Annotated in this window: 47 protein-coding genes and 1 pseudogene; 34 read left to right on the forward strand and 14 right to left on the reverse strand. The window is 53.2% G+C overall.

Going from position 1 to position 53,108, the window contains the following annotated elements; all coding sequences use genetic code 11:
• On the reverse strand, nucleotides 1-339 hold a 339-nt coding region (locus ABYA77_RS08130; RefSeq protein ID WP_372965455.1), incomplete at its 3' end, for a hypothetical protein.
• Between the two features lie 26 nt (nucleotides 340-365).
• Between ABYA77_RS08130 and ABYA77_RS08135 the strand changes: the two genes are divergently transcribed.
• The 5 genes from ABYA77_RS08135 (at nucleotide 366) to ABYA77_RS08155 (ending at nucleotide 8,503) form a co-directional block, all read left to right on the forward strand.
• Nucleotides 366-632, forward strand: a complete 267-nt coding sequence (locus ABYA77_RS08135; protein ID WP_372965456.1) for an SPOR domain-containing protein — start codon at nucleotides 366-368, stop codon at nucleotides 630-632.
• Nucleotides 633-816: 184 nt separating this feature from the next.
• Nucleotides 817-5,265: a glutamate synthase large subunit gene (gltB, locus tag ABYA77_RS08140; RefSeq protein ID WP_372965457.1), complete on the forward strand. Its 4,449-nt coding sequence runs from the start codon at nucleotides 817-819 to the stop codon at nucleotides 5,263-5,265.
• Nucleotides 5,266-5,339: 74 nt separating this feature from the next.
• Nucleotides 5,340-6,758 carry an FAD-dependent oxidoreductase gene (locus ABYA77_RS08145; RefSeq protein ID WP_372965458.1) on the forward strand — a complete coding sequence of 473 codons (1,419 nt, stop codon included), beginning with the start codon at nucleotides 5,340-5,342 and terminating at the stop codon, nucleotides 6,756-6,758.
• Nucleotides 6,759-6,883: 125 nt separating this feature from the next.
• Nucleotides 6,884-7,951 carry a uroporphyrinogen decarboxylase gene (gene hemE / locus ABYA77_RS08150; RefSeq protein ID WP_372965459.1) on the forward strand — a complete coding sequence of 356 codons (1,068 nt, stop codon included), beginning with the start codon at nucleotides 6,884-6,886 and terminating at the stop codon, nucleotides 7,949-7,951.
• Between the two features lie 183 nt (nucleotides 7,952-8,134).
• A complete protein-coding gene (locus tag ABYA77_RS08155) occupies nucleotides 8,135-8,503 on the forward strand; it encodes a PilZ domain-containing protein (RefSeq protein WP_372965460.1) in 369 nt (122 codons plus the stop codon).
• Between the two features lie 48 nt (nucleotides 8,504-8,551).
• Here the strand turns inward: ABYA77_RS08155 and radA are convergent, their stop codons facing one another.
• The 5 genes from radA to ABYA77_RS08180 all read right to left on the reverse strand — a co-directional run bounded on the left by radA (nucleotide 8,552) and on the right by ABYA77_RS08180 (nucleotide 15,701).
• On the reverse strand, nucleotides 8,552-9,931 hold the full coding sequence (gene radA, locus ABYA77_RS08160) for a DNA repair protein RadA (protein ID WP_372965461.1): 1,380 nt from the start codon (nucleotides 9,929-9,931) through the stop codon (nucleotides 8,552-8,554).
• Nucleotides 9,931-11,619, reverse strand: coding sequence for an energy-dependent translational throttle protein EttA (gene ettA, locus ABYA77_RS08165; RefSeq protein WP_372965462.1), 1,689 nt, complete (start codon nucleotides 11,617-11,619; stop codon nucleotides 9,931-9,933). Before ettA ends, radA begins: the two co-directional genes overlap by 1 nt.
• A gap of 473 nt (nucleotides 11,620-12,092) precedes the next feature.
• A complete protein-coding gene (locus tag ABYA77_RS08170) occupies nucleotides 12,093-12,506 on the reverse strand; it encodes a DUF3830 family protein (RefSeq protein ID WP_372965463.1) in 414 nt (137 codons plus the stop codon).
• A gap of 119 nt (nucleotides 12,507-12,625) precedes the next feature.
• Nucleotides 12,626-14,083, reverse strand: coding sequence for a dihydropyrimidinase (hydA, locus tag ABYA77_RS08175; RefSeq protein WP_372965464.1), 1,458 nt, complete (start codon nucleotides 14,081-14,083; stop codon nucleotides 12,626-12,628).
• Between the two features lie 154 nt (nucleotides 14,084-14,237).
• Nucleotides 14,238-15,701, reverse strand: a complete 1,464-nt coding sequence (locus tag ABYA77_RS08180) for an amidase (protein ID WP_372965465.1) — start codon at nucleotides 15,699-15,701, stop codon at nucleotides 14,238-14,240.
• Nucleotides 15,702-15,890: 189 nt separating this feature from the next.
• On the opposite strand from ABYA77_RS08180, the gene ABYA77_RS08185 reads away from it, so the two are divergent.
• A complete protein-coding gene (locus ABYA77_RS08185; RefSeq protein WP_372965466.1) occupies nucleotides 15,891-16,637 on the forward strand; it encodes a GntR family transcriptional regulator in 747 nt (248 codons plus the stop codon).
• A gap of 20 nt (nucleotides 16,638-16,657) precedes the next feature.
• Here the strand turns inward: ABYA77_RS08185 and ABYA77_RS08190 are convergent, their stop codons facing one another.
• Together ABYA77_RS08190 and ABYA77_RS08195 are read right to left on the reverse strand one after the other, a co-directional pair.
• Nucleotides 16,658-17,920 (reverse strand): allantoate amidohydrolase, encoded by a 1,263-nt coding sequence (locus ABYA77_RS08190; protein WP_372965467.1) that lies wholly within the window; start codon nucleotides 17,918-17,920, stop codon nucleotides 16,658-16,660.
• 25 nt (nucleotides 17,921-17,945) lie between these two features.
• The gene (locus ABYA77_RS08195; protein ID WP_372965468.1) at nucleotides 17,946-18,704 is read right to left on the reverse strand and encodes an aspartate/glutamate racemase family protein; all 759 of its coding nucleotides are present in this window, start codon (nucleotides 18,702-18,704) and stop codon (nucleotides 17,946-17,948) included.
• 518 nt (nucleotides 18,705-19,222) lie between these two features.
• Between ABYA77_RS08195 and ABYA77_RS08200 the strand changes: the two genes are divergently transcribed.
• The 4 genes from ABYA77_RS08200 (at nucleotide 19,223) to ABYA77_RS08215 (ending at nucleotide 23,794) form a co-directional block, all read left to right on the forward strand.
• Nucleotides 19,223-20,308 (forward strand): ABC transporter substrate-binding protein, encoded by a 1,086-nt coding sequence (locus tag ABYA77_RS08200; RefSeq protein ID WP_372965469.1) that lies wholly within the window; start codon nucleotides 19,223-19,225, stop codon nucleotides 20,306-20,308.
• 129 nt (nucleotides 20,309-20,437) lie between these two features.
• Entirely contained in the window at nucleotides 20,438-21,247 is an 810-nt protein-coding gene (locus ABYA77_RS08205; protein ID WP_372965470.1) for an ABC transporter ATP-binding protein, read from the forward strand.
• 236 nt (nucleotides 21,248-21,483) lie between these two features.
• Nucleotides 21,484-22,176 (forward strand): ABC transporter permease, encoded by a 693-nt coding sequence (locus ABYA77_RS08210; protein ID WP_372965471.1) that lies wholly within the window; start codon nucleotides 21,484-21,486, stop codon nucleotides 22,174-22,176.
• A 79-nt stretch (nucleotides 22,177-22,255) separates the two neighbouring features.
• Nucleotides 22,256-23,794, forward strand: a complete 1,539-nt coding sequence (locus ABYA77_RS08215) for an amidohydrolase family protein (RefSeq protein WP_372965472.1) — start codon at nucleotides 22,256-22,258, stop codon at nucleotides 23,792-23,794.
• Between the two features lie 98 nt (nucleotides 23,795-23,892).
• Here ABYA77_RS08215 and ABYA77_RS08220 read toward each other — a convergent pair whose 3' ends face one another.
• Nucleotides 23,893-25,200 (reverse strand): amidase, encoded by a 1,308-nt coding sequence (locus tag ABYA77_RS08220; protein WP_372965473.1) that lies wholly within the window; start codon nucleotides 25,198-25,200, stop codon nucleotides 23,893-23,895.
• A gap of 560 nt (nucleotides 25,201-25,760) precedes the next feature.
• Here ABYA77_RS08220 and glyA point away from each other — a divergent pair.
• The 8 genes from glyA to ABYA77_RS08260 all read left to right on the forward strand — a co-directional run bounded on the left by glyA (nucleotide 25,761) and on the right by ABYA77_RS08260 (nucleotide 32,372).
• The gene (gene glyA, locus ABYA77_RS08225; RefSeq protein ID WP_372965474.1) at nucleotides 25,761-27,014 is read left to right on the forward strand and encodes a serine hydroxymethyltransferase; all 1,254 of its coding nucleotides are present in this window, start codon (nucleotides 25,761-25,763) and stop codon (nucleotides 27,012-27,014) included.
• 73 nt (nucleotides 27,015-27,087) lie between these two features.
• Nucleotides 27,088-27,603 carry a transcriptional regulator NrdR gene (nrdR, locus tag ABYA77_RS08230; protein WP_372965475.1) on the forward strand — a complete coding sequence of 172 codons (516 nt, stop codon included), beginning with the start codon at nucleotides 27,088-27,090 and terminating at the stop codon, nucleotides 27,601-27,603.
• Entirely contained in the window at nucleotides 27,600-28,715 is a 1,116-nt protein-coding gene (gene ribD, locus ABYA77_RS08235) for a bifunctional diaminohydroxyphosphoribosylaminopyrimidine deaminase/5-amino-6-(5-phosphoribosylamino)uracil reductase RibD (RefSeq protein WP_372965476.1), read from the forward strand. The genes nrdR and ribD overlap by 4 nt, the downstream gene beginning before the upstream one ends.
• A gap of 63 nt (nucleotides 28,716-28,778) precedes the next feature.
• A complete protein-coding gene (gene ribBA, locus ABYA77_RS08240) occupies nucleotides 28,779-29,894 on the forward strand; it encodes a bifunctional 3,4-dihydroxy-2-butanone-4-phosphate synthase/GTP cyclohydrolase II (RefSeq protein ID WP_372965477.1) in 1,116 nt (371 codons plus the stop codon).
• Nucleotides 29,895-29,941: 47 nt separating this feature from the next.
• Nucleotides 29,942-30,418, forward strand: coding sequence for a 6,7-dimethyl-8-ribityllumazine synthase (gene ribE / locus ABYA77_RS08245; protein WP_372965478.1), 477 nt, complete (start codon nucleotides 29,942-29,944; stop codon nucleotides 30,416-30,418).
• Entirely contained in the window at nucleotides 30,418-30,894 is a 477-nt protein-coding gene (gene nusB, locus ABYA77_RS08250; protein ID WP_372965479.1) for a transcription antitermination factor NusB, read from the forward strand. The genes ribE and nusB overlap by 1 nt, the downstream gene beginning before the upstream one ends.
• Nucleotides 30,895-30,897: 3 nt before the next feature.
• The gene (thiL, locus tag ABYA77_RS08255) at nucleotides 30,898-31,848 is read left to right on the forward strand and encodes a thiamine-phosphate kinase (RefSeq protein WP_372965480.1); all 951 of its coding nucleotides are present in this window, start codon (nucleotides 30,898-30,900) and stop codon (nucleotides 31,846-31,848) included.
• Between the two features lie 14 nt (nucleotides 31,849-31,862).
• The gene (locus ABYA77_RS08260) at nucleotides 31,863-32,372 is read left to right on the forward strand and encodes a phosphatidylglycerophosphatase A (protein ID WP_372965499.1); all 510 of its coding nucleotides are present in this window, start codon (nucleotides 31,863-31,865) and stop codon (nucleotides 32,370-32,372) included.
• Nucleotides 32,373-32,394: 22 nt separating this feature from the next.
• On the opposite strand, the gene ABYA77_RS08265 is transcribed toward ABYA77_RS08260, so the two are convergent.
• The gene (locus ABYA77_RS08265) at nucleotides 32,395-32,598 is read right to left on the reverse strand and encodes a DUF6316 family protein (protein WP_372965481.1); all 204 of its coding nucleotides are present in this window, start codon (nucleotides 32,596-32,598) and stop codon (nucleotides 32,395-32,397) included.
• 118 nt (nucleotides 32,599-32,716) lie between these two features.
• Here ABYA77_RS08265 and ABYA77_RS08270 point away from each other — a divergent pair, with 118 nt between their 5' ends.
• On the forward strand, nucleotides 32,717-33,358 hold the full coding sequence (locus ABYA77_RS08270; RefSeq protein WP_372965482.1) for a DUF2057 family protein: 642 nt from the start codon (nucleotides 32,717-32,719) through the stop codon (nucleotides 33,356-33,358).
• Between the two features lie 32 nt (nucleotides 33,359-33,390).
• On the opposite strand, the gene ABYA77_RS08275 is transcribed toward ABYA77_RS08270, so the two are convergent.
• The 3 genes from ABYA77_RS08275 to ispB all read right to left on the reverse strand — a co-directional run bounded on the left by ABYA77_RS08275 (nucleotide 33,391) and on the right by ispB (nucleotide 37,052).
• The gene (locus ABYA77_RS08275; RefSeq protein WP_372965483.1) at nucleotides 33,391-34,917 is read right to left on the reverse strand and encodes a wax ester/triacylglycerol synthase family O-acyltransferase; all 1,527 of its coding nucleotides are present in this window, start codon (nucleotides 34,915-34,917) and stop codon (nucleotides 33,391-33,393) included.
• 91 nt (nucleotides 34,918-35,008) lie between these two features.
• Entirely contained in the window at nucleotides 35,009-35,923 is a 915-nt protein-coding gene (locus ABYA77_RS08280) for a LysR family transcriptional regulator (protein WP_372965484.1), read from the reverse strand.
• A 160-nt stretch (nucleotides 35,924-36,083) separates the two neighbouring features.
• Nucleotides 36,084-37,052 (reverse strand): octaprenyl diphosphate synthase, encoded by a 969-nt coding sequence (gene ispB, locus ABYA77_RS08285; protein WP_372965485.1) that lies wholly within the window; start codon nucleotides 37,050-37,052, stop codon nucleotides 36,084-36,086.
• 241 nt (nucleotides 37,053-37,293) lie between these two features.
• Here ispB and rplU point away from each other — a divergent pair, with 241 nt between their 5' ends.
• From rplU to proB, 4 genes are all read left to right on the forward strand, one after another.
• A complete protein-coding gene (gene rplU / locus ABYA77_RS08290) occupies nucleotides 37,294-37,605 on the forward strand; it encodes a 50S ribosomal protein L21 (protein ID WP_114335893.1) in 312 nt (103 codons plus the stop codon).
• Nucleotides 37,606-37,640: 35 nt separating this feature from the next.
• A complete protein-coding gene (gene rpmA / locus ABYA77_RS08295; RefSeq protein ID WP_372965486.1) occupies nucleotides 37,641-37,901 on the forward strand; it encodes a 50S ribosomal protein L27 in 261 nt (86 codons plus the stop codon).
• A gap of 135 nt (nucleotides 37,902-38,036) precedes the next feature.
• Nucleotides 38,037-39,230 carry an Obg family GTPase CgtA gene (gene cgtA / locus ABYA77_RS08300; protein ID WP_372965487.1) on the forward strand — a complete coding sequence of 398 codons (1,194 nt, stop codon included), beginning with the start codon at nucleotides 38,037-38,039 and terminating at the stop codon, nucleotides 39,228-39,230.
• A gap of 30 nt (nucleotides 39,231-39,260) precedes the next feature.
• The gene (proB, locus tag ABYA77_RS08305; protein WP_372965488.1) at nucleotides 39,261-40,385 is read left to right on the forward strand and encodes a glutamate 5-kinase; all 1,125 of its coding nucleotides are present in this window, start codon (nucleotides 39,261-39,263) and stop codon (nucleotides 40,383-40,385) included.
• A 67-nt stretch (nucleotides 40,386-40,452) separates the two neighbouring features.
• Here proB and rpsT read toward each other — a convergent pair whose 3' ends face one another.
• The gene (gene rpsT / locus ABYA77_RS08310) at nucleotides 40,453-40,722 is read right to left on the reverse strand and encodes a 30S ribosomal protein S20 (protein WP_372965489.1); all 270 of its coding nucleotides are present in this window, start codon (nucleotides 40,720-40,722) and stop codon (nucleotides 40,453-40,455) included.
• A gap of 265 nt (nucleotides 40,723-40,987) precedes the next feature.
• Here rpsT and murJ point away from each other — a divergent pair, with 265 nt between their 5' ends.
• The 11 genes and pseudogenes from murJ to ABYA77_RS08365 form a co-directional block, all read left to right on the forward strand.
• Nucleotides 40,988-42,577 carry a murein biosynthesis integral membrane protein MurJ gene (gene murJ / locus ABYA77_RS08315; protein WP_372965490.1) on the forward strand — a complete coding sequence of 530 codons (1,590 nt, stop codon included), beginning with the start codon at nucleotides 40,988-40,990 and terminating at the stop codon, nucleotides 42,575-42,577.
• Nucleotides 42,578-42,694: 117 nt separating this feature from the next.
• Nucleotides 42,695-43,663: a bifunctional riboflavin kinase/FAD synthetase gene (gene ribF, locus ABYA77_RS08320; RefSeq protein ID WP_372965491.1), complete on the forward strand. Its 969-nt coding sequence runs from the start codon at nucleotides 42,695-42,697 to the stop codon at nucleotides 43,661-43,663.
• Nucleotides 43,664-43,697: 34 nt separating this feature from the next.
• Nucleotides 43,698-46,517 (forward strand): isoleucine--tRNA ligase, encoded by a 2,820-nt coding sequence (gene ileS, locus ABYA77_RS08325; protein ID WP_372965492.1) that lies wholly within the window; start codon nucleotides 43,698-43,700, stop codon nucleotides 46,515-46,517.
• Nucleotides 46,517-47,041, forward strand: a complete 525-nt coding sequence (lspA, locus tag ABYA77_RS08330) for a signal peptidase II (protein ID WP_372965500.1) — start codon at nucleotides 46,517-46,519, stop codon at nucleotides 47,039-47,041. Before ileS ends, lspA begins: the two co-directional genes overlap by 1 nt.
• A 4-nt stretch (nucleotides 47,042-47,045) precedes the next feature.
• Nucleotides 47,046-47,498, forward strand: a complete 453-nt coding sequence (gene fkpB, locus ABYA77_RS08335; protein ID WP_372965493.1) for an FKBP-type peptidyl-prolyl cis-trans isomerase — start codon at nucleotides 47,046-47,048, stop codon at nucleotides 47,496-47,498.
• 48 nt (nucleotides 47,499-47,546) lie between these two features.
• Nucleotides 47,547-48,497, forward strand: coding sequence for a 4-hydroxy-3-methylbut-2-enyl diphosphate reductase (ispH, locus tag ABYA77_RS08340; RefSeq protein WP_372965494.1), 951 nt, complete (start codon nucleotides 47,547-47,549; stop codon nucleotides 48,495-48,497).
• A 182-nt stretch (nucleotides 48,498-48,679) separates the two neighbouring features.
• Nucleotides 48,680-49,159 (forward strand): GspH/FimT family pseudopilin, encoded by a 480-nt coding sequence (locus tag ABYA77_RS08345; RefSeq protein WP_372965495.1) that lies wholly within the window; start codon nucleotides 48,680-48,682, stop codon nucleotides 49,157-49,159.
• Between the two features lie 43 nt (nucleotides 49,160-49,202).
• The gene (pilV, locus tag ABYA77_RS08350; RefSeq protein WP_372965496.1) at nucleotides 49,203-49,616 is read left to right on the forward strand and encodes a type IV pilus modification protein PilV; all 414 of its coding nucleotides are present in this window, start codon (nucleotides 49,203-49,205) and stop codon (nucleotides 49,614-49,616) included.
• A complete protein-coding gene (locus ABYA77_RS08355) occupies nucleotides 49,613-50,719 on the forward strand; it encodes a PilW family protein (RefSeq protein WP_372965497.1) in 1,107 nt (368 codons plus the stop codon). The genes pilV and ABYA77_RS08355 overlap by 4 nt, the downstream gene beginning before the upstream one ends.
• 11 nt (nucleotides 50,720-50,730) lie before the next feature.
• On the forward strand, nucleotides 50,731-51,318 hold the full coding sequence (locus ABYA77_RS08360; protein WP_372965498.1) for a PilX N-terminal domain-containing pilus assembly protein: 588 nt from the start codon (nucleotides 50,731-50,733) through the stop codon (nucleotides 51,316-51,318).
• 20 nt (nucleotides 51,319-51,338) lie between these two features.
• Nucleotides 51,339-53,108, forward strand: a pseudogene (locus tag ABYA77_RS08365) (hypothetical protein); the annotation flags it as partial.

A 53,108-nucleotide genomic window follows, 5' to 3' on the forward strand; every position in this document is an offset into this window, starting at 1 on the left:
CTGCTGCTGATCCTGTGTTGCCGGAAAGAATTGACCCTGAGCCGGTGGTGGAAGAATCCGGGAAGCTGGAATCTTCGCTTGTTCCTGATGACATTGTGAAAGAACCAGAACCAGAACCAGAACCAGAACCAGAACCAGAACCAGAACCAGAACCAGAACCAGAACCAGAACCAGAACCAGAACCAGAACCAGAACCAGAACCAGAGCCAGAGCCAGAGCCAGAGCCAGAGCCAGAGCCAGAGCCAGAGCCAGAGCCAGAGCCAGAGCCAGAGTCAGAGTCAGAGTCAGAGTCAGAGCCAGAGTCTGAGTCTGAGTCTGAGCAGGTGCCAGAACCATCATTTATACCGGTAATGCCGGAACGGTTTGTGGCGCTGGATCGTTTGCAGCAAAGAAAAGGCTGGACGCTTCAGTTGGTGGCCGGCAAGTTAGAGCAAACCGTTATTAATGTGATCAACCGTTCTCCCGAAGACGCGCGTTTGAGCTATACGCTTGGAGAGCGCCAGGGCGAGCCGTGGTTCATGTTGGTTTATGGCGTTTTCGATACCCGTGAAGATGCCGCGGCGGCGTCTGCATCACTTCCGGGCGTGCTGGGGATCCGTCAGCCCTGGATTCGTTCATACGAGAGTTTTTAATTGGCAAAACGCACCGTCTTGGTGCGAGTGTTGGGCCATTATCTTGAAAAGTTGAAAAATGTCTTGTGTAAGCGTTTTTCGTCCGTATAATGCTTTCCCCCTTTTTTAAAGCGTTAGCGCATTTTTCGCACTATTGTGGTGCGAATCGCGTTGGCGGGAAAGTTTTTTACGTGAGAGAACGCTTATGACGACAGGCTTATATCATCCCGATGAATTCAGGGACAACTGCGGTTTTGGCCTGATAGCCCACATGAAAGGCGAGGTCAGCCATAAGCTGTTGAAAACAGCTATCGAATCACTCACCCGTATGACCCACCGGGGCGGCATTGCAGCTGACGGTAAAACCGGCGACGGTTGTGGTCTGCTTTTACAGAGTCCAAAGGCCTTCTTGGTCAAAGCTGCAGAAGCAGCGTTCGGAAGAAAACCTGGCGACTTATTTGCAGTTGGCCAGGTTTTTTTAGCTCCGGAAGAAAGCCAGGCAGCGGCCGGGCGAGCGGCGATTGAGCATCGATTGACCGAGCAGGGGCTTGACGTTATGGGCTGGCGCGAAGTGCCTGTAGACGACAGTTGTCTCGGCCCCATGGCGAAGGATTGCATGCCGCGGATTGAGCAGGTATTTGTTGAAGCTACGACGCAGACAGAAAAAGAATTCGCCATCAGTCTCTTTCTTGGTCGCCGCCACGCCGAGCGCGATATGGCGGAGGATTCGGAATTCTATATCTGTAGTTTGTCTCATCGTACTCTGGCCTATAAAGGCCTGATGATGCCGGCTGATTTGGCCAACTTTTATAAGGATCTGGGCGATCCGGATCTACAGACGGCCATCTGTGTATTTCACCAGCGCTTCTCAACCAACACTATGCCTAAGTGGCCGCTGGCTCAGCCTTTTCGTTTTCTTGCCCACAACGGTGAAATTAATACCGTAGACGGCAACCGAAACTGGGCAATTGCCCGTGCTGGCAAATTCAGCTCTCCGGACTTGCCTGATCTGAAAACCCTGCAACCTCTGGTTAACCTGACCGGCTCAGATTCCTCCAGTATGGATAATATGCTGGAGGTGCTCCTGGCGGGTGGCGTAGACCTGTTCCGGGCGGTTCGGATGATGATTCCGCCTGCCTGGCAGAATGTCGACACCATGGACTCCGATCTGCGCGCTTTCTACGAGTACAACTCCATGCACATGGAGCCTTGGGATGGCCCTGCGGGCCTGGTTATGTCTGATGGCCGTTATGCACTTTGCATGCTCGATAGAAACGGCCTGCGTCCGGCTCGTTGGGTGATCACGAAAGATGACTTCATCACTCTGGCTTCTGAGGTAGGCACCTATAACTATTTGCCGGAAGATGTTGTGGCCAAGGGCCGGGTTGGGCCTGGGCAGATGCTGGCTATCGATACTGATACTGCAGAAGTGCTGCACACACGCGATATCGACGAGCGCCTGAAAGCGGCTCAGCCTTATAAGCGTTGGTTGAAAGAAAATGCACTGCGAGTCGAGACAACGCTGAATCAGGAGGCTCCTGAGTTCAAGCTGATGGAGCCAGACGAGCTTCTGGTGCATCAGAAAATGTTTAATATCTCGTTCGAAGAGCGGGATCAGGTGCTTCGGCCTTTGGCTGAAGGCGCTCAGGAAGCTGTGGGATCCATGGGCGACGATACTCCGATGGCTGTGCTGTCGAGTAAGGTGCGTCATGTGGCTGACTACTTCCGTCAGAAGTTCGCGCAGGTGACCAATCCGCCGATTGATCCACTGAGAGAAACGATCGTTATGTCTCTCGAAACCTGTCTGGGTGCCGAGAAGAATGTCTTTGAGGAAACCCCGGAACACGCTGACCGGGTTATTCTGACGACGCCGGTTTTATCCCCGGCCAAATACCTCAAGCTGGCCAACAATACGAGGCCGGGATTTGAAGTGGCTCGAATTGCCTTAAGTTATCAGCCGGAAGAGGGGCTGGAGCAGGCAATTATCCGAGTGTGTGAAGAGGCGGCTGCTGCGGTTCGTGATAACAAGGTACTGTTGATTCTCAGTGATAAAGACCTGACGGAAGGCTCGCTTCCGGTGAATGCGGTGATGGCCACGGCGGCCGTGCATCATCATTTGTGTACCAATGGCTTGCGCTGCGATACGAACATCATCGTGGAAACCGGTTGGGTTCGTGATCCTCATCAGTTCGCCGTGTTGTTTGGGTTTGGTGCCACTGCGGTCTATCCGTATCTGGCCTATCAGGTGATGAATGATTTGATCCGCACAGGCGAGCTGTTGATGGATCCGATCGAAGCCAAAAACAACTATCGGAAGGGTATCAATAAGGGCTTGTTGAAGATCCTGTCAAAGATGGGCATCTCAACCATTGCATCTTATCGTGGCGCCCAGCTGTTTGAAGCGATTGGGCTGGCGGACAACGTTGTTGATTTGTGTTTCAAAGGCGTGCCGAACCGTATTCAAGGTGCAGATTTCACCGATTTCCAGCAAGACCAGGAAATGTTGGCTGCGCTGGCCTGGAAACCCCGTAAACCGCTGTCTCCCGGCGGTTTGCTCAAGTACATTCATGGCCAGGAGTATCACGCATTTAACCCGGATGTTGTGTGCAAGCTGCAAGATGCTGTGAGCAGTGGCGACTACGGCTATTACAAGGAATATGCGAGCCTGGTCAACGAGCGCCCGGTTGCGACCTTGCGGGATTTGTTGGTGTTCAAAAAGGACATCAAAACGATTGATCTCTCCGAAGTTGAGCCTGTGGAGGCGATTTTTCCTCGCTTTGATTCGGCTGCCATGTCTTTGGGCGCGCTATCGCCGGAGGCCCACGAGGCGCTGGCTGTTGCCATGAACACCTTGGGTGGTCGCTCCAACTCCGGTGAAGGCGGTGAAGACCCTTCACGTTACGGCACCAATAAGCGATCGAAGATCAAGCAGGTTGCGTCAGGCCGGTTTGGTGTGACGGCTGAATACCTGCGTAGCGCCGATGTTATGCAAATCAAGGTTGCCCAAGGTGCCAAACCTGGTGAAGGTGGCCAGCTACCGGGCGGCAAGGTAAATGATCTGATTGCCCGATTGCGTTATTCGGTGCCCGGTGTAACTCTGATTTCACCACCACCGCACCACGACATCTACTCCATTGAAGACCTGGCTCAGCTGATTTTCGATCTGAAGCAGGTGAACCCCGAAGCCCTGGTTTCTGTGAAACTGGTTTCCGAGCCCGGCGTTGGCACTATTGCTGCCGGTGTTGCCAAGGCTTATGCCGACTTGATTACGGTCTCGGGTTATGACGGCGGTACCGCAGCCAGCCCGCTGACTTCCATCCGGTACGCCGGGTCTCCGTGGGAGCTTGGTTTGACTGAAACTCAGCAAGCTCTGCGCGCCAATGACCTGCGAGGCAAAATTCGTCTGCAAACGGACGGTGGTATTAAAACCGGTCTGGACGTTGTGAAGGCCGCCATTCTGGGTGCGGAAAGTTTTGGTTTCGGTACCACACCGATGGTCGCGTTGGGTTGTAAATACCTGCGAATCTGTCATTTGAACAATTGTGCCACTGGCGTGGCGACTCAGAATGATTACCTTCGGGAAGAGCATTTCAAAGGAACTGTTGAAATGGTCATGAACTTTTTCCGCTTTGTTGCGGAAGAAACCCGTGAATGGATGGCGAAACTCGGTGTTCGCTCGCTGGAAGAGTTGGTGGGGCGGGTGGATCTGCTTGAGCGCTTACCGGGTGATACCGGTCGCCAGCAGAAACTCGATCTGACCCGTTTGTTACAGAACGACCATATCGCCGAAGACAAGCCTCACACCTGTCAGGTAGAGCGTAATCAGCCGTTCGACGAAGGCAAATTGGCCGAGCGTATGGTGAAAGACGCCGCCGCTGCGATTGCCGAAAAGACCGGCGGCGCATGGAGTTATAAAGTTACGAATTGTGACCGTTCTATTGGTGCCCGCCTGTCGGGTGAGATTGCTGCCCGCCATGGCAATCAGGGTATGTCCGATGCGCCCATCACGCTGGATTTAACCGGCACTGTCGGCCAGAGCTTCGGCGTATGGAACGTGGGTGGCCTGAACATGATTCTGGAAGGTGACGCGAACGATTACGTGGGCAAAGGCATGACTGGCGGGAAATTGGTCGTTAAGCCACCCCGTGGTAGTGACTTCAATACACAGGAAACCTCAATTGTTGGCAATACCTGCCTCTATGGCGCTACTGGCGGCAAGTTGTTTGCGGCCGGTACAGCTGGCGAGCGGTTTGCTGTTCGTAACTCTGGCGCCCATGCTGTTGTTGAGGGTGCAGGCGATCATTGCTGCGAATATATGACGGGTGGCCTGGTGACGGTCTTGGGTGCCACGGGCTATAACTTCGGCGCAGGCATGACCGGTGGTTTTGCCTACGTGCTGGACCTGGATAACACGTTTGTAGACAAGTACAACCACGAGTTGGTTGAGATCCAGCGTATCGCGCGTGAAGAGATGGAAGCCTACCGGAACCACCTCCGTGGTGTGATTCGGGAGCATATTTCAGAAACGGGAAGTGCCTGGGCGGAGCACCTTCTTGAGGATTTCGACGATTACATTGGCCGGTTCTGGCTGGTTAAACCAAAGGCTGCAAACCTGCGCAGCCTGTTGGCCAGTACCCGTGCCCGCCCGGAGTAAGCACCGGGAAGCCAGTTTGTGGGTTGTGCCTGGGGCACAGCCCTCGTCGAAATCGAGCGTATGAGAGTAATGCTATGAAAGAACGTCTCCATAATGACTTTCAGTTTGTTGAAGTAGGACGGGTTGATCCGAAAAAGGTCCCGGCCAGAAAGCGTAAAAAAGAGTTCGGGGAGATCTATCACCCGTTCACTGAAACCCATGCGGCTTCCCAGTCTCATCGATGCCTGGCATGCGGTAATCCTTATTGCGAGTGGAAGTGTCCTGTGCACAACTACATTCCGAACTGGCTGAAGCTGGTATCGGAAGGCAATATCATGAAGGCTGTTGAGCTGTGTCATCAAACCAACTCTTTGCCAGAGGTGTGTGGGCGAGTGTGTCCTCAAGACCGGCTATGCGAAGGTGCCTGTACCCTGAATGACGGGTTTGGCGCGGTCACTATCGGGTCTGTCGAAAAGTACATCACTGATACGGCATTTGCGCTGGGCTGGAAGCCTGATATGTCGAAAGTGAAGTGGACTGACAAGAAGGTCGCTGTCATTGGTGCTGGCCCCGCGGGGCTGGGGTGCGCCGATGTGCTGGTGCGTAACGGCGTAAAACCCGTGGTTTTTGATATTTATCCGGAGATCGGAGGCTTGCTGACCTTTGGTATTCCGGAGTTCAAGCTGGAAAAGTCTGTGATGTCTCGCCGCCGAAAGGTGTTCGAGGAAATGGGTGTAGAGTTCCGTTTGAGCACCGAGGTGGGCAAGGATGTTTCGCTTAAGAGCATTCTGGCTGAATTCGATGCCGTGTTCATGGGAATGGGCACCTACACCTACATGAAGGGCGGTTTCCCCGGTGAGGACTTGCCGGGTGTATACGATGCGTTGCCATACCTGATTTCGAACGTAAATCGTCGCCTCGGCTTTGAGAAAAAGCCTGCAGACTTCATTGACATGAAAGGCAAGCGCGTGGTGATTCTGGGCGGTGGAGACACGGCTATGGATTGCAACCGTACATCCATTCGCCAGCAGGCGGAAAGCGTGACCTGTGCCTATCGTCGGGATGAGGCCAACATGCCGGGCTCTCGCCGTGAGGTGTCTAACGCTAAAGAAGAAGGTGTGAAGTTCCTGTTTAATCGTCAGCCGGTTGAGATTGTTGGTAATGGCAAGGTTGAAGGCGTAAAAGTTGTGACGACCGAACTGGGAGCGCCGGATGAAAACGGTCGCCGTCGTCCGGAAGTGGTTCCTGGTAGTGAGGAAGTGATTCCGGCTGATGCGGTTCTGGTTGCTTTCGGTTTCCGGCCGAGCCCTGCGCCCTGGTTTGAGGAGTTTGGAGTGAATACCGATGATTCTGGCCGGGTAACTGCGCCGGAGAAGGCAGAGTTTTCCTTCCAGACCAGTAATCCGAAGATCTTTGCTGGCGGAGATATGGTTCGGGGGTCAGACCTCGTTGTTACTGCAATCTGGGAAGGTCGCCAGGCAGCTGAGGGTATCCTGGATTATCTGGATGTCTGATTAATAGCTTGATCGATGTCAGAAGGGCAGCTCTCTAATGGAAAGCTGCCCTTTTTTATTGCTGCAAACGGGGTATCATTGCTTCCCATTGTCTCTGACCATTTACCGACGAGAAGACTGGAATTATGACTGAGCTGAAGAACGATCGCTTCCTGCGCGCCCTGATGCGCCAGCCTGTAGACCGCACCCCGGTGTGGATGATGCGCCAGGCGGGCCGTTACCTGCCGGAATATCGTGCTACCCGGGCCCAGGCCGGTGATTTCCTCAGCCTGTGCAAGAATACCCCGCTGGCCTGTGAGGTGACCTTGCAGCCGCTGGAGCGTTACCCGCTGGATGCTGCAATTCTGTTTTCGGACATTCTGACCATTCCTGATGCTCTGGGCCTTGGGCTGTATTTTGAAACCGGTGAAGGCCCCAAGTTCCGCAAAGTGATTCGTACTGAAGCAGACGTTGATGCCTTGCCGAAAATGAATGCAGAGTCTGATCTGGATTACGTGATGAACGCGGTATCTACCATTCGTCGCGAACTGAATGGTCGAGTTCCGCTGATTGGCTTCTCAGGCAGTCCCTGGACGCTTGCTACCTATATGGTTGAGGGTGGGTCATCCAAGGATTTCCGTGAAACCAAGAAACTAGCCTATGGTCAGCCTGAAATTATGCACCGTTTGCTGGATCACCTGGCTGATTCAGTGATTGACTACCTGAATGGTCAGATCAACGCCGGCGCCCAGGCGGTACAGATTTTCGATACCTGGGGTGGCGTGCTAAGTGGCTGGGCCTATGAAGAATTTTCCCTGCGCTATATGAAGAAGATTGTGGCCGGGCTGATTCGTGAAAACGAAGGTCGCCGGGTTCCGGTGATTCTGTTCACCAAGAACGGTGGCCAGTGGCTGGAGTCGATTGCCGACTCTGGTTGTGATGCGGTAGGCATCGATTGGACAACAGATATTGGTAAGGCTCGTGCACGGGTTGGAGACAAGGTTGCTTTGCAAGGCAATATGGACCCGTCAATGTTGTATGCGCCGAAGAAACGGATTCGTGAAGAAGTCGCAGACATTCTGGCTCGCTATGGTTACGGAAGTGGACATATTTTTAACCTTGGCCACGGTATTACGCCGGAAGTGGATCCGGAGCATGCAGGCGCATTTATTGAAGCGGTTGTTGAACTGAGTCCCAAGTATCATCAGCAGTAATTGAGATTCGGAGATTGTCGTCCGCCAGCTTGTGAGTATGGTGCTGGCGGGGCGGCAGTTTGCTTCTTGTCGAGCAGCTTTTCCGCTCATAAGCAATTTGGCCTCTCTCCATTCAATGTGATGGATTCACCCTTGTGTCCAGTCTATAGTCATAGCAGATCTGTTTAGATTCGGAGACGCACTTTGGCTACCCAAAACCCCGAAAACCGCCGCTTTCATCGTATTCGCTTCGACGCTCCCTGTGAGCTGCATTGGCAGGATCAGGTGTGGCCAGCGGAGCTTCTGGATATATCCCTTAAGGGTGCTCTTGTGGAGCGACCAGAACGGTGGGACGTTCCGCTGAGTGAGCCTTGTGAGCTCGTTGTTCACCTGAACGGTCATGAGGCTGCTATTGTTATGGCGGTCGAGTTGATGCACGTTGAGGGCGATTGTCTGGGCTTTAAGTGCCAGTACATCGATATTGAGAGTGTGATGCATCTAAGGCGATTGGTGGAGTTGAATCTGGGAGATCCGGGCCTTTTAGAGAGAGACCTTGCGCATTTGATTGAGTGATCCCGCAAAGTCAGCCTGACTCCCCAGGCTGCAGGCTGGGGAGTCAGGCTAAAATTCTTCCAGGGCAGAAAGTGCATCCGATAGCTTGGTCACCGGTATGACCTTCATACCATCAACCGGCTTGCGGGGCGCGTTGCCTTTAGGTACGAGGGCGCGCGTAAATCCGTGTTTGGCCGCTTCGTAAATCCGCTCCTGTCCGCTGGGCACTGGCCGGATTTCTCCGGACAAACCGACTTCACCAAAGATCACTAAATCCTGGGGCAGAGCACGGTTCCGGAAGGACGAAACAACCGCTGCCAACAACGCCAGGTCAGCACTGGTTTCGGCAACCTTCACCCCGCCAACCACGTTCACAAACACATCCTGATCGGCAACGTGCATTCCGCCATGGCGGTGCAATACTGCGAGCAGCATCGCTAAACGATTTTGGTCCAGTCCAACCGCAACCCGTCTTGGGTAGCTGCCTTGAGCCATGTCGACCAGGGCCTGAATCTCTACAAGCATTGGCCGGGTGCCTTCCCATACCACCATAACCACGCTGCCGGGAGCCGCTTCCTCGCCCCGGTTCAGGAAGATGGCGCTTGGATTTTTTACCTCCTTCAGGCCTTGTTCCAGCATGGCGAAAACGCCCAGCTCATTCACTGCCCCAAAGCGGTTCTTGATGCCTCTCAGAGTGCGATAGCGGCTGTCACTGGAGCCTTCAAGTAGTATCGAGCAGTCAATCATATGCTCGAGTACTTTGGGGCCTGCCAGGCTGCCGTCTTTTGTAACGTGGCCAACCAGAAACAGAATGGTGCCGGTCTGTTTGGCAAAGCGGGTCAGGTAAGCGGCGCTTTCCCGAACCTGAGAAACTGAGCCCGGCGCCGATTCGATATCGGCAACATGCATCACTTGAATACTGTCCACCACAAGAATGCGTGGTTTTTCGGCTTCGGCTACCTGCATGATGCGTTCCACGCTGGTTTCCGAGAGCATTTTCAGGTCTTTGGTGGGCAAGCCAAGGCGCTTGGCGCGCATAGCAACCTGTTGAAGGGATTCTTCACCGGTTACATACAGGGCAGGGTGTTGGGCCGCCAGTTGGCATACGGCCTGGAGCAGCAAGGTGCTTTTGCCTGCGCCGGGATGGCCGCCCATCAAAACCGCAGAGCCTTCAATCAGGCCGCCACCCAGCACGCGGTCGAATTCTTGCATGCCGGTGCTGATACGGGATTGTTCCTGAAGGCTGACTTCGTCCAGGCTTTTGACTTCCGATAAGCTGCCGGCGTAGCCCTCAAAGCGGATGCCTCGAACTCCTTTGGTGCTATTGCCGGACACGCCGCGAACTTCGCTGATGGTATTCCAGGCCTGGCAGGCCGTGCACTGGCCCTGCCATTTGCCATAATCAGCGCCACACTCGGTGCAGACGAAAGCGGTTTTTGCTTTCGCCATTACGCCAGCTTCTTGTATTTCATACGTTTCGGCTGCATCGCAGACTCCCCTTTACGCTTCTTGAAGTCGGCATCGTATTCGGTGAAGTTGCCTTCAAAGTATACGACCTCGCCATCATCCTCGAATGCCAGAATGTGGCTGGCGACGCGGTCCAGGAACCAGCGGTCATGCGAGATAACCAGAGCGGAGCCGGGGAAGTTCAGTAAAGCTTCTTCCAGTGCGCGCAGAGTTTCTACGTCAAGATCGTTTGTTGGTTCGTCAAGCAGTAGCACGTTGCCGCCTTGCTTCAGTAGTTTGGCCAGGTGCAGGCGGTTACGCTCACCGCCGGACAAGTCACCAACCCGTTTTTGCTGGTCTGTGCCTTTGAAGTTAAAGCGGCCAACGTAGGCACGGGATGAGGTTTCGTAGTTGCCGACTTTGATGATGTCGTTGCCGTCGGAAAGCTCTTCCCAGACGGTTTTTGTGCCGTCCAGATCTCGCATCTGGTCAACGTAAGCCAATTCAACGGTGTCGCCTACGGTGATGGTTCCGGAATTGGGTTTGTCCATGCCGGCAATCATCTTGAACAGGGTGGATTTGCCTGCACCGTTACCGCCAATGATGCCTACAATCGCTCCGGGGGGAACGTTAAACGAGACGTTTTCGTAGAGTAGGCGATCACCAAAGGCTTTGCTGATGCCTTCTACGTCAATCACCTTGTCTCCCAGACGAGGTCCGGGTGGAATGTAAAGCTCATTGGTTTCGTTACGCTTCTGGAACTCTTGAGAGCTCATTTCTTCGAAACGCGCCAATCGGGCTTTACTTTTGGACTGGCGGCCCTTGGCGTTGGAACGTACCCACTCTAGTTCCTGCTTGACGGCTTTCTGATGAGCGGCTTCTTGTTTGGATTCCATCTCCAGGCGTTTTTCTTTGTTCTCAAGCCACTGGCTGTAATTGCCTTCGAACGGAATACCGTGACCACGGTCAAGCTCCAGAATCCAGCCGGCTACGTTGTCCAGGAAGTACCGGTCGTGGGTAATGGCAACGACAGTGCCGTCGTAGTCATGGAGAAAACGTTCCAGCCAAGCTACAGATTCCGCGTCCAGGTGGTTGGTTGGCTCATCCAGTAGCAGCATGTCGGGCCCGGATAGCAGAAGGCGGCAAAGGGCTACACGGCGACGTTCACCACCAGACAGGACTTTCACTTTCTGGTCCCAGGCGGGCAGGCGCAGAGCATCTGCGGCGACTTCCATCTTGCGTTCGATGTCGTGGCCGTCGGTTGCCTGAATAATAGCTTCCAGCTCACCCTGTTTTTTTGCGAGGGCGTCGAAGTCGGCATCCGGTTCCGCGTAGGCGGCATATACCTGATCGAGTTCAGCCAGGGCGTTATGTACGTGGGCAACAGATTCATCCACGATCTCTTTGACGGTTTTCTCTTCGTCCAGTTCTGGTTCCTGAGGGAGGTAGCCCACATGGATACCCGGCTGGGGGCGGGCTTCGCCGATGTAGTCCTGATCTACGCCTGCCATGATGCGGAGCAGGGTGGATTTACCCGAGCCGTTCAGACCCAGCACGCCGATCTTGGCGCCAGGGAAAAAACTGAGAGAAATGTCTTTAAGAATCTCCCGCTTGGGCGGAACCACCTTGCCCACGCGGTTCATGGTGTATACGTAAGAACCGGTTTTACCCGTTTTGTCACCTTTTGACATGATATTTTTGGCCTTTAAGTCAGTTACCATACGGCTTTGAGGGTGAAGAGCACTCAAAGCAGCAAAATTATACGTTCAGTTTTTCCCGGAACCCCCGTTCCTTGCTATGTTTAAAAAGTTAAGTATCAGGGGGTTAGTAATGTGGGTTATTAAGTTCTCGGATAAATGGTGAATGCTGCGCGAAGTAAGCTGCTTGTGCAAGGATTCACCCTTGTCTACGCTCCAAAGTAGACAGATAGAGAAATCTCCCGGTTTATTTCAGATGCAGAGGCTCACGAGGAAACCCTGGCCAAGAAGTATGCGGGGACGACCTGGCTTCTTCAACTGTATACAAGCCAGTTGGCAAGGTCCAACTCATGACTAGTGAGTTGAACCGCTTGAGAATGGTGCACAGGAAGAGCTTTTCTTCCTGTGTGGGGGATTCCTCATCCCCGAATTGAGAGTGGAGCAGGAGAATTTTGTTGAGACCTCCATCAATCGAGAGCCTCAAAGATTATGTCCTGTGCGCCTTCCCACAGCACCTTGTGGCCAAGGGCACGCAACTGTTCTTTGCCTTCGACAATCGTCAGGAAATGGTTACCAGCCAAGGGGCCCATTTTGCTGGCAAAGCTACAACTGCCATAAGCCATAATGATCTCGGTCTCGCTAAAGCCGCCCGGATAGAACAAGATGTCTCCCACAGAGGGGTGGCAGGTATGGTTTTCGAATCCCACGCCAAGCTTGAATTCGCCCAGCGGAATCCAGCACCCTTCGCCGCTCCATCTCACGTGAATCAGCTTTTGTCGGTAGGGGAGTAGTTGGAGGAAGGCTGCGACGGTTTCAGGTGCGTCGGGGTTCGTTTCCGCAACAAAGCGAAACTGGCCGACGATGATGGCGATCTGAGTCATGGTGAGAAAATCTCCGTTTAATTGTTGTGGTACATGGCCCTGGCAATTCACCTGGAAGTGAGTGGAATACGTCCTGGAAGTCAGGGCAATCATGGGATGGGGCCTGCTACCCGAAGAATTTAAAGCACGTCCAGCCAGGGAGTCGGTCGGGCGAACTTGGGTTTTGGTTTCGCGGGTTTCGGTCGATCGCAGTGCTGGAACTCACCGAACCCTTTGCGGCCAATGAATTCACCGTCGCGATACACTGTTGAGCCGCGGCACATCGTCAGTGCAGGCCACGCATGAATTCGCCGGCCTTCATACGGTGTATAGTCAACGTTATGGTGCATGCGCTCATTGCTGATCGTTGTGTCTATATCTGTATCCCAGATCACGATATCGGCATCCGCACCGATACAGATTGTGCCTTTGCGTGGGCTCAGTCCATAAATCCTGGCTGGTTCAGTTGCTGTCACCGAAACGAACTTGTTGATATCGATACGGCCGGTCATAACTCCTTCGGAGAATAACAGCGCCAGGCGCGTTTCGATTCCGGGAATGCCGTTGGGAACGTGTGAAAAGTTTCCATGCTTACCACCAATTTTCTTACCCTGTGGATCATCGTACCTGAATGGAGCATGGTCTGATGAGAACACCTGGAACGTTCCGTTGGCCAGCCCGTCCCAAATGGCCTGCTGGCTTTTTGCATCGCGGGGAGGCGGGCTGCAAATACACATGGCGCCCTGAAATCCTGGCTGGTCAAGGTCTGCTGCCGTTAAGAACAGGTATTGTGGGCAGGTTTCACCATATACGCTCAGGCCCCGGCTTTGCGCATCACGGATCTGAGCGGTTGCCTCTTCACTGGATACATGAACAATCAGTACCGGTGTGTCGAGAAACTCGCCGAGTGAGATAGCCCTATGAGTGGCTTCACGCTCGACCACGATAGGCCGCGACAAGCCGTGAAAAGGTGGCGTAGTCAGGCCTTTAGCCAGCATGCGTTCGGTGAGCCAGGCAATGCAATCGGTGTTTTCAGCATGGATCATGGTCATGGCGCCTTCGCGCCGCGCCACTGAAAGCACGTCGAGAATTTCGCGATCATTCAGCTTTAAGTCATCGTATGTCATATACAACTTCAGTGAGGTATAACCGCGCCCGATCAATAGCGGCAGTTCGCGTTCAACCACATCAGTTGTCGGATCCGCCACGATCAGGTGAAATGCATAGTCGATGCAGGCCTCGCCGTCGGAAACCGAGTGATAATTAGCCACTGACTGCTCAAGGGTTGCCCCCTTCTTCTGTAGTGCGAACGGCATGACAGTCGTAGTTCCGCCGCAAGCGGCCGATCGCGTGCCGGTGAAGAAGTCGTCGGCGAAAACTGAACCATCATCGGTCGGTTGCGCCAAATGACAATGGGCATCGACGCCGCCAGGCAAAACCCAGCGACCAGCGGCATCAATTTCCTCTTTGCCAGCCGGCAACTGCTGTGCCAATGCGATAATACGGCCGTCCCGGATGCCAATGTCCGCATCGAAAATGTCAGTTGCGGTGGCAATGTGTGCATTACGGATAACCAGATCAAACCCGGTGTTTTCCATTAGAAATTCTCCTTGAAAAGCGAGCCCCAGTTACTAAGGCGAGAGGTGTTTATGCCTGTCAGCAATTTTGCAGCTTTCAGGGTTGCCGGTGGGGCGAAGTGGGCAAGTGTGCTATCGGAAGAGCGAGTCAGTATTCCGATGCGTATGTTTGTTTTCATCGATTCTGCTCAAGTGGGCTGGAGTACATCATGGGGGCGTTAAAGTCATGGCTCAGTATCTGTTCGATCTCGGCACCGAGCTGTAGGACTTGCAGATCAGCGTAACGCGGACCTGCAATCTGTATGGCCACAGGAAGACCTTGTGCGCCAAATCCGCAGGGAACTGACACTGCCGGCACATCACAAAGATTGAATAGCGGTGTAAAAACGGCGTGGGTACGCGGACCCGCTTTTTGACCACCGATGGTGCCGGGGGCAAGAACGTTGCAAGGCCACGGCTCGACAGGAACGGTGGGGCACAGAAGCAAGTCGTAGCGTTCAAAAAATGCGTTCATCTGCTCGCGAGCGCGATGACGGCGGAATGTTATGTCGGTCAGTTCGGTCGCTGTAATCGCGAACCCATTCTCAATCTGGGCTGCGATGACGGGATCAAACTGGCTGGGATCTGCGCGCCATTGAGTGCCAAACAGTTGTGCCAATTCAGCATGCTGGCGAACTGCGTAAGGATAGCTAATTACGTCGTCGCTCCACTGTGGGCTGGCATCGTCAATACTTAAACCAGCTTTACGCAGTTGGTCGACCGCCAGCTGCATTTCATTGGCCACATCCTGATCGACCGCAAAGTCGCAACCGAGGTCTGGCGACCATGCTATGCGCAGCCTCTTGTCTAGAGCAGAGGTCGTCGCGCTGGCAAAGGCAGACGGGGCGATCATCTCTTTTGGCAGGGGGTGCGAAAGCGGATCTCGCGAATCGTAGCCGGAAAGTATGTCCATCATGAGCGCGCAATCGGCTATGTTTCGTGTGAGCGTACCGATCGATCCCATGTCCCTGCATGGCTCGTCAAAGCCCCACGGATTTGGGATCAGGCCGGAGGTGCACTTGAATCCAACCAAACCAGTATGAGCTGCCGGTCGCCGGACTGAGCCCCCGGCGTCTGTACCGAGAGCAATGGGACTGAAGCCTGCTGCAACCGATGCTGCCGCGCCGCCAGAGGAACCGCCCGGGGTCCGGTCGAGCTGCCAGGGGTTGCGTGTGATGCCATGGAGCGGGTTAGTTGTGATGCCTTTGCATGCGAACTCAGAGCAATTGGTTATACCAATACAGATGGCGCCCGCCGCTTTGAGGCGAGCGACGCTCCATGAATCCCGTGGTGCGACAAAATCGGCAAAGAGTTTAGAGCCATAGGTGGCCGGGCGCGACTCAATCCACAGGTTGTCCTTGACCGTAAATGGTACTCCCAGGAGAGGTAAGTCACTGCCTGCCGCTGCTAACTGATCAGCTTGTCTGGCTTGAGCAAGCGCGCCATCGTAATCAATGTAAACCATTGCTCCAAGTTTAGAATCGATTGTAGACATTCTTGCCAATAAGTACTCAACCAGGTCGACTGCGTGAAGCGTCCCGGAGCGAATCCTGCGTGAAATTTCGTGCCCGGGGAGTTTGTGCCACTCGTGGGATGTCATATCCGAGGCCTGCCCTTTACCACGATCAGAAAGGTCCATTCAGACAATCTCCGTGTTTTCTGGTGGGGTGTTCGCTTGCTGAGAATGCGTGAGTAAAATTTGTGCGAACGGCTTCGCTTTTGTATAAGATGCGGGGAAAAACGGTATACATTTATTGCACGCAGAGTGAGAAAACGCTTGAGCAAGCGAATGAAGGCAAAGGCCGTCGCAACTGAAAGTGCTTCGAGACAGAGTTCTCTGTCGCCCGCCTCCCAAGCACTGGGGGCGAAGCGAGTACTGACTAGTGAACAGTGCTACCAGAAAATTCGACAAGCGATTCTGGAGCATCGTCTGACGCCGGGCACCCGGCTTGTGGAGGAGAGACTGGTTGCTTTGTCTGGCCTCAGCCGCACTAAGATTCGGCCGGTGCTCGCGCGATTGGCACACGAAAAACTGGTTGATCTGATACCAAACAGAGGTGCGTTCATTGCGAGTCCGTCGGTAAAAGAGGCGCGAGAGGTCTTCTTCACTCGTCACCTCATTGAGCCGGCGATTGTGACTTTGTTGTGCGAAAATGCTAAAAGCCGTGATATCACTAAACTCAAGCGCCACGTCGCCAAAGAGGCGCAGGCGCGCCTTGATAACGACCGTGTTGCAATCATCCGTTTGTCCGGAGAGTTTCATACTCTTCTGGCGGAACTGGCCGGGAACGCGATCCTGGCGCGCATGATGTACGATTTGACGGCGCAAACGTGTCTCGTTATTACCCTGTATGATCGCCCGAATATTCCGGCCTGCCAGCATCATCATCACGGCGATATTATCCAGGCAATTGAGGCCGGAGACGTGGAGTTGGCAAAGCAGCGCCTGGTATCTCACCTGCAAGAAGTGGAGAGCTCGTTGAATCTGGTAATCGGTGGCGAAAAGGAAGTCGATTTGTCGGCGATATTTGCCTGACGGTCGTATGCTCAGCTTGTTCATGTGGGGTTCGCCATTGAAAAATGCTCGACAAAGTCTGCGAACACTTGAGATGCAATGGCTGCGTCTTCAGCCGACATGGTTTCGCCTGGGTTGTGGCTGGTGCCGCCGTTGCCGCAACGTACGAACAGCATGGCCATTGGCGCAATTTCGGCAATGATTATGCCGTCATGACCTGCGCCTGACGGGAGGCTTCGAGGCGTGCAGCCATGTCGTTGCATTGACTCTTTCAGGCGCTGCTGCAACCACTTGGCGCAAGCGACACTGGCAGCTTCGTAGGTTTGCTCGAGATTTTTGCGGATTCCTCGCCGGATGCAGATGTTTTCGATTTCAGTCTGGATGTCGTCAACTGCCAGCTTGCGAATCGAGTCTTTATCCGCCCTGATATCGATCGACATTACTACGTGACCCGGAATGACGTTTCCGGCACCGTTGGTAACGTTGAGCTGGCCAATGGTGCCCACCAATCCAGGCGACTCATTACAGCGTTTCTCAATGTAAAGGGCTATTTCGGCACCGGCCATCAATGCATCATGACGGGAGGCCATCGGTACAGTTCCGGCATGCCCGGCCGTGCCTTGCAGTTCCAGAATAAAACGGCTTGAGCCGGAGATTGCAGTGACAACGCCAAGAGCGAGGTTTTCTTCCAGCAATACCGGACCCTGCTCAATGTGAACCTCAAGATAAGCGGCGATATCGCCCTCTGGCATCGCTGCCGCGCCCAGTTGAGCCGGGTTCAGGCCTTCACTTATCATCGCTTCGCGCATTGAGACTCCATTGTCATCGACATTTTCAAGAACGGCCGTCTCAAAGCTGCCTGCAATGGCCCGGCTGCCAAGAAGAGGGGCATTAAAGCGAACTCCCTCCTCCTCGCAAAACGCGATGACTTCGATAGGAAAGGGGAAGCGCCGGCCCTGACGGTTCCAGTCACCTACGCAGGCTATGGGCAATAGAATGCCCAGGGGGCCATCGTACTTACCGCCATCGCGGACGGTATCGAAGTGTGAGCCTGTCATCAGGGAGGCGCAGCAGGGGTCGGTGCCCTCATAGCGGCCAATGACATTACCGACAGCGTCTTCTCGTACGTCCATACCGGCCTCGCTCATCCATGCCGCGATCTGTCTGGCGGCACCGCGATGGGCTGCCGTCAAATAGGTTCGCGTCATCTTGCCTTCCTGCTCGGTGTGCAAAGCCAGAATCTCGATGCGGGTCATTATTTCTTGACCCAAGGTGGCGAAGTTACCGGTATCAGTTTTCGTCATGGTTGCCTGCTTTGTGGAGGTGCCATCAGGATTGCTGACCAGCCGGGTGTGCAAACAGACCGGAAAGGGCGGGATCAATATTTCCGAGTTCCGCGGAAGCCGGGACAGAGTAACTACCCGCCTGGGGTTTGGGGAAGTTCAGCCGGGCCAGCGATTCCAGCATTCCCACTCCGCATGCAATTCCATCAAGCACGGGGACCGGGATGTCAGGTTGGATCTTCCTATGCAGACCAACCAACGCTGCACCAGCCAGTATCAGCGCATCGCAGTGTTCCCCGTCGACCAATGCTTGTGACGCATTACGAATTAACTTCAGGGAATTTTCGGGATCCGCGTAAAGGGCTGCAGCAGAGGAGTCGATCACGCGCATGCCAGCCAGACGGGGCTCAAAGCCACAGGCAACGATGCGCTCGCGGTAAAAGGCGGCGTTACGTGCTCCGGGTAATACCACGCCGAAGCGCGAGCCAACCATAGTTGCGACATGGCATGCCGCCTCTGTCATGCCGACCACCGGTACCGCTAACAACTCTCTTAGGGCGGACACTGCTGTGTCATATGAAATGCCCACCAGTACAGCGTCATAAGGCTCTTTGATGGTCGCAATCGTCTCTAACATCGAATAGGCCGAAACCACCTCTGCAGAGCGACTGGCGACAACCTCCGCGCCCCGTGCGCACTTTGCAGCGAAGACGGTGGTGTCTGGTGCCGCATTGTGCCGGGCTTCAGTTAGCAGCGCCCGGGTGATGCTTTCACTGGTATTACCATTTAAAAGAAGAATGCGCATAAAGAGAGTGCTCGCCTTGATTGCCCACATTTTGATTAGAAGCTAGCAAGGTTGGTGCCAATGACAAATTGTGTACAATTTTGTCTTTATTTTGTTTGTTGTTGGCTCTCTTTCTTTAAAGATTGAAGATGGGTCGATGTAAGTTTGGTAGCCAGAAGGTCTTTTTTTGCACAAAAAAAGCACATAAACGATTAATTTGCGCCCAATTTGTGCAAATAAATACCGTTTGTTGTTGTTTTAATCTTTTATGGATTGAGTACAAGCAAAATAATAATTGTATGCATTTTATGCCTGAATCGCTTGTGGTCTAAGGGGTGACGCTTGCGAGAATGGGCAGATGAAACGCCATGCGAGCCCATTTTAACTTCTATGGCACAGTCCTTGCTCCTCCAGAACTATCGGTCGCACCTGAGTGCTTCGGTTACGGAAGAATCAATTCTGTATTCGTGAGAGATGTAGGCCGTTTCCCTTAGAGTTCAGCTATTTTTGATAAATATTTCAAACGGTTGGAGTGCTTTATGTGTGAAAGAAACGGAAATTACATGCAAGACGTAGAAGAGTTAATTTCAAAGTCGCGTCGTAATTTTTTAAAAGGAGGGGCTGCAGCAGGTGCTGCAGTACTGTTGCCAATGGGACTTGCGGCTACGCTCAATCCGACGGCTGCGTGGGCGTCTGATAGTACCGTGATTAAGGCAACACATGGCACCGGGTTTTGTAATCTTGGGTTGTTTCTGGTCAAAGAGCGCAATCTGGCGAAAGAGGACGGTGTCGAGCTTGATTTTGTCGTGACACCTTCAAATGCGGATATCGTTACGCTGTTTGGTGCCGGCCTGGTCGATATGTCTATGATTCCATACTCTCAGTTCATCACGTTGTATGACGCGGGGGCACCTGTGAAGATCGTCGCTGGCGGTGGTGTTGAGGGGTGCATGATCATCGTCAAGGAAGGTATCAAGAGTGCGGAAGATCTGAGAGGCAAGACGCTGGGAACATTCCAGGCGGATACCCTCGAAGTGCTGCCATACGATTACCTTAAGCAGAATGGCATGAGCTTTAATGATGTTAAGGTCCGTCATTTTAATACCTCCCCTGAAATGGCTCAGGCATTTATAAGCGGTGCCATTGATTCGATGTGTCACATCGAACCGTATGCGTCCCAGTCACTCGCATCCCGTGAAGGCGCTACCATCCTTTCAGATGGTATCGATCTATACGGTAAGGCCTATTCGGATTGTGTCTTGGCGGTACGGAAGCCATTGCTGGAAAAAAATCCAGAAGCAATTAAGGCGACCATTAAGGCCATGTTCGTAGCCCAAAGTCAGGCGGAGTCCGATCCTGAAGCTGCGTTGCAAGATACAGTCGGCAAGTACTACAAAACGTCGATGGAGGCCTCGCGTAAAGCCAGTAGCAAACAGCCTGTAAATGTTGATCAGCGAAACCAGACCAGTTTCATTCTGGATCGTGGCCAATCTTTGAAAGAGCTGGGCTACATCAAAAACCTGCCAGGCAGGGACGCTATTGACTGGACACTGCTTGAGCAGGTTATCGCGGAGAACCAGGAGCTTTATAACAGCTTGAAACTGAAGTCTGCCGGTGTTGTCTGATCGCTTTCAGTGATCTGGTCGGTCAGGCGTAATGCAGCGTCTGTGGTAGTTGGTGGCGCTGCATTATGCCGACCGTCTTGGCTTGGTGGTAACGCATGAATCAATCAGAAATAGATCAGGAATAATTCTATGGCTGTACCCGCTATTTCCTGCAAACAGGTTTCGAAGGTCTGGAAGCCCGATGGTCCCGCGCCTTTGCTGGCGTTAGATGAGTTGTCTTTTGAGGTTGCTCGTGGCGAGTTTGTTGTTTTGCTGGGGCCGTCAGGCTGCGGAAAAAGCACTTTGCTCTACATGATTGCGGGCCTTGAGTCGACAACGTCGGGAACGATTGAGTGCGATAAATTGCCAGTAGAAGGGCCCAGCTCCGATCGTGGAATGATTTTTCAGGAAGCGTCACTCTATCCGTGGCTGACCCTTGCTGACAATGTGACTTTTGGTCTTGGTCTTCGTGGTGTTGGGCCTGAAACCCGGCGGAAAGTCGCCGGTAAAATCATGAAGAAAGTCGGGCTCGGCGATATGCTGGACAAGCGTCCTGATGAACTCTCTGGCGGTATGCGGCAGCGGGTTGCGGTGGCGCGTGCGCTTGCGATGCAGCCGAAAGTGCTGATGATGGACGAGCCGTTTGCCGCCCTTGACGTTCAGACAAGAGCCAAAATGCAGAGCTTCTTGCTTCAGATCTGGCGTGATAGCTCGGCCTCAATCATTCTCGTAACCCATTCGATTGATGAGGCTATCTCACTGGCGGATCGCATCATCGTATTCACGTCACGCCCTGGTCGTGTCAAAAAAGACATCCGGGTTGATCTTGAGAGGCCTCGCAGTCCGCGCGATCCCGCTTTTCACGCATTGCAGGATGAACTATCCGAATTGCTGGCCGATGAGGTTGATCGTTCTTTTGCTGATCAGCAGCGAAGTGTCATGGGCAGCCACTCTTTGTGAGTCGGCCAGAAAATAGCGAGGATACTGTGAAAAGCACCAACGAACTCACCGCGAACTTCTCCAGTGCTCCATCTGAATCCAAGAGTATGGCAGGAGTGCTGTCCGACAAAATGAAGTGTCGATTAGAAACTGCATTTTGGTGGAGTTTATCGATTAGCATCTTTGTTGGTATTTGGGAGCTATGCTGGTACACCGGCTGGGCAGATCCTTTGCTGATGCCGCCACCGCATATTTTCTTGTCAGATTTATCGGAACAGTTCAAGTTTTTTGATCGAAGCAACATCATTGGCAGTGATCAGACTGGTGCCAGTGTCCTCGGCGTCTTGTCGGTTCTTCTTTGGACGACGATGCGAGTAGTCGCTGGGCTGGGAATCGGATTTTTGCTGGGGGTTGCTACCGGGCTGTTCAGTCGCTACAACCGAATCTTCGGTAATTTGTCTCTGCCGTTAGTCACTTTGTTGGCGCCAATCTCTCCGGTTGCCTGGCTGCCCGTTGCGATATTTTTGTTCGGAATCGGCAACATGCCCGCAATTTTTATGGTTTTCGTTGCCGTGTATTTCATTATCACTCTGGCAACTTTGGATCAGATTGACAATGTACCGATCAGTTATATACACGTCGCCCGGATCATGGGGGCAACCAGGCGACAGATCTATACCCGTGTGATTCTGCCGTCAATCTTACCAGGCCTGTTTATGACGCTGCGTCTGAACCTGTTCGCTGCATGGATGGTGGTACTTATCGCTGAAGCTGTTGGGGTTGGCAGTGGGCTTGGACAGATTGTTATGTTGGCACGCAATACGTTCAACTCATCGCTGGTGTTCTTCAGCATGACCCTGATTGGGCTGCTTGGCTTTATGTTGGATCAGTTGCTGCGCATCGTACAGAGGCGTCTGCTGTGGTGGCTGGATCAGGAAGGGCGCAAGTAGGCAATGTGACCGCTGGCACTGTGACTCCGGTCAAAAACTTTTATGGGTTTGTACCTAAATCTCTAAGGAATGAAGTCCCATGACAGAATCAATCTTTAAAGCAAAATGGATCGTTCGTGGTGCGATTGATCGTGATAATGTTGATATATTGGAAAACGGAGCGCTCTTCCAGCGTGACGGCGTCATCGTTGACATAGGCTCACTCGCAGATATCGAAGCAAAATACCCGAATGTTGAGGTTATTGGGTCGGACGACCAGATTATTTTGCCAGGTTTCGTCAATGCCCATCACCACGTCGGAATGACGCCCCTGCAACTTGGCTCACCCGATCATGCCCTTGAGTTATGGTTCGCCAGCCGAATATCGGCACGCGATCTCGACCGTTATCTGGATACCTTGTATTCGTCTTTTGAAATGATCGCGTCTGGAATTACTACGGTTCAGCATATCCATGGCTGGATGCCGGGCCCCCTGGAAAGGATCAATCATTGCGCGTCGCAGGTGCTTCAGGCGTATCGCGACGTTGGGATGCGTGCCTCCTATTGCTACGCTGTGCGTGAGCAGAATCGCCTTGTATACGAAGCCGACGAAGCGTTTGTCGCGCGGCTTCCGGCTGATTTGCAAGCATCCGTTGCAGAGCACCTGAAAAGCCAGGCGATACCTTTTGAGGATAACTTGTCTCTGTACGATAACCTGGTTGCGGAAAACGAAGGTCAGTCACGAACCCGCATCCAGCTGGCGCCAGCTAACCTTCACTGGTGCACTGACAATGGTTTAAGTGCGCTTGAAGAGCGTTCGCTACGAGATAATGTTCCGATGCATATGCATCTTATGGAAACGGCTTATCAGAAAGAATACGCGCGTCGTCGTACGGGGACCACGGCTGTAAAGCATCTGGAGAAGCTTGGAATTCTCAGCTCGCGTCTGACATTGGGACATGGCGTCTGGCTGACAGAAGAAGATATAGAGATTGCAGCAAGCCACGGTACCTGTATTTGCCACAACTGCAGCTCTAATTTCCGTTTGCGTAGTGGTGTCGCACCGCTTAATGTTTTCGAGAAACACGGTATGACGGTCGGTATCGGGCTTGATGAGGCTGGTATCAATGATGACCGCGACATGCTCCAGGAGATGCGCCTTGTCCTGCGTGCACACCGTGTTCCGGGGATGGATGACGTGGTGCCGACTGGGCCGCAGGTGTTGCGCATGGCATCCGAACACGGTGCAATGACGACCCCGTTTGGTGAGGATATTGGCCGCCTCGATGTCGGTCGTATGGCTGATTTTGTTGTGATCAATCATCGCAAAGCATTGTGGCCGTATCAAGACGACCTTATCCCTATTCTCGACTCGATTATACAGCGCGCTAAGACAGAGTCGGTTGATAAGACTGTGGTGGGTGGCGAAGTTATATATGAAAATGGTCGCTTCACGCGTGTTGATCGCGATCAGGTTCTCAACGAAATCGCTGAGCGTCTGTCGAAACCCCGTACAGCAGAAGAGGAAAAACGAGTCCACTTAGCCAAGGCTGTTTTCCCGCATGTGAAAAAGTTTTACGACGGTTATCTTGACGGGCAGAAGTGCAAGCCGTTTTATTCGACGTCCTCCAGTATCTGAACAGCAGTGCCGGCATCATTCACTGATGATGCCGGCGTTCTCCATAACTCTGGCTCCCTTCAAAATCAGGCGGGTATAAAGGTTGCTGAGGCAGCTGATCAGTCAAGGAAAGGTAGAAGCGTGTCGTTGATCAGTCGTTCGAGGTGTCTTGCCGTCGCCAGTACCCGGTGGTCTGCAAATCTGGGCGCAATGATCTGTAGCCCCACCGGAAGGCCCTTGTTGTCGGTGCCACAGGGAACGGAGCAGGCTGGTGCAAATACCTGATTAATCATCCAGGTGAAGGCCGCGTGGTCGCGGGCGTTGGCCTTGTTCCCACCAATTACTGAAGGCCAGTTTTCTGACAAAGGCCAGGCGGTTACCGGCGCGGTCGGGCACAGAAGAACGTCGATCGTCTCAAAGCATGCGACAAAATGAGTGTGAAGCTCTTTTCTGAAGCGAAGGGCGTTTGCTACATCAACGCCCTTGAGCTTCAGGCCCTCACGGATTTGTTGTGCAACGTCAGGATCAAACCGTTCTTTGTTCTGTTGATACTGAGCGCCATAAATCGCTGCCAGCGCGGATTTCTCCAGCGCGGCAATCCGCGCCTCACTGGTGAATTCCGGCCAGCGCGGGGTTATCGGATGGACGGGCAAGCCATTGTCACGCAGGCGGTCGACAGCAGCCGACACTGTCCGTGCTACATCTTTATCAACTGAAACTGCCAGTCCAAGGTTGGGGCTAAAACCAAGGCGCAACGGTCGTGATGAGGCATTCTCTGCTATGCCGGGAATAATATGTTCGCTTTCGCCAATAACTCCCATCGCAAGATCAATGTCGGCCACAGTTCGTGCAAAGACGCCAATGGTGCTATTGCCAAAATCCGGTCCTTCGAAACCAGGGCCTTCCGGCACGGTGCCGCAGGATGGCATGAAGCCAATGGTTCCGGTATGGGATGCAGGGCGACGTATGGAGCCCCCTGCATCTGTACCTAGTGCCAGGGGGCACAACCTCGCTGCGACCGCAGATGCAGATCCTCCGGAAGACCCCCCCGGAGTGCGTTCTAAGTCCCATGGATTTCTGGTCGCTCCGTAAAGCTTGTTAGTTGTAACCCCCCTGCATGCAAACTCTGGTGAATTGGTGATTCCAAGTATGATTGCTCCCGCGCTTCTCAGGCGCGCCACGGCCGCCGAGTCTTCTGGTGCAATAAACTCTTCAAAAAGTCGTGATCCCTGGGTTATGGGCCAGTTTTTCACCCATAGGCAGTCTTTGATTGCGACGGGCACTCCTGCCAGTGGAAGAAACTCCCCTTCGTTGAGTCGCTTTTGGATTACCTCCGATTGGTGTTGAATATCGTCCGGGTTCCAGTAAACAATTGCATTGATCGCAGGGTTGCACAATTCCAGTCTGTGGATGAACGTGTCAGCCACTGCGCGGGCCGTGATGACCCCTCGATTCACACGGTCGGCCAGTTCAGTTGCATTCAGGTCAGTCAGGTTCTCGATTGTTCAGTCCTCCGCCGGGTCAAATGAAGATGGGGCCGTGACAAGTCTCAGGTCAGTCAGCGTTCAGATGCGATCAGGTGATTGGTGATTTGCGATTATCTGATCCCGGACTTAAGCAAAAAGCTGGCCAAAAATGGCAGTATGTCCGTTGTGTGGGTAAGAGCGAGGCCTTTTGTGTATTTCGGGCCCTGCAAGCCAAAAATAAGTGCACCAAAGTCGCGCGCATGAGCACCGTATGAGCACAAGGTGGCTGGATTGCAGGGCGAAGGCGTGGACTGTCCATTGCTTTATCCGGCATGCCAAATGTTTGTGGTTACACTTCAATTTATGTAAGCCACCGGGAGCCTCCGGTGTGCTGGTATCTGCGGACGGTTTAAAGGATGATTTTTAACCCGCTTCGAGATAGAATGGCGGCCCAATTTTCAGGGGTTACGGCATGCACAACGGTAGGCCGGGCCAGCCATTCAGACAGGGGCAGCACATCCATGTTTAATCGTGATATGAAAATCGCCGGTTTCGATGACGAACTGTGGAACGCCATGCAGGCGGAAGAAAAGCGTCAGGAAGCGCACATCGAACTGATCGCGTCAGAGAACTACACCAGCCCCCGGGTCATGGAAGCCCAAGGCAGTGTGCTGACCAATAAATATGCCGAAGGCTATCCTGGTAAGCGCTACTATGGTGGTTGTGAGTTTGTGGATATTGCTGAGCAACTGGCGATTGATCGCGCCAAAGAACTGTTTGGAGCGGCCTATGCTAATGTGCAGCCGCACTCCGGCTCCCAGGCAAACTCAGCCGTATTCATGGCTTTGGTTCAGCCCGGCGATACCGTTCTGGGTATGAGTCTCGCTCATGGCGGACACCTGACTCACGGTGCTGGCGTAAACTTCTCCGGTAAAATCTATAACGCTGTTCAGTATGGCCTGAACCCGGAAACCGGTCTGATTGATTACGATGAACTGGAAGCGCTGGCGGTTGAGCATAAACCGAAGATGATCATTGCTGGTTTTTCGGCATACTCTCAGGAGCTGGATTTTGCCCGTTTCCGTGAGATTGCTGATAAAGTAGGTGCCTACCTGTTTGTGGATATGGCTCATGTGGCAGGCCTGGTTGCTGCGGGTGTATACCCGGACCCGGTTCCTCACGCCCATGTTGTGACTACCACTACCCACAAGACGCTGCGTGGCCCACGTGGTGGTCTGATTCTGGCTTGTGATGATGAAGCTCTGCATAAGAAACTGAACTCTGCCGTGTTCCCCGGTGGGCAGGGTGGTCCTTTAATGCACGTGATCGCAGCTAAGGCTATCTGTTTCAAAGAAGCCATGAGCGATGAGTTCAAAGCCTACCAGGCGCAGGTCGTAAAGAATGCTTCGGCTATGGCTGAGGTGTTCATTGAGCGTGGCTATGATGTCGTTTCTGGTGGTACTAAAAACCATTTGTTCCTGGTCAGCCTGATCAAGCAGGATATTACCGGTAAAGATGCCGATGCTGCCTTGGGCCGTGCGCATATCACTGTGAACAAGAATGCCGTTCCGAACGACCCACGCTCGCCATTTGTTACGTCTGGTCTGCGCGTTGGTACCCCGGCCGTGACGACTCGTGGTTTCGGTGAACAGGAGTGTCGCGATCTGGCGGGCTGGATGTGCGATATTCTGGATAACCTTGAAGATGAATCGGTTATCAATCGGGTACGTGAGCAGGTTGAAGCTGTTTGTGCCCGGTTCCCGGTTTACGCCTGATCGGCGCTGAGTGAGTTTGCCCGGGAGGCCCGGATAGGCCTTCCGGGTTCGTCTTTTTCGGAGCATTTGAATTATGCATTGTCCTTTCTGTGGTGAAGCCGATACGAAGGTGATTGATTCGCGCCTGGTGGCCGAAGGTGACCAGGTGCGCCGCCGCAGGGAGTGCTTGTCCTGCCATGAAAGGTTTACCACGTTTGAAACAGCTGAATTGGTGATGCCTCGAGTGGTCAAGCAAGATGGTACCCGGCAGCCTTTCGATGAAGAGAAGCTGCGGGCTGGTCTGATGAAGGCTCTGGAAAAGCGACCAGTGAGCATCGAGGAAATCGAGGCGGCACTGAACCGAATTAAATACCGGCTGCGAGCAACCGGCGAACGTGAAGTGAAGTCGATGCAGCTGGGCGAAGAGGTGATGACGGAATTGCGTCAGCTGGACAAAGTAGCGTATGTGCGTTTTGCCTCTGTCTATCGAAGCTTCCAGGATATTAATGAATTCAAGGAAGAAATCGAACGCTTGTCGCAAGGTAACGGCGATGCCGTAGATGTTGCCCGCGCTTTGGTTGAAACTCCTTCAGCCAAAGGAAAGGCATGATTTCTGACCGTGACAGGGCAATGATGGCCCGGGCTATTCAGCTGGCCTGGAGGGGGCGCTATTCCACTCACCCTAATCCCCGTGTGGGGTGCGTGATTGCCAAGGGGAATCGCATTGTGGGCGAAGGTTGGCATGAGCGGGCAGGCGAGGCGCATGCGGAAGTGCGCGCTTTGAGTCAGGCCGGTCATGAAGCCCGTGGTGCTACCGCGTATGTTACTTTGGAGCCGTGCAGTCATTATGGCCGTACACCGCCCTGCGCTAAAGCGCTGGTTGATGCCGGGGTAGCCCAGGTTTTTGCGGCGACCAAAGACCCGAACCCGGCAGTTTCAGGGCGGGGGCTCGATATGTTAAGGGATGCTGGTATCAGGGTAACCGAAGGTGTGCTAGGTGAACAGGCGGCCCGCTTGAATCCAGGCTTCATGAAACGCATGAATAAGGGGCGCCCGTGGGTGCGTCTCAAAATGGCTGCGAGTCTGGATGGTCGTACTGCTATGGCCTCTGGTGAGAGCCAGTGGATTACCGGCCCCGATGCTCGCAGGGATGTTCAGCGGTTGCGTGCGATGAGTGATGCCATTTTGACGGGAGTAGGTACCGTTCTGGCAGATGATCCGTCGATGACTGTGCGCCGTGATGATATGGGGGATCTTGGTGAGGCCGCAGCGCCTGTACGGCAGCCGCTGCGCGTGATTGCCGACCGTGATGCCCGCACACCGACAACTGCCCGGATTCTCCGTGGTGGCAATGTCCAGGTGTTTTGTGCCAGCTCTGCGCGATCGACGGCTCCGGCACAGGATCTGGCAGCGTTAGGTGTGAGTCTCGCCGGCGTTGCGTGGAAAGATAATGGTGTAGATGTTGCCGAATTGCTGGATGCCCTCGGGGAAAAGGGTATTAATGAACTATTGGTAGAGGCCGGGCCAACCTTGGCGGGAACCTTTATCAATGAGAATCTGGTGGATGAGCTTTGGTTGTACCAGGCCCCAGTGTTTTTAGGGAGTACCGGGCGCCCGACAGCGCATTTGCCCATTGAAGTTATGGCTGACAAAGTGCAATGGAAAGTGCTGGATCGCCGCCAGGTGGGAGAGGATCAGCGCTTGATCCTCGTCCGTTGCTAATCATTCAATTCATTCCTCAGCGCTGTTACAGGTAACAGTCGGGGTGAGAGGGTGCAGAACCGTATGGCACTGAACAGCATTAAAGACATCATCGAAGATATTCGTCAGGGCAAAATGGTCATCCTGATGGATGATGAAGATCGTGAGAATGAAGGTGATCTGGTGATGGCTGCAGAACACTGCACGCCGGAAGCGATCAACTTTATGGCGCGCTTTGGTCGCGGGCTTATTTGCATGCCGATGACCCGCCAGCGTTGTGAACAATTGGGCTTGCCGTTGATGGTCCAGGAAAACGCTTCGGGTTTTGGTACTAAGTTTACGTTGTCGATCGAAGCTCGGGAAGGCGTGACTACCGGTATTTCTGCGGCTGACCGGGCGCGTACTGTGCAAGCAGCGGTTGCTCGTGATGCTAAAGCATCGGACCTGGTACAGCCGGGTCATATTTTCCCGCTGATGTCAGATCCCGGCGGTGTCTTGAGTCGTGCCGGCCACACAGAAGCGTCTTGTGATCTGGCGGCTTTGGCCGGTTGCGAACCCGCAGGTGTGATCTGTGAAGTTATGAATGACGATGGCTCTATGGCTCGCCGTGAAGATCTGGAAAAGTTTGCCGAAGAGCATGGACTTAAGATTGGCACCATTGCCGACTTGATTCATTACCGCACCATGAATGAAAAAACCGTGGTTTGCGTAGAAGAGAATGAGCTGGATACAGAGTATGGCGTTTTCACACTGCGTACATACCGGGACAATATTCAGGGTTCTACCCATCTGGCAATGGTCATGGGCGAAATCGCTCCGGATGACCCGGTTTACGTTCGTGTTCATATTACTGACACACTTCGTGATCTGTTGGGGGCTCGACGCAAAGATTCCAGAAGCTGGCCGTTGCACCACGCATTAGAAAAAGTGGCTAATGAAGGCAAGGGTGTTGTTGTACTTTTGAACAGTGCTGAAGACAGTCGCAATCTGGAAGATCGTATTCAGGAGTTTTTTGATGAGGGGCGTGGCGCTTCAGGCAAGGGTAGCTCTGGCGTGTACTTTACAGTGGGTACCGGCTCTCAGATTCTGCGTGATATCGGCGTAAGTAAAATGCGCCTGTTGAGCCCGCCCGTTAAATTCTCTGCCATATCCGGGTATGACCTGGAAGTGGTGGAATATGTACCTTACTCCCCCGAATGATAACCTGGTTGCAGCTAAAGAAACTGTAGCCTGCGAAGGAGCCCGAGATGGCAGATATCAAAGTAATTGAAGGTGATTTTACCCAGTGCAATGGCCGTTACGCCCTGGTTGTAGGTCGTTTTAATAGTTTCGTTGTGGAAAGTCTGGTAGATGGCGCTGTGGATACGCTTCGCCGCCATGGTATTGCCGACGACGACATCACGATCATCCGTGTGCCGGGAGCTTACGAAATGCCGCTGGCGGTTAAGCGTGTGGCAGAAACGTCTGATTATGATGCGATTATTGCTCTGGGTGCGGTGATTCGCGGAGGTACACCGCACTTTGAATATGTGGCAGGTGAAGCTTCCAGTGGTTTAGGTGCCGTGAGTCTGGAGACAGATGTGCCTGTTACCTTTGGTGTGCTGACGGTAGATTCAATCGAGCAGGCTATTGAGCGCTCGGGGACTAAAGCTGGAAATAAAGGCGCGGAAGCGGCTATTACTGCCCTGGAAATGGTCAGTCTGTTTAAAAAGTTGGGTGAGTAATGAGCGAAGCAGGCGATACAACCCCTCAACCGGGGAATACAAACAAGCCTAAGGCCGGTGATCGTCGCCGAGCCAGAGCTCTTGCGATGCAAGGGCTCTATCAGAGGCATTTCAGCAAAACGCCGATTTCGGATATTGAAGCTGAGTTCATGGTTGATAACGACATGAGCAAGGTAGATATCATGTACTTTCGGGATGTTCTGCGTGGTGTGCACCGTGAACAGGCCGAACTGGACCGACTGCTGGAACCGTACCTTGATCGTCCTATGAAAGAGGTGGACCCGGTTGAGCTGGCGATTGTTCGCCTGGGTGCCTATGAACTGAAACACCGCATTGATGTGCCCTACAAGGTGGTGATTAACGAAGGTATCGAAATGGCTAAGCGCTTTGGCGGTACTGAAGGTCATAAGTTTGTGAACAGCATTCTGGACAAACTCAGCCGCCGCCTGCGGTTAGCTGAAACCCGTCCGCGCTGATTCATGGGTGAATTCGAGCTGATCCGGCAGTATTTTCAGCCGCTGGCAGGCAATGCCAGGAAGGGTCAGCTCGTGCTTGGTCCTGGTGATGACTGTGCTGTCCAGCGCGTGCCACCAGGACGGGATCTGGTGTTTTCTGTCGACACTCTGGTTGAGGGTGTCCACTTTCCTCTGCAGTATTCTCCTGATTACCTTGGCTGGCGGGCACTGGCCGTAGCAACCAGTGACTTGGCGGCGATGGGTGCTGAGCCTGTTTGTTTTACCCTGGCCCTTACGCTTCCTGTAGCAGAGCCAGGTTGGCTGGCTGGGTTTTCCGAAGGCCTTGCGAAGGCCAGTTCTGCATTCGGGATTGCGCTTGCTGGTGGTGATACAACACGTGGACCGCTAACCATCAGTCTTCAGGTGCACGGTACGGTAGTTCAGGGGCTGGCTTTGCGCCGGTCAGGTGCAAAACCCGGTGATTTTGTGTGTGTCACCGGGCCTCTGGGGGATGCCGGAGCTGCGCTGGACTATCTTGATGCACGAAAGCCCACTCCTATGCAGCAGGCATTACTTTCGCGTTACCATTACCCTCAGCCCAGGCTAGACCTGGGGCAGGCTTTGGTCGGCAAAGCCTCGTCGGCCATCGATATATCGGATGGTTTACTGGCAGACTTACAGCATATTCTGGATGCTTCCAATGTCGGGGCTGAGCTTGATGCTGCCAAAGTTCCTTTGTCTGAAGCATTGGTGCAATTGAAGGGCCGGGATGCTGTAACGCTGGCCTTGAGTGCCGGGGATGACTACGAGCTGTGCGTCACCATCGCGCCGCAGGTTCTGGCCGGGCTGGATCAGCAGGTTCGTGATCGGTTGACGATTGTCGGGCAGGTTCACCGAGAGCCAGGGCTGAGGGTTGTTGGCGCAGGGGGTGGTATGGAAACCCGGGGATTTGATCATTTTGGGAGGTCTGCTTGACGGACAACAATCTAATGCAGGAGCCGGATAACATTCAGGCGATTTTGCCTCCGGGCTTTTTATTTAACCCGGTACATCTTCTGGCTTTTGGTTTTGGCAGTGGTGCGATGCCCAAGGCTCCAGGCACTTGGGGGAGCCTTGCCGCGATTCCAATATGGTATACCTTTGCCTGGACGCCACCGCTGGCCTACTGGTTGATTGTGTTGGCGGCTTTTGTGGTGGGTATCTGGTTGTGCGGTAAAACTGCAGATGATCTGAAAGTGCATGATCACGGCGGCATCGTGTGGGACGAATTTGTTGGTATGTGGATCGCTCTGGGCCTGTTTCCGGGCGAGATCTATGGTGTGCTGATGGCGTTTATGCTGTTTCGTTTATTCGATGTGCTCAAACCCTGGCCGATAAACTGGTTGGACGCCCGGATGCCAGGAGGGTTGGGGATTATGTTTGATGATGTTGTAGCCGGAGGTATGGCTCTTGCCTGCCTTTGGGCAATTGACCTCTGGATAATGCCTTTCATCGTATGATGGGCATTATTCTGAGGGGCTATTAGTGGAGTTGCGATTCCTCTGGGAGTAATTTCACTACATGAAGGAAGCGTTTCAGGCCAATCTCGGCTCGTTCACGAGAGGCAAATGGCCCGCTGTCGAAGCCTTCCCGGGTTGTGAAGTACCATTTACTTCCGACACAGAAGAAGCGATTACTGCGAAAAGGGGGCTGTGCGCTTTCGCCCGCGCGTTGTTGAGTATTCATGTTTTCTCCTGATCCCGCTTATTTTTTTTGCTTGGGCGTCGTATCGTGTAAGTTGATTTGTTTAGAATTAGCTCAATTACAGCCGAATTCAATATTTTTCTGAAAAAAGGATATAGAAATGAGCATGTGTCACATTCGTAAACTTTTCAAGTTCGCGGTGATTATGGTGAGTTTGCTGATGGCAGGCTGTGCTTCTTCATTGAGCAAGATTGATACCTGGGACGGTGATTTGCCTGAGGCGGTAGAGCCGGCTGTACTTAAGGCGCCGGGTAATATTCAGGTGGCCGAGGTGAATGGTAAGTCAATGAAGAATTTCCTGATGGATGACCTTGCTCTGGATTACGGCCTGCGTCCCGGGAATAATGAAGTTGTGTTTAGCTACAAAACGATTTGGGCAAAATCTGGTGTGGTAGACAATGGTGAGTCGAAGGTTCATGTCATCAGGACAGAGCCCAAGGTTGTTCGTTTTAATGCAGAAGCCGGCACGGTTTATCACTTTGAGTTTGATGAGCCGTCGACACGTCGGGAAGCTGAAGCGCTGAGGGACAGTTTTACTGCCTCGATTGTCAGTTCAACGGGCGAGCATGTTGCCGAAGCGGATGCCTGGAGCGGCAGATCTGAGGTGAGAACCCCGGTTTCAGCGGGCGGGACAAGTTCTTATACCGGAGCTACGGCAAACACGCTGGAGAAGCTGCAGGCACTCTGGGGTGAAGCAACGGACGAAGAGAAGAAGACCTTCCTGCGTTGGGCGTTCGAATAATTGCAGTGGCGCTGGTCAGCCGCAGGGGTTGGCTAGCGCTTAATGCGCGGCAGGCGCTTTTTCAGTAAGGTTTCTAGATAACTTAATACCCCATCCGTCAAACTTTGTGTGTTTGTCATCGGGGGCGCTTCCAGAATGATCTCTCCGGCCGTTCCAGCTTTCTTTTCAATGCTATCTACGCTCTCTTGAACCAGCTCTTCCAAGCGCTCTCCATCCGGGGCGACATCCGGGCACAGGGTGAAGTTGAGTGTGAGCTTACCTTCATAACTCACCGCGACAATGACCATCCCCATGCTGTCAAACAGCGGCGCGCTGTTGTATTGCTGAACGAGCTTGGCACCTTGCAGATACAGAGGGGCCTGGGGGCCGGGTACATTGGTGATGGGCAGGTTGAACAGCGGCTGGTAGCGTTGGGCAACCCGAAGTTCCGAATATAGCCGGGCAGACAGTGCCAATAGCGTGGATGGCAATAGTTCTGTCAGGCGATCTGCTGCAATTGCTTCCCGGTATGGTTCTGACTCAACGGCATTGCGATGAATGAGTCGAATTCTGACCGCTGGGTCTGGTTCTGCTGTGGCAAGGTCCAGTAGCATGGCTGACATTTGGTTGCCGGTAGCCCGCCGTAAGCTGCTGGATCTGACCGAGATAGGTGTCATGGCGACCAGTGACTTCGAATTATCGATTCCCTGAAGCGCCAGGTATCTGCGCAGAGTTTCAGCGCAGACGCCTAGAACTACATCGTTGAGGGTGACGTCGTTGAGGTTTGCCTTGATCTCTTTCAGGCGTGACAGTTCAATACTGGCGGCGACAATCTTCCGCTTGCCCGTAATCTCTTGATTAAACGGACTGTGGGGTGCGGTAAATAACGGTAAGGGGAAGGGCAGCCTGTGCACTTGCTTTTGAATGAGCCCGCGAGTTGTGGCTTCAGCCGTGTTGTAGGCCAACGAGGCAAATTGCATGGGTGTTTTAAGCATGTTCGCACCCGCCTGCAGAAAAACCCGTTCTTCGGAAGGTTCAGGCCGAGGTTTCCAGGGGCGGGGAGGGTTAATGGGCCTGGGGTCTGGCGTGTACTCCAGAAGTTTGCCCATGATTTCTTCGCCACTGAAGGCGTCAATAGATGCATGGTGAAGCTTGACGATCAGTGCGAAGCCTTCTTTTTCGCCTTCTTGGGTGTCTATCTTGAAACCATCGACAAAGGTAATGTGCCACAGGGGGCGGTCCCGTTTCAGGGGCTGTTCCAGGATTTTGGATGCGAGAGAGGTAATGCTGGCCTGTTTGCTGTGTTCGCCTAAATTAACGTAAGCGGTGTGTCGCTCGATGCTGAAATCCGGGTCATCGACCCAGTACGGGCGCCCGAGTCGAAGAGGAATTTCTTTCAGTTTTTGACGAAAGACTGGAGCGACATGCAGTCGGCTACGTAAGTAAGCGATAAAGGTACTGAAGGGAAGGGGATTGTCCCGTTCACTGGCATCAAAAAGATAAACACCCCCGATATGCATGGGTGTGGTTTCTGACTCCAGGTACAGAAACGAAGCGTCCAGTTCCGACAGCTGCTGCATCCAGTGGGCTCCCTGTTGTATTACGCATTTCCAGATAAACCGGAGTATATCTTAAAGTACGGGGGCTTCTGTTGGCTCTTTTGCTTTAGATTTATTCTATTTCCAGCCAATTCTTGAGCTGGACATCTTCGGATAACTCCCTCCAGAACCACATCAGCGCTTTACCTTTATCATCACGGTGGCGTGCAAGGTGAATACTTATTGGGGCGCGTGGCTCGTGAACATCCTTGGCAATCAGTGTTCCGTTGGCAAGTTGCTGCCGAATTCGGGGTTTTGGCAGCCATCCCACTCCCAGTCCTGCTTCCTGTATGGCGATTTTCTGATCAATGTTGGTGACCGTAATGGTCCGCTGTCGGCTAAAAATGCCAGCATGACCGGGGGATAGGGCACGGGATGTGTCGGCGGCCACGGCGGCTGGATATTGAATGATTTGTGATTCGGAGAGTGCTCCCTTGAGCTTCGCCAAAGGGTGGTTTGGTGCGACGGCGAAAACAAAAGGTACCTGCCCTAAAGTCCTGGTGGCAAAAGAACCTGTGGGTTTGCTGAGCAGGTCGGCGCCGACAATGAGATCTACACGTCTGCTTTGTAGTGCATCCCAGGCGCCGGCAAAAACTTCCTCGATAATTTGTACGTCCACAGGAACGCTAAGATTCTGAAAATTACGGATGGCGGGCATCAGGCATTCGGCTGGCAGGAGCGAGTTGAAGCCGATTCGAAGCCGGGTTTCCCAGCCTTGAGCAATCTGCTGCGTGCTGTGGGCCAGGTTTTCGGCTGCATTCAGGAGTGCTCTGCCCTCATTCAGAAGATGACGCCCTGCGGGTGTTAACACCGCTTTGTGGCCCGTGCGGTCAAAAATGCTGACGTTAAGGTCTTCCTCTAGCTTCTGGATGGTATAGCTGATGGCAGAAGGAACCCGGAACAGTTCACTGGCAGCTCCGGCAAAGCTGCCTTTGCGGTCAATTGCGTCCAGCACTTTGAGTGCGTCAATGGTTATGGTTGTATGCATGAGCGAATGATCTGAGGGGGGCTGGAGGTCGTCAGCCTGGCAGCCAATCTGCGTGTCTGTCGCGGACAATTATAACCGGACCCTTTCGAGGTGGGGCGTATGCTGCCAGGTCCATTGCTGGACGTGGCAGCGCCTGTCCGGAGGTTCAGTTGGCGACGCATTAACTGACGCGGGCGACGGCAACTTCAGTGAGTAGTTCCAGTGCCTCACGGTATGGGGAGTCCGGCAGGTGAGACAGTAAATTCCGGGCTGTCTGAGCTTCTTCCCTGGCCTTGGCCATGGTGTATTCGATAGCGCCAGACGCTTTAACGATTTCAAGTACTCTTGGCAGATCAGCCAGGCCGCCTTTTCGGATGGCTTGGCGAATCAGCTGGCGCTCGTCTTCGCTGCCATTGGTCATTGCATAGATCAGGGGCAGGGTAGTTTTACCTTCAGCCAGGTCGTCTCCGACGTTTTTTCCCATGGTTTCTGCGTCGCCCTGGTAGTCCAGAACATCATCTACCAGTTGGAAGGCCAGACCCAGGTGTTTGCCGTAGTCCTTAAGGGCGGCTTCCTGTTCGGGGGTGGCTTCAGCCAGCAGTGCACCGGTATGAGATGAAGCTTCGAACAGCATGGCGGTCTTGTTATGGATAACCACCATATATTGAGCTTCCGTAAGATCCGGGTTTTTTATATTCATTAGCTGCATCACTTCGCCTTCGGCAATGACAGCGGTGGCACTGGACAGAACGTTCATTATGGGAAGGCTTTGCAGCTCCACCATCATTTCGAAGGCACGGGCATAAAGGAAATCACCTACCAGCACACTTGGAGCGTTGCCCCATTTTGCGTTAGCGGTGCTGCGGCCCCGGCGCATGTCGGAGGTGTCCACCACGTCATCGTGCAATAGCGTAGCGGTGTGCAGGAATTCAATCACTGCGGCCAGTTTCAGGTGATCATTCTGGTTATAGCCTGCCGCCTGACTGGCCAGCAAAACCAGTAAAGGTCTCAGGCGCTTACCGCCGCTTTCAATGATGTACTGGGCAATTTTCTCCACCATCGGAACATCTGAGGCGAGCCGCTGGATGATCAGGTCATTAACGCGGCTGAAGTCTTCCGCTACGGTGTCATGGATGCGCTGGGCTGTCATGGGGCTGGTAAGTCCCTTGCTGGTATGTTCGTTGAGTTTTCTGGCAGGACGCGGCAATGCTAGGTATTGCAGCCTGGAGTGTCAACTTGAGTCGTAAACTCCCTTGTATTGAGCGGCGGCTTTTCGTACAATCACGCGCCCAACTCATCCCAACCTGCGCTCCCTGCAATAGGGTCGCCAGAGCGCTTCCCTTAGAACCAGGTGGATAAGAGCAGGGATGGGTCAATCGCGGAGACAGAAAATGTACGCAGTTATTGTTAGCGGTGGTAAGCAGCACCGTGTTAAAGAAGGCGAAACGCTGAAGCTGGAAAAGCTGGAAGTTGAAACCGGCGGCTCTGTTGAGTTTGACCGTGTTCTGCTGGTAGCTAATGGTGACGACGTTAAAGTCGGCGCTCCAGTCGTTGATGGTGCTAAAGTGACTGCGGAAGTGGTTAGCCACGGTCGTCACGACAAGATCAATATCATCAAGTTCCGTCGTCGTAAGCATTCTATGAAGCGTCAGGGCCACCGCCAGTGGTTTACTGAAGTCAAGATCACGGGTATTCAGGGCTAAGCCCTGAGTTTCCCCTTTAAAGAAGGAGGCTAGTAATGGCTCATAAAAAGGCAGCAGGTAGTACCCGTAACGGTCGCGATTCCGAGTCGAAACGACTTGGTGTCAAGCGCTATGGTGGCGAGTCTGTAACTGCAGGTAGCATCATCGTTCGTCAACGTGGCACTCGTTTTCACGCTGGCAATAACGTTGGCCTTGGTAAAGATCACACCCTTTTTGCGAAAGCAGAAGGCCAGGTGAAGTTTGAAACCAAAGGCCCGAAGAACCGTAAGTACGTAAGCATCGTTCCAGCTGCGTAAGCAGCGGCGATCCGGTTCTGTCGAACCTTGGATTTCCTGATATGCTGATTTAATCAGTTCTCAGGTGAATCCGGAGCCCCGCATAGCTTCCTAGAGGCTGCGGGGCTTTTTAGTTTATGCAAAGGCATTTGACGTATGAAATTTGTAGACGAAGCCACCATCATTGTTGAAGCAGGAAAAGGCGGCCACGGCTGCCTGAGTTTCCGGCGTGAAAAATACGTACCCAAAGGTGGTCCCGATGGCGGTGACGGTGGGGATGGTGGTTCCGTTTATCTGGAAGCCGACAGCAACCTGAACACATTGATCGATTACCGTTTCCAGCGTAAGCACAAAGCGGCTAATGGCCAGCCAGGCTCGGGTCGAAACTGTACGGGTATCAAGGGTGATGATCTGGTGTTGCCGGTGCCGGTTGGTACGACCGTGGTGGACATGGATACCCATGAAGTTCTGGGCGATCTCACTAAGGAGGGTCAACGCCTTAAGGTTGCACAGGGTGGTTTTCATGGCCTGGGGAATACCCGGTTCAAGTCGTCTATAAATCGTGCGCCACGTCAGACCAGTAAGGGGTCTGATGGTGAGGTTCGTAATCTTCGGCTGGAGTTGAAGGTGCTGGCGGATGTAGGCTTGCTGGGGATGCCCAATGCGGGTAAGTCGACGTTCATTCGCTCTGTTTCTGCCGCACAGCCGAAAGTTGCGGACTATCCATTTACCACTTTGGTGCCAAATCTTGGCGTGGTCAGTGTGCAGGCGCATCAAAGCTTCGTGATCGCTGATATCCCGGGGTTGATTGAGGGTGCGGCTGAAGGTGCTGGTTTAGGTATTCGCTTCCTGAAGCACTTGGTTCGTACTCGTTTGTTGTTGCATCTGGTTGATGTGGCACCGTATGACGGATCCTCTCCGGTGGCGGCGGTTAAAGCGATTGTTCATGAGCTCGAGAAGTTTAGTGAAACGTTGGCTAACCGACCTCGTTGGCTGGTGCTGAACAAGGTTGATATGGTGCCTGAAGAGGATCGTGAGGCTCATTGTCAGGCTATTGTGGATGAGCTTGGCTGGGATGGTCCGGTATTTGTTGTGTCGGCCCTTACTGGCGAAGGTACCAAGCCGCTGGTTCAGGCGGTGATGCGATGGATTGAAGAGCAGGCCGAGGCTGAAGCTGAAAACCCTGAGGCTGCCGAGGAGGAAGCTGCTCGTCGTCGCCGTATGGATGATGAGGCTCGAGCCAAGATAGAAGCTGATCGCCGTGCGCGCAGAGCTGCCCGTGAAGAGGGTGATGATGACGACTTCGATGACGACGATGACGATGTCGAAGTGGTTTACGCTCCCGAGTAATCAACTACCTGAAGAGATACTACCGCAGTCATGAGTGAACGCCTCCAGCTCCAAAAGGCACGCCGTCTGGTTATCAAGATTGGTAGTGCTTTGCTTACAAATGATGGCGAAGGGCTGGATGTGGCGGCGCTTGCCTTATGGGTTGATGAGATTGCGGAGTTGATTCGAAGTGGTGTTGAGGTGGTTGTCGTGTCTTCAGGCTCAGTGGCCGAAGGTATGAGTCGTTTGGGGTGGAGTACCCGGCCTCAGCATTTGCACGAATTGCAGGCAGCGGCAGCTGTTGGGCAGATGGGTTTGGTGCAAACCTGGGAGGCTCAGTTCAAGTGTCATGGTATTCACACTGCGCAAATTCTTCTGACTCATGATGATCTTTCCGACCGTAAGCGTTACCTGAATGGCCGCAGTACACTACGCACCTTGCTTGATTACGGTGTGGTGCCCATTGTTAATGAAAACGATACGGTGGTCACCGATGAGATCCGTTTCGGCGACAACGATACCTTGGGTGCGCTGGTTGCTAATTTAGTTGAGGCTGATGGTCTGATTATTCTGACCGACCAGCTCGGTTTATTTACCAAGGATCCGCGCAAGCACGAAGACGCTGAGCTGGTTACTGAGCGTAAGGCGGAGGATCGTGAGCTGGATGCCATGGCTGGTGGTGGTGCTGGTGTTCTAGGGCGCGGAGGTATGCTGACTAAGCTGCGGGCGTCCCGGTTGGCGGCGCGCTCTGGTGCCTTTACTGTGATAGTGGGTGGTCGTATTGAGGGCGTCATTGCGCGTCTGCGCAAGGGAGATGTTATTGGAACCTTGTTGTTGCCCGAGCAGGGCAGGATGGCTGCGCGTAAACAGTGGATTGCCAGTCATTTGCAAACCCGTGGCACATTGGTTTTGGATGATGGCGCTGTTAAAGTGCTGCGCCAGGGTGGGCGAAGTTTGCTTCCGGTGGGAGTGAAAGCTGTTACAGGGCAGTTTCGGCGAGGTGAAATGGTGTCGTGCGTGAACCTGGCGGGGCGGGAAGTTGCCCGGGGGCTTGTCAACTACGGTGCTGATGAGGCTCGCGCTATTGCGGGTCGCTCAAGCGATCGTATTTCAGAAGTTCTGGGTTATGTTTCCGATGAAGAAATGGTTCATCGGGATAATCTGGTTGTTGTTTAGTTGTATCGGTTGAATTTCGGGCATAAAAAAACCGGCTTGCAAGCCGGTTTTTTTATGAGTGCAAAAATCAGGCAGCTTTCAGGGCCTTGATTTTAGCGTTCATGCGGCTCTTATGACGAGCAACCTTGTTCTTGGCGAAGATGCCTTTGTTAACCATGCTGTCCAGAATCGGCTGAGTCACCTTCATGGCAGCCTGAGCTTCTTCGTAGTTGCCAGCAGCGATCTTGGCGTCGACCTTTTTCATGTAGGTGCGTGCCATGGAGCGCAGGCTTGCGTTGTGCTTGCGGTTTTTCTCGTTCTGACGAGCGCGTTTTTTGGCTTGCGGGGAATTTGCCACCGTAAAACTCCTAAAATTCGTTGCTATAAAAACGGAATATGTTTAGATCGTGGGCGCGCCATAACGAACGCGTCGATATAAATGACGCGGAACTATGCCGCCGAACGCTTGAAATGTCAAGGCTGATAAGGCAGTAATCCCAGTGTTGTAAAGGCCTGTGATACACTCGCGCATCGCTGCGCAGGGCTTGTTGCGGCGCTTGGCCCGCCCTGTGGATTACCGAAATGCCGATCAGGCCCGATCTCTGAACTTGGATTCTCGCAACATGTCTTCGGAACCGCAAGCAACGAAACAGAAATTACCGGTTAAGCAGCCTTCGCGGGGAGCGGGGTTGCTGCGTTCGTCGGGTGTGGTTGGCATCATGACCATGCTGTCCCGGGTGCTGGGGCTGGTTCGGGATATGGTCATTGCCCGTTATTTCGGGGCAGGTACTGCTGCAGATGCGTTTTTTGTGGCGTTCAAGATACCTAACTTTCTGCGCCGGCTGTTTGCTGAGGGGGCCTTTTCCCAGGCCTTTGTGCCGGTGTTGTCTTCATACCGGGAGAACCGTGAGCTTTCCGATGTGAAGCGTTTGGTGGATGCGGTAGCCGGTTCGCTTGGGCTGGTGTTATTAGCTGTGACACTCGTGGCCATGCTGGGTGCGCCGGTACTGACTACTGTTTTTGCTCCGGGCTTTCTTGGGGATGACGTGAAGTTCGCGCTGGCCAGCGACATGTTGCGGATTACCTTCCCTTACCTTTTGCTGATTTCTCTGACCGCTTTTGCTGGCGGCATTCTCAATAGTTACGACCGTTTTGCGGTGCCTGCTTTTACCCCGGTATTGTTAAACCTGGCTATGATTGCAGCGGCTATTTTTCTTGCCCCTTTGATGGACGAGCCGGTAATGGCTCTTGCCTGGGGGGTGTTTATCGCCGGGTCTTTACAGCTATTCTTTCAGTTGCCCTTCCTGATGCGCCTTGGTTTGATGCCCCGGCCGCGGGTGGATTACCGCCATGAAGGCGTGAGCCGTATTTTAAAGTTGATGGTGCCGGCCTTATTCGGAGTGTCTGTTAGTCAGATTAACCTGCTGCTGGATACTGTTCTGGCTTCGTTTCTTCAAACCGGTAGTGTGTCCTGGCTGTATTATTCAGATCGTTTGTCTGAGTTGCCTTTGGGGGTGTTCGGGATTGCGATTGCGACGGTTATTCTGCCAAGTCTTTCCCGTAAGCATGCAGCGGCATCTTCTGATCAGTTTGCGGCTACGCTGGATTGGGCCGCCCGGGCTGTCTTGTTAATTGGTTTGCCGGCAGCAGTGGCGCTCGCGCTATTGGCGGAACCGTTGATCGCTACATTGTTCCATTACGGTGAAGTGACTGGGCGGGATGTGGCTATGTCGGCCGAAAGCTTGCGCGCTTATTCCGTCGGGCTGCTGGCGTTTATGTTGATTAAGGTGCTCGCTCCGGGCTTCTTTGCGAGGCAGGATACCAGGACGCCAGTGAAAATAGGCATTATTGCCATGGTTGCCAATATGGTTTTCAACTTGGCGTTGATTGTGCCTTTAGCTCATGCGGGTCTGGCTCTGGCAACCTCCATGTCCGCGTGGTTGAACGGCTATCTTCTGTGGCGTGGATTGCGTCAGGATGGCGTCTGGAAAAGTCAGCCTGGGTGGCCTAAGTTCCTGATACAATTAACGCTTGCCAATGCTGTTCTGGCGGGGGTTGTGCTCTGGCTGAATGTTCCTGTGGCGGATTGGCTGGCAGCCGGAGGGGTAAAGCGTACGGCAGATATGGCCATTCTTGTTGTTGCAGGTGTGTCGGCTTATTTTGTGACCTTGTTGCTGTGCGGCGTGCGTCTGCGCCAGTTCCGGCAGAAGTAAGCGTCTTCACGATTTTTACCACACTCGCGACTGGGGTATAATCGCGCGTTTTCTCACCAGCGCATTGTCTTGGGCATGTGCGCCAAAAGCCAGCTGGCAAGTTAAGGTTCGCAGTACATGCGTCTGATTCGAGGTCTGACCAATCTTAAGCGCCTGTCCGCGAAAGCGGATTCGCCGCTCGCTGGTGGCTGTGTGGCCACCATCGGTAATTTCGACGGTGTACACCTGGGGCACAAAACCATTATCGAGCAGGTTCGGCAAAAGGCTGTTGAACTGAGAGTTCCTTCGGTTGTGATGTTTTTCGAACCCCAGCCCCGGGAGTTTTTTCAGGGCAGTGAAGCCCCGCCCCGGCTGATGCCGTTCCGGCAAAAGTTTGAAGCACTGTTGGCCGAAGGGATCGACATAGTACTGTGTATCCGTTTCGATGAAACGTTCCGCAGTTTCTCAGCCATGGATTTTATCGAAAATGTGTTGATCAATGGTCTGGCGGTGCGTCATCTGGTGGTCGGTGATGATTTTCGCTTCGGTTGTGATCGTGCGGGTGATTTCCGACTGCTGGAGCGGGTGGGGCAGGAGCATGACTTTACAGTTGAAAATACCCGAACTGTGACGGTCGATGGCGAACGCGTGAGCAGTACCCGGGTTCGTAATGTACTGAATGTGAACGGCCTTGAGGAAGCGGGGCGCTTGTTGGGGCATCCTTACAGGATTCATGGGCGAATTGTCTATGGTCGCCAGCTTGGTCGTCAGCTTGGAGCCCCAACGGCAAACATTCTGCTGAAGCGTATGCCTGCCTTGCGCGGCGTTTATGTCGTTCACGCATGTCTTGAAAGCGGAGAGTGGCGGGACGGCGTGGCCAATATCGGGCTGCGCCCGACGGTAGATGGCAAGCGGCCATCACTGGAAGTGCACCTGTTTGACTTTGCTGGCACACTTTACGGCCAGCATTTGGATGTTGTGTTCCGCCATGGCCTGCGGGATGAAAAGAAATTTGACTCTGTTGACGCATTGCGGCAACAGATTGCCCGGGATTTTGATCATGCCCGGGCTTGGCTTGCGGCTAACTCTGCTGAGCTAACCAACTGATTTAACTGACCAACTAAAGAGTGCGCACACAAACATGAGCGACTACAAGCATACCCTGAATTTGCCGGAAACCGCCTTCCCCATGCGCGGCAACCTGGCCAAGCGCGAGCCGGATATGCTCAAGCGCTGGCAGGAACTCGACGTCTATGGCAATCAGCGCAAGCAGCGCGAGGGCCGGGAAAAGTTCATCTTGCACGATGGCCCTCCTTATGCAAACGGCAGCATTCACATTGGGCATGCGGTCAATAAAATCCTGAAGGATATGATTGTTAAGTCCCGTAGTTTTATGGGGTACGACGCGCCTTACGTGCCGGGCTGGGATTGTCATGGTTTGCCCATTGAGCACAAGGTAGAGCAGGAAATAGGCAAGGCCGGTGTGAAAGTGGACTACAAAACTTTCCGTCAGGCTTGTCGCGATTACGCGACCAAACAGATTGAGGGCCAGAAAGCCGACTTCATCCGTCTGGGGGTAATGGGGCAGTGGGACAAGCCATACCTGACTATGGACCCGAAAGTTGAAGCCGGTATTGTTCGTGCCTTAGGCAAAATTGTAGCGAAAGGCCACCTTGTTCGTGGTTTCAAGCCGGTATACTGGAGTGTGGTTGGTCAGTCCGCTCTGGCGGAAGCGGAGGTTGAGTATCAGGATAAAACCTCTACCCAGATTGACGTGCGCTTTACGGTCGTTGATCAGGCAGCCGTGCTCAAGGTGTTCGGCACCGAAGAAGGTGAAGGTGACGTTTCCATTGTTATCTGGACCACCACGCCCTGGACGATTCCCGCGAACCAAGCGGTTTCACTGGGGGCTGATCTGGAATATGCGCTGGTTCAGGCTGATGCCGGAAACGGCCCGGAACGTATGGTTCTGGCGACCGATATGGTCGAAGGCGTGATGGCCCGCTGGGGTGTGGAAAATTTCCGGGTGCTGGCCAATGTGGCCGGGTCCGAGCTGGAAAACCTGCTACTGAAACATCCGATTTATGACAAGCAGGTTCCGGTTCTTCTGGGTGACCACGTTTCGCTGGATGCTGGTACTGGTGCGGTACATACGGCCCCGGACCACGGCATGGAAGATTTTGAGGTGGGTAAGGCCTATGGCATTGGCACTATTAATCTGGTGAAAGCCGATGGCACCTACACTGAGGCTGCTGGCGAGTTTGCCGGCGTGCACGTGTACAAGGCTGATGAGCCGGTCATCGCCGCGCTTAAGCGTGAAGGCAAGCTGGTGCGCGCCGAGAAATTCCGCCATAGCTATCCGCATTGCTGGCGGACCAAAACGCCGCTGATCTACCGCGCAACACCTCAGTGGTTTATCAGCATGGATAAGCTTAACTTGCGTAATGATGCTCTTGAGGCCATTAAAGGTGTCCGTTGGGTACCAAGCTGGGGGCAGAACCGAATTGAAGCTATGTTCCAGCAAAGCCCTGACTGGTGTATTTCTCGTCAGCGTACCTGGGGTGTGCCCATCACACTGTTTATCCATAAGGAAACTCAGGAGCTTCACCCGAACACGCAGGAGCTGATTGAGAAAGTGGCCCAGGCCGTGGAAACCGGTGGTATCGATGCCTGGTACGATATCGATCAGAGCGAATTGCTGGGTGAAGATGCAGATCAGTACGAAAAGGTGCTGGATACTCTCGACGTATGGTTCGATTCTGGTGTAACCCACGATTCGGTGTTACGTGTACGTGAAGAGCTGGGCCAGTTCCCGGCGGACATGTACCTGGAGGGTTCGGACCAGCACCGGGGGTGGTTCCAGTCTTCCCTGAAAACCTCCATTGCCATGAATGGCGTAGCTCCCTATAAACAGGTGCTGACCCACGGGTTCACGGTTGATGGCAAGGGATACAAGATGTCCAAATCCCTGGGCAATGTGATTGCGCCCCAGGAAGTCATGAACGAACTGGGTGCCGACATTCTGCGGTTGTGGGTCTCTGCCACTGATTACAGTGGTGAAATGACGGTTTCCAAAGACATCTTGCGCCAGACAGCCGACGGTTATCGTCGTATCCGGAACACCGCTCGTTTCTTGCTTAGTAACCTGAATGGTTTTGATCCAGAGCAGCACATGGTGGCACCGGAAGACATGATCGCCCTGGATCGCTGGATGGTCGACCGTGCTTTGCAGTTGCAGAACGAGCTGAATGAAGACTATGGCAACTACGCCTTCCTGCGTATTTACCAGAAAGTGTACAGCTTCTGTGAAGCAACTCTGGGTGGTTTCTATCTGGATATCATCAAAGATCGCCAGTACACCACGCAGGCAGACAGTCTGGCACGCCGTTCCTGCCAGACTGCTCTGTACCACGTGGCTGAGGCTTTGGTACGTTGGATCGCCCCGATTCTCAGCTTCACTGCTGATGAGATCTGGCAGCATCTGCCGGGTAAGCGCGGCGACACCGTATTCTACGAAACCTGGTACGAAGGTCTGACCGCACTGCCGGAAGATGCCGAACTGGGCCGGGACTACTGGCGCGAAATTTACAGCGTGAAAGAAGCTGTCAATAAATGCCTGGAAGACGTCCGCGCTCGTGGTGACATCAAAGGCTCACTAAGCGCCGAAGTTACTTTGTATTGTGACGGTAATCTGGCTGAACGCCTGAAGTTCCTCGGTGAGGAGCTGCGATTTGTGCTGATCACCTCTGAAGCAACGGTGAAGCCGGTGAGCGAGGCTGAAGGCGCAGAGCAAACCAACCTTGAAGGTTTGCTGGTAAAAGTGACGTCGGCTTCCCATGCTAAGTGTGAGCGTTGCTGGCACCATCGCGCAGACGTAGGTCAGAACGAGAAACATGCGGACCTGTGTGGCCGCTGTGTCTCCAACGTAGAAGGCCCGGGTGAAACCCGCGCTTACGCATGATGGATGCAGTCATGGCTGACAAAAGGGGTGGCGGTAAACTGAAGTGGCTATGGCTGGCAGTGCTGGTAATTGTGGTGGACCTTGGCACCAAAGCCATGGCCTCCGCCATGCTGACATACGCTAATCCGGTACCGGTGATCCCCAGCTTCAACCTGACGCTGTTGCATAACACCGGCGCAGCTTTCAGCTTTCTGGCGGATGCCGCCGGCTGGCAGCGCTGGTTCTTTGTTGCTCTGGCATTGGTGGTTAGTATTGTGCTGACGGGCTGGCTTAGAAAACTTAAAGCAAACGAAACCTGGACAGCTATCGCCATCGTGCTCATTTTGGGGGGGGCTATCGGTAATGTTTACGACCGGGTTGTCCATGGGTATGTGGTGGATTTTCTGCACTTCTATTGGCAGAACTGGCATTTCCCCGCGTTCAATCTGGCCGACACAGCTATCACCATTGGCGCAGCCATGATGATTCTGGACGTATTTCGCAAACCCGCTGGAGACAGCGGCGATGCCGACAGGAGTAACTAATCCTATGAACGACTTACCAATCGACAAAGGAACTCGGGTAACTCTTCACTTTGCGCTTAAGTTTGAAGATGGCGAAACAGTGGATAGCACCTTTGGGAAAGAGCCGGCGACCCTGGAAATCGGCGACGAAAACCTGCCGGAAAATTTCGAAGCCTACCTGATGGGGCTGCAGGCCGGCGATCATCAAACCTTTGAAGTGCCGCCAGAGAAAGCCTTTGGTCAGCGCAACCCCAACAATCTACAAACCTTTAAACGCCATACATTCAGTGCCGATATGGTTTTGGAAAAAGGCGTTGTAATCTCTTTCGCCGATGCCCGGCAACAAGAGCTGCCCGGCGTAGTGAGTCGTGTGGAAGGTGATGAAGTCGAAGTAGACTTCAACCACCCACTTGCAGGGCGTACATTGAGCTTTGAAGTACAAATCATTGATGTTGAGCCTGCAGGTCAGACACACTGATGAACCGATAAGCTCACCCATGGCGGGCACAATTTTAAAGGCAAAGATATGCAAATCCGACTAGCAAACCCCCGTGGCTTCTGTGCCGGTGTAGACCGCGCTATAGAAATCGTAAATCGAGCGCTCGACGTATTTGGGGCGCCTATTTACGTACGTCACGAAGTTGTCCACAACAAATTTGTCGTGGATAACCTGCGCAATCGGGGGGCTGTCTTTGTCGATGAACTGGATGAAGTGCCGGACGATACCCTCGTTATCTTCAGTGCCCATGGTGTTTCTCAGGCGGTGCAGAATGAAGCTGCACGCCGGGGGCTGAAGGTCTTCGATGCTACCTGTCCATTGGTCACAAAAGTTCACCTGGAAGTCATGCGCAACAGTCGCGACGGTTGCGAATGCATTCTTATAGGCCATCATGGCCACCCCGAAGTTGAAGGTACTATGGGGCAGTACGACCATAGCAATGGCGGCGACATCTACCTGGTAGAAGACGAAAGCGACGTTGAAAAGCTGGAAGTTAAAGACCCGGAACGCCTTGCCTACGTCACCCAGACTACGCTCTCTATGGATGATACCGCCCGGGTGATCGACGCTCTGCGTGCCAAATTCCCTAAAATAGAGGGCCCCCGCAAAGACGATATTTGTTACGCGACCCAAAACCGGCAGGACGCTGTGAAACAGCTGGCTGGGGACTGTGACATCATGCTTGTAGTGGGATCCCCGAACAGTTCAAACTCTAATCGGCTTCGTGAACTGGCGGAACGTATGGGGACGCCGGCTTACCTTATTGACGAAGCTGCTCAAATTAATCGCGAATGGTTGGACGGCAAGAATGCCGTAGGCGTGACTGCCGGGGCCTCTGCGCCAGAAGTCTTGGTGGCTGATGTGATCAAGCGGTTGAAAGAACTGGGAGGTGAGGAGCCTCTGGAAGTTGCCGGGCGGGAGGAGAATATCGTGTTTTCCATGCCTAAAGAGCTGCGGATTGATGCAGTAAACCTCTGATGTTACATGTCAACTAAGGCCGCCTGACGGCCGCAGCCATTGTGTCGGGTGTGATGGCTGTCACATTTCTTCTGTTTTTTGTCCGCTTGCCCCGTCTGGACTACCGTTTGTCGTAATCCGGTGTCTGAGATTCTGTCCTGTTAGTAATCTTAAATACAAGAAACCATAGAGAGGCTGTAGGCATGAAGCCAAAGCATTCAGGATTCACGCTGATCGAATTAATGATTGTCGTGGTGTTGATCGTCATTATCGCAACCATAGCTGTGCCTAGTTTCCGGTCAATGATTGAATCGAGTCGTTTGACGTCCACGACGAATAGCACGCTTGGTTTGCTTAACTACGCGCGTGGCGAAGCTGTCAGGCATGGTGAGCCCGTGCTGGTGCAGGCTCGGGACGGCGGGCTTCAGAACGGTTTGAGAGTCATGCTGGTTTCAGCAGGGCAGGATGCCGATCCGCTCAGGGTTAGTGACAAACTCCCAGGCGCGGTCACGCTGGTGCTACAGAGTGGAGAGATGCCTCTTTTTAACGGAAGAGGCGAAAAGGCCGGCGACAATAATACCGTTTTCAGGATATGCCCGGGCAACGGCAAGCCGGGCGTGGATATCGTCGTGAACCGCGGCGGGCAGGCTAATCGCGCCCAGGTTGAACCGGCGTGTTCATAATGGACGGTCAGGCTGGAGTGGTCATCACATGAAGGTGATTGAAATGAGTAATAAACATCGCGGTATATCCATGATCGAGGTGATGGTGGCCGTACTGGTTCTTGCAATCGGCTTGCTCGGGGTTGCGGGCATGCAGACGCTCTCGATGCAGCAAACACATGGCGCTGACCAGCGATCCGTGGCGGTTCTCCACTTGCAGACAATTGCTGATGAAATTCGCTCAGAGAAGACTATGTCGGCAGCAGACATCTCGGCCTGGAAGAGCAAGCTCAAGAAGGACCTGGGTGATGACGCGGATCTGAAAATAGAATCAAAAACGGTGGGTGGCTACCGGGAAGCAACCATTACCGCGTCATGGGCGGGCAGGGCTTCACGCTGGGACCAGGTTGGTGCTGATGAGGGTGCTCCGAATTTATCCGAGCAGTCTTTTCAATTGATTGTGAGGTACGTGCCATGATGGCGATGACAGGACTACAAAAACGGCAGCAAGGCTTATCCATTGTTGAGTTAATGATTGCGCTTTTGCTGGGCTCAATTCTGATCTCAGGTGTTTTTCAAGTGTTCATGGCGAACAGCCAGGCATTCCGGATGTCTGAAGCCGTCGCCCGGTCACAGGAATATGGTCGGATAGCCGCAGATCTTCTGAGTGCTGAAGCTCGAGGCGCCGGGTATTTCGGGTGTAATTCTGAAAATATCATCAGCAACCTTGCTATTGAGCCCGATGATCCTGATTTTGAAGACTTTTCTTGGGATATTAGTACGGCTGTTCATTCGGACAATACGTTCCGCCCAGCTGGTGCTCTGGCAGGTACTGACTTTGTTGTTTTCAGTGGAATGGACAGTGGTGGCCTGGAAATATCAGCCACGACGGCGCCAACCTCCGCATCGACCAAGATTGAAAGTCGCAGTGGCGTGGGGCCAAGTACATTTCTTAGTGATGGAGACATCGTTGCCATATCTGACTGTCAGGGAACAGATATTGTTCAGATTTCAAACATAAACGGTAACGATGGAGACCAGGAAGTAACAATGGTAACCAACAGTGGTGGTAATCAATCCCCTGGGAATGACTTTAGCAACAACATCTGTTCAAACGTTGGAAACGCTAATGCAGGCAACAATTGTTTATCCCACGATTACGGTGTTGGGGCTCAAATTCTTAAGCCCTATGACCGAACTTACTTTATTGGAACGAGCCCAACGACCGGTGAGTCGGCCCTGATGATGCAAGAGTTAGTCGGGGGCGTGGCCAGAACGCATGAAATGGTTGAGGGTGTCGTTGATATGCAGATTCAGTATGGACTATCGCCGGAACGAATTCAGTCAGTTGTTCGTTGGGAGGATGCCGATAGTCTCGGAGCCAGTGACTGGGATCAGATAAGAGCTGTGCGAGTAAGCTTGTTGGTCAGAGCGGGCTCCGACAATGTATTTGATGACAAGGCATCGGTTTGCTTCCCATCCTGGGAAGATTGCTCGGGTGGCAATACCTATACGGCCCCAGACAACAGAATGTACCGGGACTACTCTTTCACAACCAACGTGCGTAACAAGTCAAGTTGACGGGGTTTCTTATGATGAATAGAGAAAAGGGCATAGCCCTGCTGATGTCACTGATCATCTTGCTTGCTCTTTCGCTGCTGGCAACCTCTTCGATGCAAAACTCGGTTATGCAAGAGCGAATGTCTAACGCGAGTCGCGAGGGATTGATTACTCTGGAGGCTGCTGAAGCTGCTTTGCGCGAGGTTGAGGATAGTCTTGAAGGGTTAACAAACCTGAATGACTTTGGAACGGCTAGCGGTTGGTATCAGACAGGTGACGCCCCGGCAGTTTTGTCTGATGATACCTGGAGTGAAAATTCTGATGAGGTGTTGGTTGCAAATTCAATTGATGGGTTGGAACCTAAATACTTTATTGAATACTTGGGGCGTGTCTCCGTTCTGCCAGGATCTATGTCGGGTGACCGGACTGTACGCAATCTGAACTTTGAGGGCTCTGGCGATTCATCGGGTGGTGGCGGTGCTGCTGGCCCAGGGGATGCAGAAATCTCAATAGAAGCAGAGTCCATGAGAATTGTTGTGATGGCCACAGGCCCATCGGAGCAGAGCCGCAGAATTATTGAAAGTTATTACTTTATCAGCGCCAACAATATTGAGTCTTAAAAGGGATGAGGGTGGCAGCTATGTTTACACAATTTAAAGCCAGGGTTTTTACTCTGGGTATGGTAATGATTCTACCGGTTTCGGGCTGGGCTGATGTTAATTTTTCTCAGCAACCATTGATGGCTGGCGGAGGGGTTGATCCGAACCTGATGTTTTTATTGGATGATTCCGGCTCCATGCGTTGGGGGTTTATGCCCGACGGCTTAATGGGGGGCAGGGACCTTGGAGACTGTAATAGTTCCGTGACTTATGGGAGTCACACCTATTGCGCAAAGAATGTCGGAAGTCGCCCTAATTTACTCAGTTCCAGATTCAATAAGCTTTATTACAACCCGGACGTCGTTTATGAGCCGCCGTTGAGAGCGGATGGTGAAAAAATGCCGGATGCGGATTTTTACAATGCACCATTGGATGGTTTCGACTCTGGTTCTGCAACCGTCAATCTCAATACTAATTATCGCGCGATCATGGATGATTACTATTGGTATGGGCGTTCAGGTAATAAGTGGCGCTACGGATTCACGATAAGCCCATACGGTAATGCGACCAAAGCATTTTATTATCAGTGGAAAGATGGATGTGGTAGTGCGACAAACGCCAGTTGTTATGATCAGGTTTCCATTGACGACGACGCTGGTCGACAGAATTTCGCAAACTGGTTTTCATATTACCGAACCAGAGAGATGGCTGCTAAGGCGGGGATCGGTACGGTATTCGCTGATAAAAACCTCAAACAGGATTTTCGTCTTGGTTGGGGGACTATAAACCGAGGCGAACACGACGTTGATGATGCGGATGACGTTCGTGCTGTAAGGCAGGGTGTTCGTCCTTACGAAGACGTAAAAGACAGTTTTATCAGCTGGCTTTACAGTAATAATGCTGATGGCGCTACCCCATTGCAGCGAGCGCTTGAGGGTGCAGGGAAATATTACGAGACCAGCAAACGAGCATGGCTTGATGACCCATCACGTTCAGCAGCTGCGGATAATGTGGCCAGGGAATGTCGAATGTCCGCAACCATGTTGATGACGGATGGCTATTACAATACGGGTAGTTCATATGACCCGGATCTCAGCATTTATGCGGACAATGTTGATGGTGATGTCATCACAAATGATGATGGGGATAGTGGTCAGTATAAGGCGGTGAACCCGTTTAAGGACAACCAAACGGGGCGGGTCAGCCTTGGAGATATTGCCGCCCATTACTGGAAACGCGATCTGAGAGAGGATATAGACAACTTTGTGCCTGTCGTAAAAGCCAAGAGTAAAGAGGGGGATGCGCGCAAGACGGTTGGCAACCCGGCATTCTGGCAGCACATGATGACATACGGTATCGGTTTCGGTGTTGAAGGGTCTGTCAGTCGGGATGATGCTGTATCTGCGGCTCTTAAGGGAGATGCAATAGACTGGTGGGGTGGGAACTCCGATGAAGACAAGATCAACGATCTGTTGCATGCAGCAATAAATGGCCGAGGTGACTTTTTCAGTGCTTCTGATCCCAAGACTTTTCAGGCGGAGCTAGGCATCCTGCTTAATTCTTTCTTTGATACGACAGGTTCCGCAACTGGCCTGGACTTTAACGTCGCGACAATAGAGTCGGATGGTGCCTTGGTTTTCTCCAGTTCGTTTGAATCCAATGGCTGGGCCGGGGATCTGGTGGCCAGTACTTATGGAATGGGTGACGACGGACTCCCTGAAGAAGAGGTTGGTGATCAAAACAAAGGCTGGTCAGCGCGGGATGTTTTAGCAACGGCTGTGCCTGATGAGAGAACAATTATTACTTGGGAC

Source organism: Marinobacter sp., from assembly GCF_041595835.1.
Lineage (GTDB): Bacteria > Pseudomonadota > Gammaproteobacteria > Pseudomonadales > Oleiphilaceae > Marinobacter.

Excerpts from the sequence above, each read along its gene's own strand:
- murJ (WP_372965490.1), top strand. The coding sequence starts at position 40,988 with ATGTCTTCGGAACCGCAAGCAACGAAACAGAAATTACCGGTTAAGCAG.
- ABYA77_RS08260 (WP_372965499.1), top strand. The coding sequence starts at position 31,863 with ATGCAGGAGCCGGATAACATTCAGGCGATTTTGCCTCCGGGCTTTTTA.
- ABYA77_RS08345 (WP_372965495.1), top strand. The coding sequence starts at position 48,680 with ATGAAGCCAAAGCATTCAGGATTCACGCTGATCGAATTAATGATTGTC.
- ettA (WP_372965462.1), bottom strand. The coding sequence starts at position 11,619 with ATGTCAAAAGGTGACAAAACGGGTAAAACCGGTTCTTACGTATACACC.
- fkpB (WP_372965493.1), top strand. The coding sequence starts at position 47,046 with ATGAACGACTTACCAATCGACAAAGGAACTCGGGTAACTCTTCACTTT.
- radA (WP_372965461.1), bottom strand. The coding sequence starts at position 9,931 with ATGGCGAAAGCAAAAACCGCTTTCGTCTGCACCGAGTGTGGCGCTGAT.
- nusB (WP_372965479.1), top strand. The coding sequence starts at position 30,418 with ATGAGCGAAGCAGGCGATACAACCCCTCAACCGGGGAATACAAACAAG.
- ABYA77_RS08145 (WP_372965458.1), top strand. The coding sequence starts at position 5,340 with ATGAAAGAACGTCTCCATAATGACTTTCAGTTTGTTGAAGTAGGACGG.
- ABYA77_RS08355 (WP_372965497.1), top strand. The coding sequence starts at position 49,613 with ATGATGGCGATGACAGGACTACAAAAACGGCAGCAAGGCTTATCCATT.
- ribBA (WP_372965477.1), top strand. The coding sequence starts at position 28,779 with ATGGCACTGAACAGCATTAAAGACATCATCGAAGATATTCGTCAGGGC.
- ABYA77_RS08275 (WP_372965483.1), bottom strand. The coding sequence starts at position 34,917 with ATGCAGCAGCTGTCGGAACTGGACGCTTCGTTTCTGTACCTGGAGTCA.
- ABYA77_RS08170 (WP_372965463.1), bottom strand. The coding sequence starts at position 12,506 with ATGACTCAGATCGCCATCATCGTCGGCCAGTTTCGCTTTGTTGCGGAA.
- ribF (WP_372965491.1), top strand. The coding sequence starts at position 42,695 with ATGCGTCTGATTCGAGGTCTGACCAATCTTAAGCGCCTGTCCGCGAAA.
- glyA (WP_372965474.1), top strand. The coding sequence starts at position 25,761 with ATGTTTAATCGTGATATGAAAATCGCCGGTTTCGATGACGAACTGTGG.
- ABYA77_RS08200 (WP_372965469.1), top strand. The coding sequence starts at position 19,223 with ATGTGTGAAAGAAACGGAAATTACATGCAAGACGTAGAAGAGTTAATT.
- ABYA77_RS08195 (WP_372965468.1), bottom strand. The coding sequence starts at position 18,704 with ATGCGCATTCTTCTTTTAAATGGTAATACCAGTGAAAGCATCACCCGG.
- thiL (WP_372965480.1), top strand. The coding sequence starts at position 30,898 with ATGGGTGAATTCGAGCTGATCCGGCAGTATTTTCAGCCGCTGGCAGGC.
- ABYA77_RS08190 (WP_372965467.1), bottom strand. The coding sequence starts at position 17,920 with ATGACGAAAACTGATACCGGTAACTTCGCCACCTTGGGTCAAGAAATA.
- gltB (WP_372965457.1), top strand. The coding sequence starts at position 817 with ATGACGACAGGCTTATATCATCCCGATGAATTCAGGGACAACTGCGGT.
- ribE (WP_372965478.1), top strand. The coding sequence starts at position 29,942 with ATGGCAGATATCAAAGTAATTGAAGGTGATTTTACCCAGTGCAATGGC.
- ABYA77_RS08360 (WP_372965498.1), top strand. The coding sequence starts at position 50,731 with ATGATGAATAGAGAAAAGGGCATAGCCCTGCTGATGTCACTGATCATC.
- pilV (WP_372965496.1), top strand. The coding sequence starts at position 49,203 with ATGAGTAATAAACATCGCGGTATATCCATGATCGAGGTGATGGTGGCC.
- ileS (WP_372965492.1), top strand. The coding sequence starts at position 43,698 with ATGAGCGACTACAAGCATACCCTGAATTTGCCGGAAACCGCCTTCCCC.
- nrdR (WP_372965475.1), top strand. The coding sequence starts at position 27,088 with ATGCATTGTCCTTTCTGTGGTGAAGCCGATACGAAGGTGATTGATTCG.
- lspA (WP_372965500.1), top strand. The coding sequence starts at position 46,517 with ATGGATGCAGTCATGGCTGACAAAAGGGGTGGCGGTAAACTGAAGTGG.
- ABYA77_RS08205 (WP_372965470.1), top strand. The coding sequence starts at position 20,438 with ATGGCTGTACCCGCTATTTCCTGCAAACAGGTTTCGAAGGTCTGGAAG.
- ispB (WP_372965485.1), bottom strand. The coding sequence starts at position 37,052 with ATGACAGCCCAGCGCATCCATGACACCGTAGCGGAAGACTTCAGCCGC.
- cgtA (WP_372965487.1), top strand. The coding sequence starts at position 38,037 with ATGAAATTTGTAGACGAAGCCACCATCATTGTTGAAGCAGGAAAAGGC.
- ABYA77_RS08270 (WP_372965482.1), top strand. The coding sequence starts at position 32,717 with ATGAGCATGTGTCACATTCGTAAACTTTTCAAGTTCGCGGTGATTATG.
- ABYA77_RS08180 (WP_372965465.1), bottom strand. The coding sequence starts at position 15,701 with ATGACATCCCACGAGTGGCACAAACTCCCCGGGCACGAAATTTCACGC.
- hemE (WP_372965459.1), top strand. The coding sequence starts at position 6,884 with ATGACTGAGCTGAAGAACGATCGCTTCCTGCGCGCCCTGATGCGCCAG.
- rplU (WP_114335893.1), top strand. The coding sequence starts at position 37,294 with ATGTACGCAGTTATTGTTAGCGGTGGTAAGCAGCACCGTGTTAAAGAA.
- ABYA77_RS08280 (WP_372965484.1), bottom strand. The coding sequence starts at position 35,923 with ATGCATACAACCATAACCATTGACGCACTCAAAGTGCTGGACGCAATT.
- ispH (WP_372965494.1), top strand. The coding sequence starts at position 47,547 with ATGCAAATCCGACTAGCAAACCCCCGTGGCTTCTGTGCCGGTGTAGAC.
- ABYA77_RS08185 (WP_372965466.1), top strand. The coding sequence starts at position 15,891 with ATGAAGGCAAAGGCCGTCGCAACTGAAAGTGCTTCGAGACAGAGTTCT.
- proB (WP_372965488.1), top strand. The coding sequence starts at position 39,261 with ATGAGTGAACGCCTCCAGCTCCAAAAGGCACGCCGTCTGGTTATCAAG.
- ribD (WP_372965476.1), top strand. The coding sequence starts at position 27,600 with ATGATTTCTGACCGTGACAGGGCAATGATGGCCCGGGCTATTCAGCTG.
- ABYA77_RS08265 (WP_372965481.1), bottom strand. The coding sequence starts at position 32,598 with ATGAATACTCAACAACGCGCGGGCGAAAGCGCACAGCCCCCTTTTCGC.
- hydA (WP_372965464.1), bottom strand. The coding sequence starts at position 14,083 with ATGGAAAACACCGGGTTTGATCTGGTTATCCGTAATGCACACATTGCC.
- ABYA77_RS08215 (WP_372965472.1), top strand. The coding sequence starts at position 22,256 with ATGACAGAATCAATCTTTAAAGCAAAATGGATCGTTCGTGGTGCGATT.
- rpmA (WP_372965486.1), top strand. The coding sequence starts at position 37,641 with ATGGCTCATAAAAAGGCAGCAGGTAGTACCCGTAACGGTCGCGATTCC.